This is a genomic window from Carboxydocella sp. ULO1, assembly GCF_002049255.1.
Classification (GTDB): Bacteria; Bacillota.
Map to the genome: position 1 here is coordinate 1 of NZ_BDLQ01000034.1, position 57,044 is coordinate 57,044.

64 protein-coding genes and 2 riboswitches (1 of these 66 running past the window's edge) are annotated in these 57,044 nt (G+C 53.6%); of the genes, 1 reads left to right on the top strand and 63 read right to left on the bottom strand.

What is annotated here, in order from left to right:
• The 5 genes from ULO1_RS07015 to ULO1_RS07030 all read right to left on the bottom strand — a co-directional run.
• A partial coding sequence (locus tag ULO1_RS07015) for a DMT family transporter (protein WP_079933256.1) occupies positions 1-742 on the bottom strand: 742 nt, incomplete at its 3' end.
• A 45-nt stretch (positions 743-787) separates the two neighbouring features.
• Positions 788-985, bottom strand: coding sequence for a hypothetical protein (locus ULO1_RS14925; protein WP_200803456.1), 198 nt, complete (start codon positions 983-985; stop codon positions 788-790).
• Between the two features lie 295 nt (positions 986-1,280).
• A complete protein-coding gene (locus tag ULO1_RS14930; protein WP_200805663.1) occupies positions 1,281-1,469 on the bottom strand; it encodes a hypothetical protein in 189 nt (62 codons plus the stop codon).
• A gap of 103 nt (positions 1,470-1,572) precedes the next feature.
• Positions 1,573-2,226 (bottom strand): EamA family transporter, encoded by a 654-nt coding sequence (locus ULO1_RS07025; protein ID WP_143325425.1) that lies wholly within the window; start codon positions 2,224-2,226, stop codon positions 1,573-1,575.
• Positions 2,187-2,387, bottom strand: a complete 201-nt coding sequence (locus ULO1_RS07030; protein WP_079933258.1) for a hypothetical protein — start codon at positions 2,385-2,387, stop codon at positions 2,187-2,189. Before ULO1_RS07030 ends, ULO1_RS07025 begins: the two co-directional genes overlap by 40 nt.
• 237 nt (positions 2,388-2,624) lie before the next feature.
• A riboswitch (cobalamin riboswitch) is annotated at positions 2,625-2,807 on the bottom strand.
• 144 nt (positions 2,808-2,951) lie between these two features.
• On the opposite strand from ULO1_RS07030, the gene ULO1_RS07035 reads away from it, so the two are divergent.
• Positions 2,952-3,317 (top strand): DUF5362 family protein, encoded by a 366-nt coding sequence (locus tag ULO1_RS07035; protein WP_079907294.1) that lies wholly within the window; start codon positions 2,952-2,954, stop codon positions 3,315-3,317.
• Between the two features lie 87 nt (positions 3,318-3,404).
• On the opposite strand, the gene ULO1_RS15300 is transcribed toward ULO1_RS07035, so the two are convergent.
• The 58 genes from ULO1_RS15300 to ULO1_RS07315 form a co-directional block, all read right to left on the bottom strand.
• Positions 3,405-3,536, bottom strand: coding sequence for a hypothetical protein (locus tag ULO1_RS15300; protein ID WP_278308214.1), 132 nt, complete (start codon positions 3,534-3,536; stop codon positions 3,405-3,407).
• Positions 3,537-3,771: 235 nt separating this feature from the next.
• Positions 3,772-4,323, bottom strand: a complete 552-nt coding sequence (locus tag ULO1_RS07040; RefSeq protein ID WP_079907289.1) for an FmdE family protein — start codon at positions 4,321-4,323, stop codon at positions 3,772-3,774.
• A gap of 227 nt (positions 4,324-4,550) precedes the next feature.
• Entirely contained in the window at positions 4,551-7,235 is a 2,685-nt protein-coding gene (gene fdhF, locus ULO1_RS07045) for a formate dehydrogenase subunit alpha (RefSeq protein ID WP_079933259.1), read from the bottom strand.
• 12 nt (positions 7,236-7,247) lie between these two features.
• Complete coding sequence (gene nuoF, locus ULO1_RS07050; RefSeq protein WP_079933260.1) at positions 7,248-8,894, bottom strand: NADH-quinone oxidoreductase subunit NuoF; 1,647 nt, start codon at positions 8,892-8,894, stop codon at positions 7,248-7,250.
• On the bottom strand, positions 8,891-9,376 hold the full coding sequence (gene nuoE, locus ULO1_RS07055) for an NADH-quinone oxidoreductase subunit NuoE (protein WP_242946641.1): 486 nt from the start codon (positions 9,374-9,376) through the stop codon (positions 8,891-8,893). The genes nuoF and nuoE overlap by 4 nt, the downstream gene beginning before the upstream one ends.
• 17 nt (positions 9,377-9,393) lie before the next feature.
• On the bottom strand, positions 9,394-10,248 hold the full coding sequence (locus tag ULO1_RS07060) for a formate/nitrite transporter family protein (protein ID WP_079907281.1): 855 nt from the start codon (positions 10,246-10,248) through the stop codon (positions 9,394-9,396).
• A 146-nt stretch (positions 10,249-10,394) separates the two neighbouring features.
• A complete protein-coding gene (gene sigE, locus ULO1_RS07065) occupies positions 10,395-11,120 on the bottom strand; it encodes an RNA polymerase sporulation sigma factor SigE (protein ID WP_078664593.1) in 726 nt (241 codons plus the stop codon).
• A 1-nt stretch (position 11,121) separates the two neighbouring features.
• On the bottom strand, positions 11,122-11,967 hold the full coding sequence (locus ULO1_RS07070) for a sigma-E processing peptidase SpoIIGA (RefSeq protein WP_159071906.1): 846 nt from the start codon (positions 11,965-11,967) through the stop codon (positions 11,122-11,124).
• 126 nt (positions 11,968-12,093) lie between these two features.
• Positions 12,094-13,176, bottom strand: coding sequence for a cell division protein FtsZ (gene ftsZ / locus ULO1_RS07075; protein WP_078664591.1), 1,083 nt, complete (start codon positions 13,174-13,176; stop codon positions 12,094-12,096).
• A gap of 81 nt (positions 13,177-13,257) precedes the next feature.
• Positions 13,258-13,587, bottom strand: a complete 330-nt coding sequence (locus ULO1_RS07080; protein ID WP_078664590.1) for a small basic family protein — start codon at positions 13,585-13,587, stop codon at positions 13,258-13,260.
• A 14-nt stretch (positions 13,588-13,601) separates the two neighbouring features.
• Positions 13,602-14,342 carry a cell division protein FtsQ/DivIB gene (locus ULO1_RS07085; RefSeq protein ID WP_159071907.1) on the bottom strand — a complete coding sequence of 247 codons (741 nt, stop codon included), beginning with the start codon at positions 14,340-14,342 and terminating at the stop codon, positions 13,602-13,604.
• 91 nt (positions 14,343-14,433) lie between these two features.
• Positions 14,434-15,714 (bottom strand): UDP-N-acetylglucosamine 1-carboxyvinyltransferase, encoded by a 1,281-nt coding sequence (murA, locus tag ULO1_RS07090; protein ID WP_079933262.1) that lies wholly within the window; start codon positions 15,712-15,714, stop codon positions 14,434-14,436.
• A 4-nt stretch (positions 15,715-15,718) separates the two neighbouring features.
• Positions 15,719-16,615 (bottom strand): UDP-N-acetylmuramate dehydrogenase, encoded by an 897-nt coding sequence (gene murB / locus ULO1_RS07095; RefSeq protein ID WP_079933263.1) that lies wholly within the window; start codon positions 16,613-16,615, stop codon positions 15,719-15,721.
• Positions 16,591-18,006: a UDP-N-acetylmuramate--L-alanine ligase gene (gene murC / locus ULO1_RS07100; protein WP_278308215.1), complete on the bottom strand. Its 1,416-nt coding sequence runs from the start codon at positions 18,004-18,006 to the stop codon at positions 16,591-16,593. Before murC ends, murB begins: the two co-directional genes overlap by 25 nt.
• Before the next feature lie 90 nt (positions 18,007-18,096).
• On the bottom strand, positions 18,097-19,206 hold the full coding sequence (gene murG / locus ULO1_RS07105) for an undecaprenyldiphospho-muramoylpentapeptide beta-N-acetylglucosaminyltransferase (RefSeq protein ID WP_079933264.1): 1,110 nt from the start codon (positions 19,204-19,206) through the stop codon (positions 18,097-18,099).
• Between the two features lie 18 nt (positions 19,207-19,224).
• A complete protein-coding gene (gene ftsW, locus ULO1_RS07110) occupies positions 19,225-20,331 on the bottom strand; it encodes a putative lipid II flippase FtsW (RefSeq protein ID WP_143312005.1) in 1,107 nt (368 codons plus the stop codon).
• Positions 20,332-20,337: 6 nt separating this feature from the next.
• The gene (murD, locus tag ULO1_RS07115; RefSeq protein ID WP_079933265.1) at positions 20,338-21,690 is read right to left on the bottom strand and encodes a UDP-N-acetylmuramoyl-L-alanine--D-glutamate ligase; all 1,353 of its coding nucleotides are present in this window, start codon (positions 21,688-21,690) and stop codon (positions 20,338-20,340) included.
• Between the two features lie 12 nt (positions 21,691-21,702).
• Entirely contained in the window at positions 21,703-22,674 is a 972-nt protein-coding gene (mraY, locus tag ULO1_RS07120; protein WP_078664584.1) for a phospho-N-acetylmuramoyl-pentapeptide-transferase, read from the bottom strand.
• Positions 22,667-24,052, bottom strand: coding sequence for a UDP-N-acetylmuramoyl-tripeptide--D-alanyl-D-alanine ligase (gene murF, locus ULO1_RS07125; RefSeq protein WP_159446845.1), 1,386 nt, complete (start codon positions 24,050-24,052; stop codon positions 22,667-22,669). The genes mraY and murF overlap by 8 nt, the downstream gene beginning before the upstream one ends.
• 5 nt (positions 24,053-24,057) lie before the next feature.
• Positions 24,058-25,539: a UDP-N-acetylmuramoyl-L-alanyl-D-glutamate--2,6-diaminopimelate ligase gene (locus tag ULO1_RS07130; protein WP_079907872.1), complete on the bottom strand. Its 1,482-nt coding sequence runs from the start codon at positions 25,537-25,539 to the stop codon at positions 24,058-24,060.
• A 122-nt stretch (positions 25,540-25,661) separates the two neighbouring features.
• The gene (locus ULO1_RS07135) at positions 25,662-27,881 is read right to left on the bottom strand and encodes a stage V sporulation protein D (RefSeq protein ID WP_143325426.1); all 2,220 of its coding nucleotides are present in this window, start codon (positions 27,879-27,881) and stop codon (positions 25,662-25,664) included.
• 21 nt (positions 27,882-27,902) lie between these two features.
• Positions 27,903-28,403: a cell division protein FtsL gene (locus ULO1_RS07140; protein WP_078664581.1), complete on the bottom strand. Its 501-nt coding sequence runs from the start codon at positions 28,401-28,403 to the stop codon at positions 27,903-27,905.
• A gap of 28 nt (positions 28,404-28,431) precedes the next feature.
• Entirely contained in the window at positions 28,432-29,364 is a 933-nt protein-coding gene (gene rsmH / locus ULO1_RS07145; protein ID WP_079907870.1) for a 16S rRNA (cytosine(1402)-N(4))-methyltransferase RsmH, read from the bottom strand.
• A gap of 20 nt (positions 29,365-29,384) precedes the next feature.
• Positions 29,385-29,822 (bottom strand): division/cell wall cluster transcriptional repressor MraZ, encoded by a 438-nt coding sequence (gene mraZ, locus ULO1_RS07150; RefSeq protein WP_079907869.1) that lies wholly within the window; start codon positions 29,820-29,822, stop codon positions 29,385-29,387.
• A gap of 197 nt (positions 29,823-30,019) precedes the next feature.
• Positions 30,020-30,424 carry a bacteriohemerythrin gene (locus ULO1_RS07155; RefSeq protein ID WP_078664578.1) on the bottom strand — a complete coding sequence of 135 codons (405 nt, stop codon included), beginning with the start codon at positions 30,422-30,424 and terminating at the stop codon, positions 30,020-30,022.
• Between the two features lie 69 nt (positions 30,425-30,493).
• Complete coding sequence (locus ULO1_RS07160; protein WP_079933267.1) at positions 30,494-31,297, bottom strand: histidinol-phosphatase HisJ family protein; 804 nt, start codon at positions 31,295-31,297, stop codon at positions 30,494-30,496.
• The gene (locus ULO1_RS07165) at positions 31,287-32,165 is read right to left on the bottom strand and encodes a methylenetetrahydrofolate reductase (protein ID WP_078664576.1); all 879 of its coding nucleotides are present in this window, start codon (positions 32,163-32,165) and stop codon (positions 31,287-31,289) included. Before ULO1_RS07165 ends, ULO1_RS07160 begins: the two co-directional genes overlap by 11 nt.
• Before the next feature lie 12 nt (positions 32,166-32,177).
• A complete protein-coding gene (locus ULO1_RS07170) occupies positions 32,178-32,423 on the bottom strand; it encodes a methylenetetrahydrofolate reductase C-terminal domain-containing protein (RefSeq protein ID WP_078664575.1) in 246 nt (81 codons plus the stop codon).
• Entirely contained in the window at positions 32,407-33,330 is a 924-nt protein-coding gene (locus ULO1_RS07175) for a hypothetical protein (protein ID WP_078664574.1), read from the bottom strand. The genes ULO1_RS07170 and ULO1_RS07175 overlap by 17 nt, the downstream gene beginning before the upstream one ends.
• Before the next feature lie 75 nt (positions 33,331-33,405).
• Positions 33,406-33,522: riboswitch (SAM riboswitch) on the bottom strand.
• Positions 33,523-33,587: 65 nt separating this feature from the next.
• Positions 33,588-34,637: a hypothetical protein gene (locus ULO1_RS07180; RefSeq protein ID WP_078664573.1), complete on the bottom strand. Its 1,050-nt coding sequence runs from the start codon at positions 34,635-34,637 to the stop codon at positions 33,588-33,590.
• 2 nt (positions 34,638-34,639) lie between these two features.
• Complete coding sequence (locus ULO1_RS07185) at positions 34,640-35,185, bottom strand: chromate transporter (protein ID WP_078664572.1); 546 nt, start codon at positions 35,183-35,185, stop codon at positions 34,640-34,642.
• Positions 35,179-36,042, bottom strand: a complete 864-nt coding sequence (locus ULO1_RS07190) for a hypothetical protein (RefSeq protein ID WP_078664571.1) — start codon at positions 36,040-36,042, stop codon at positions 35,179-35,181. The genes ULO1_RS07185 and ULO1_RS07190 overlap by 7 nt, the downstream gene beginning before the upstream one ends.
• Positions 36,039-36,749 carry a DNA/RNA nuclease SfsA gene (gene sfsA / locus ULO1_RS07195; protein ID WP_078664570.1) on the bottom strand — a complete coding sequence of 237 codons (711 nt, stop codon included), beginning with the start codon at positions 36,747-36,749 and terminating at the stop codon, positions 36,039-36,041. Before sfsA ends, ULO1_RS07190 begins: the two co-directional genes overlap by 4 nt.
• A 67-nt stretch (positions 36,750-36,816) precedes the next feature.
• Complete coding sequence (locus ULO1_RS07200; protein ID WP_078664569.1) at positions 36,817-37,017, bottom strand: DUF1858 domain-containing protein; 201 nt, start codon at positions 37,015-37,017, stop codon at positions 36,817-36,819.
• Positions 37,018-37,061: 44 nt separating this feature from the next.
• Entirely contained in the window at positions 37,062-37,760 is a 699-nt protein-coding gene (locus ULO1_RS07205; RefSeq protein ID WP_079907579.1) for a DUF881 domain-containing protein, read from the bottom strand.
• A gap of 2 nt (positions 37,761-37,762) precedes the next feature.
• Positions 37,763-38,488 (bottom strand): DUF881 domain-containing protein, encoded by a 726-nt coding sequence (locus tag ULO1_RS07210; protein WP_159073853.1) that lies wholly within the window; start codon positions 38,486-38,488, stop codon positions 37,763-37,765.
• Positions 38,489-38,555: 67 nt separating this feature from the next.
• Positions 38,556-39,170: a response regulator transcription factor gene (locus ULO1_RS07215; RefSeq protein ID WP_078664566.1), complete on the bottom strand. Its 615-nt coding sequence runs from the start codon at positions 39,168-39,170 to the stop codon at positions 38,556-38,558.
• Between the two features lie 38 nt (positions 39,171-39,208).
• Complete coding sequence (gene bshA / locus ULO1_RS07220) at positions 39,209-40,354, bottom strand: N-acetyl-alpha-D-glucosaminyl L-malate synthase BshA (protein WP_078664565.1); 1,146 nt, start codon at positions 40,352-40,354, stop codon at positions 39,209-39,211.
• 3 nt (positions 40,355-40,357) lie between these two features.
• Complete coding sequence (gene bshB1 / locus ULO1_RS07225) at positions 40,358-41,095, bottom strand: bacillithiol biosynthesis deacetylase BshB1 (protein WP_078664564.1); 738 nt, start codon at positions 41,093-41,095, stop codon at positions 40,358-40,360.
• A complete protein-coding gene (bshC, locus tag ULO1_RS07230) occupies positions 41,070-42,647 on the bottom strand; it encodes a bacillithiol biosynthesis cysteine-adding enzyme BshC (RefSeq protein ID WP_079933268.1) in 1,578 nt (525 codons plus the stop codon). Before bshC ends, bshB1 begins: the two co-directional genes overlap by 26 nt.
• A 74-nt stretch (positions 42,648-42,721) precedes the next feature.
• A complete protein-coding gene (locus ULO1_RS07235; RefSeq protein ID WP_159071910.1) occupies positions 42,722-43,084 on the bottom strand; it encodes a YlbF family regulator in 363 nt (120 codons plus the stop codon).
• Positions 43,085-43,121: 37 nt separating this feature from the next.
• Complete coding sequence (locus ULO1_RS07240; protein WP_078664561.1) at positions 43,122-44,285, bottom strand: ABC transporter permease; 1,164 nt, start codon at positions 44,283-44,285, stop codon at positions 43,122-43,124.
• Entirely contained in the window at positions 44,257-44,961 is a 705-nt protein-coding gene (locus tag ULO1_RS07245; protein WP_078664560.1) for an ABC transporter ATP-binding protein, read from the bottom strand. Before ULO1_RS07245 ends, ULO1_RS07240 begins: the two co-directional genes overlap by 29 nt.
• A gap of 12 nt (positions 44,962-44,973) precedes the next feature.
• Positions 44,974-46,173, bottom strand: coding sequence for an ABC transporter permease (locus tag ULO1_RS07250; RefSeq protein ID WP_079907573.1), 1,200 nt, complete (start codon positions 46,171-46,173; stop codon positions 44,974-44,976).
• Positions 46,174-46,193: 20 nt separating this feature from the next.
• Positions 46,194-46,691: a hypothetical protein gene (locus ULO1_RS07255; protein ID WP_079933269.1), complete on the bottom strand. Its 498-nt coding sequence runs from the start codon at positions 46,689-46,691 to the stop codon at positions 46,194-46,196.
• A 15-nt stretch (positions 46,692-46,706) separates the two neighbouring features.
• Positions 46,707-47,318, bottom strand: coding sequence for a Fe-S-containing protein (locus ULO1_RS07260; protein ID WP_078664557.1), 612 nt, complete (start codon positions 47,316-47,318; stop codon positions 46,707-46,709).
• A 56-nt stretch (positions 47,319-47,374) separates the two neighbouring features.
• Complete coding sequence (locus ULO1_RS07265) at positions 47,375-48,358, bottom strand: M56 family metallopeptidase (RefSeq protein ID WP_079933270.1); 984 nt, start codon at positions 48,356-48,358, stop codon at positions 47,375-47,377.
• A gap of 1 nt (position 48,359) precedes the next feature.
• Complete coding sequence (locus ULO1_RS07270; RefSeq protein ID WP_079933271.1) at positions 48,360-48,794, bottom strand: BlaI/MecI/CopY family transcriptional regulator; 435 nt, start codon at positions 48,792-48,794, stop codon at positions 48,360-48,362.
• A 114-nt stretch (positions 48,795-48,908) separates the two neighbouring features.
• Positions 48,909-50,612 carry a methyl-accepting chemotaxis protein gene (locus ULO1_RS07275; RefSeq protein ID WP_078664554.1) on the bottom strand — a complete coding sequence of 568 codons (1,704 nt, stop codon included), beginning with the start codon at positions 50,610-50,612 and terminating at the stop codon, positions 48,909-48,911.
• Between the two features lie 132 nt (positions 50,613-50,744).
• The gene (locus ULO1_RS07280; protein WP_078664553.1) at positions 50,745-51,947 is read right to left on the bottom strand and encodes an ABC transporter substrate-binding protein; all 1,203 of its coding nucleotides are present in this window, start codon (positions 51,945-51,947) and stop codon (positions 50,745-50,747) included.
• 166 nt (positions 51,948-52,113) lie between these two features.
• Positions 52,114-52,290, bottom strand: coding sequence for an aspartyl-phosphate phosphatase Spo0E family protein (locus ULO1_RS07285; RefSeq protein ID WP_078664552.1), 177 nt, complete (start codon positions 52,288-52,290; stop codon positions 52,114-52,116).
• A gap of 78 nt (positions 52,291-52,368) precedes the next feature.
• Complete coding sequence (locus ULO1_RS07290; protein ID WP_079933272.1) at positions 52,369-53,631, bottom strand: D-alanyl-D-alanine carboxypeptidase family protein; 1,263 nt, start codon at positions 53,629-53,631, stop codon at positions 52,369-52,371.
• 166 nt (positions 53,632-53,797) lie between these two features.
• Positions 53,798-54,238 (bottom strand): pilus assembly protein TadG-related protein, encoded by a 441-nt coding sequence (locus ULO1_RS07295; RefSeq protein WP_078664550.1) that lies wholly within the window; start codon positions 54,236-54,238, stop codon positions 53,798-53,800.
• Entirely contained in the window at positions 54,225-54,593 is a 369-nt protein-coding gene (locus tag ULO1_RS07300; protein ID WP_159071911.1) for a DUF4320 family protein, read from the bottom strand. Before ULO1_RS07300 ends, ULO1_RS07295 begins: the two co-directional genes overlap by 14 nt.
• Before the next feature lie 20 nt (positions 54,594-54,613).
• Positions 54,614-54,787: a hypothetical protein gene (locus ULO1_RS14715; protein WP_159071912.1), complete on the bottom strand. Its 174-nt coding sequence runs from the start codon at positions 54,785-54,787 to the stop codon at positions 54,614-54,616.
• Positions 54,788-54,806: 19 nt separating this feature from the next.
• Positions 54,807-55,664, bottom strand: coding sequence for a hypothetical protein (locus ULO1_RS07305; protein WP_078664548.1), 858 nt, complete (start codon positions 55,662-55,664; stop codon positions 54,807-54,809).
• Entirely contained in the window at positions 55,661-56,476 is an 816-nt protein-coding gene (locus ULO1_RS07310; protein ID WP_159446643.1) for a type II secretion system F family protein, read from the bottom strand. Before ULO1_RS07310 ends, ULO1_RS07305 begins: the two co-directional genes overlap by 4 nt.
• Positions 56,460-57,044: the end of a CpaF family protein gene (locus ULO1_RS07315; RefSeq protein WP_078664546.1), read on the bottom strand. The gene runs 642 nt beyond the window's last position; 585 of the gene's 1,227 nt are visible here — the last part of the coding sequence; its start codon lies beyond the right edge, outside the window — the gene reads right to left on this strand; the stop codon is at positions 56,460-56,462. Before ULO1_RS07315 ends, ULO1_RS07310 begins: the two co-directional genes overlap by 17 nt.

The window sequence follows — 57,044 nt, forward strand, 5'->3', positions numbered from 1 at the left end:
GTATTCCCGCCAGTCCCCCGCCAATCACCGGCACTCCATAGGCAAAGCAAACAGTAGGCAGCAAAGCCCCAAACAGGCCCATTAACCCGCCATACAACAACAGGTCCCCCACTTTTCCCCCTCCATCCCCTGTCAGAAACAAACTAAAAAAAATCGATGTAGTTATGGTTGCACCTGTAATAATCCAGGCGCTGCGGGCCCAGGGGGAAACCGAGGTTGCTACCCGTCCGGCGGCAGACAGATAACCAGTATAAGTTAGAGCTGATAAAAAACCCAGCATTACTCCCAGCCAGTGGAATTGCGGGCTGCTCCCGCCCTCAAGCCCGGCCGCCAGCACAGTACCAGGTACTAATAAAAACAGGGCCAACCAGCGACTGGGGCCCGGTTTTTCTCGAGTTAACAACCACTCCAATCCAACCCCTATCCAGGTAAACTGAAAAAGCAGAATGATACCCAGCGAGGCTGGCAACATAGCCAGGGCCCAGTAATAAAAAGCACCGGTTAGACCCGGCAGGGCCCCGGTTAGCAACAATTGTAGGATTTGCCTGCGGTCAGGTTTGCTTTGCCCTCTAGCTGCAATCAAAGCGATCAACCAGAGCAGGATCGCTCCAATCAAATTCTGGGTCATAGTCAGGGGGCCAGTGCCAACACCGCTGGCATAGGCCTGCTTGGCAAAACCGGGCAAGAGGCCATAGCTGGCTCCGCCTAAAAGTGCCAGCAAACTGGCTTGCAATTTAGTCATGTCCGAGCCTCCATTTTTAGTACGGTTTGGAAGTATTAAGAAGCATTATCGGGTAGATTTAATTTTCGTCAAGACACTCATAATTTTCTTAGCGCTCTGTAAAGCTTTTTCTTCCGTTTCACATTCGCTAGCTTTTAACCTCTCAAAGTAAACACCCTCGTGCAATAACATTGTTGTCCTTGCATGTGCCTCAGCTGGTGTTTCTTGATGAACTGTATCTCCATCTATTTCAACAACTAACATTATGCCATCCTTTATTATAACAAAATAAAGTTAATTTCTGGCTGAGATCTAAATAATAAACCATCACAGTTTCTCGATGCGATATTATCTGATCTTACTCTGCCTTGGTTTGTAATATTTTTTCCTGACAGCCAAGCTTTTGCTTTATCACGCCAATTTGAATCATTGGATGCCTGAGGGTATATCAAAACTTTTTCAAAACAATGATTATTATATGGAACTCCAACTGAAAATAACTTTTCATATATTCTTTCCTGGATTTTTTCTTTTTCTTCTACTATTTGAACGTATAAGTTTAACGGTAAATACAGATAGAGAGTATAAAAATAAGTTCCGCCATTCCAATTGTCAAAAAATTTGTCTGTACAACTTCTAAAACCGCATGTGCAAGTATGGCTACTTCTTTAGCTGACCCTTCTAATGCAAATAATTTTGCAACAGTTGCTACCATTGACTCGGAATATTCAATAAAAGGATCACTCAAAATAATCACCTCAACAAAATGAAATAGTCTCCATAACTTTACATTATTATAACACAAAAAAGGGGGGCAGAACCATGTCCTCCCCCTAAATTAATTACACAAATTACACACTTTTTACAGTCTTCTTTCGGTTCCCCTCAATGCTGATTAGCACAACCGCTGCCAGTACCAATACGGCCCCAGTCAGCTTGCTGCTATTCAGCTCCTCACCGGCCCAGAACCAGCCCAGCAATACTGCTACCACCGGATTGACATAGGCATAGGTTGACACCCAGAGGGGATCTGCATTTTTTAACAACCAGATGTAGGCGCTATAACCCACTAGCGAACCAAACAGCACCAGATAACCAAAAGCCAGCCAGGACTGCATCGTAACCTCATTCAGGTCCAACCGGCCCGCCTCTCCCAGCAAAATACTTGCCCCCAGACAGGCCAGCCCTCCGGCCAGCATTTGCATGCCAATGGCAAGCCAGGCCGAATCAGGCCAGTTAGCCTTGCGGGAGTAAATAGAGCCCCAGGCCCAGGAGATCGCCGCCAGCACCACAATTAAGTAATAGCTGTTAATCGCCCCCGAAACACTGGCCAGTGAAGGCGAAATCAGCCAGAGGATCCCAGTGAAACCGAGGATCAAGCCCAGCCATTCCAGGGGCTGCGGCCGTGGCCGTGCCCCCGTGGCCCAGGCTATTAAGGCCATCCAGAGGGGTACAGTAGCGATAATCAAGGCAGCATACCGGAAGGCACCTGCTGTTCCCCCCACACCACGCCGCCATTACCGCCCAGAAGCAAAAGCGAGCCGGCAATCACCGCATATTTCCATTGTTCTACTGTGGGTCTCGGCGCTCCACCTAACCTCGTCCAGCCGTAGAGCATGCTCTTGACACAGGCTTGCCACATCTGAGCGGGCGTGAGCTTATCCATTTTATCACCTCCAGATCGCTTGAGTTAATTATAAACTATAAAATAATGTCGCGCTTCTAATTTTTTGCTGTCTAATTAGCAAAAAAAGAAAAAGGCGGATCAACTCCGCCCTCTATAATAACATCGCCTGGGTAGACGATAATGGGATAGCAAAAATAAAATCCTCTGCCTTTACAAGCAGAGGACTATTGGCCCACAGAAATAAGCCTTTACTCCCCCTGCCTGTCCGCGCAGGCTCAGGTCACCAACGGAATGAGCAGGTCTCCTGGCTTAAGATCATCGCTCCCTCAGCCTTCCCGGATTAACCCAGTGGCTAAATTGAGGTCGCTCCCTTTCACAGTGGCGGGACCGCGTCAGATTCGCACTGACTTCCCTTTTCAGTTCCGTTTATACGGAACCACTCATTCCTGCTATGTTTTTGTTTATCATAACACAGTTTCAGTGGAAATGCAAGTACTACCAGTCCTGGCCTATATTTTTCTTCCATTTTTGGCGAACTTAAGAGGAATTTGTCAACAAAGGGAGAATATATCTGATTATAAAAAATGTAAATGGGGTGATATTTTGGTTGACAGGGAAATTTTATCTCAACACAGCAGGTGGGTAGGTTTTGTAGGTATAATGACTGTTATTTTCGGCGTTATTTCAGCTATTGCTGGTCTCTTTGCTTTTATCGTAGGTGCAATTCCTGGAATTATTACGATAATACTGGGACTGAAACTGCGCGGTGCAAAAAAATATGCCGACCAGATCATCGCTTCCGGTGGCGATTCCACTCAGTTGAACATGTTGTTTATGAACCTTAATACTTACTTTAAAATTCAAGGAGTATTAATCATTATCAATTTGATTATGATAGCCCTGGCGATTTTCTTCGGAATATTTGCCGGTGTTGCCTCAATGAACATGATGAGCCCCAATTCATTCTAGCAGTAATATAAAAATCAATCGAGTAGAAAGGGGTGATTAACCCCCGTCCTCTCACACCACCGTATGTACCGTTCGGTATACGGCGGTTCACCAAGCTTGACGAATGCGATGATAACGTTCAGTTAAACTCTTCAAGCCCTGACTATGCCAGTAGGCATTGTTCAGGGCGTTATTTAATTGTCGAGACATACGCCAGTAGCCTTTACGGGCATTAGCCATTATACATTATATGGACTACTCGCTCCGGTAGGCCCAGGGTTCGTGTTCGGCCCTTCACCAGTTTGACGTCAATACTGCTTCAGATTCCAACTCACGGAGGACACCCTGTCTTAAGCTACGGCTACTGCTACCTTCGCCGTTCGGGATTTTCACCCTATAGACAACGTCCATGCCGGGCGCACAAAAATTAGGGAGGGCAAATTTTTGCCTTCTCCCTGTCATGTACTATACAAATTTACCAGCCACGATTATACTCCCCGGCACAGGGAATGCAGACAAACTGACCATCTTTTACCCTGAGTCGGGCTTCCATCACTGATTCCCCGCACTCCGCACAGGTCCAGGACTTATAGATTCGGGCCCGCTCCGGAAATTCCAGTGGAATTTTTTGCACAGTACAAAAATCATCTTCCTGTAGCTCCAGTATAAACCGGATTCTTCCCTCCCGGTCAAGCCCCAGCTTTTCCAGTTCCTGTCGCCAGCCGACGCTCTTTACCACTATTCTGATTGCTTCCCTGTTTTTCCTATTCCCTATAGTATAAACCTGTTTGCCATAATCCCGGTAAAGCAAATTTCCTTTACCTAGCGTACAGCCCGTTAATACCTGAATAGCATCCACCCCACAGGCATCATTTTCCACAATCGCTACCAGCTCCTCATCCTGAGCTCGCTCTACCCCCAGCTCTTTAAGGGCGATTTGCGCTACCCGGTAGCCCACTGCCAGACCAGGACATTCATGGCCGTGAAACTCTACACATCTTTCCCAGGGCGTTCTCGTTCTTTCCATAACAGCTTCCCTCCATTCTGTAGAAAAATTATATACCTGTAGCTAAAATTTAGCAATAAGATGGATAGGTGGGCAGGTTTTGTCGGCATTATGTCCATTATTTTCGGCACCATTTCGGCCAGCGGCGGTCTCTTTGCCTTTGCTGTGAGTGCGATTAAAAAAATACGCCGACCAGATTATAGCTTCCGGTGGCGATCAGACTCAGATGAACCTGTTGTTTATGAGCCTTACAATTTCCTTATCTTCACCGCACTGATTTTCAACTCCGGAATCTTGCAGACCGGATCAAAAGCTGCATTGGTCAGGACATTGGTTGGCGTCTCCTGATAGTGGAAAGTGAGAAATACCATGCCCGGTGGCACCAGATCGGTTACCTGCACCCGGGTTTCCACCCTACCGCGCCGGGAAGTCACTTCCACCCGGTCTCCATCCTTGATGCCAAAACGGTCTGCATCCTGTGGATGAATCTGCATCAGCTCCTCAGGCCGGATCAGATCCAGCCGGGTACGCCGGGTCATGGAACCGGTATGGAACTGGTAGAGATTGCGGCCGGTATTGAGCAGAAGCGGATACTCAGCATCGGGTTCCTCTGCGGCCGGAATATGCTCAACGGCATGGAAGCGGCCTTTGCCGCGGGCGAATTTTTCCGCATGCAAGTAAGGAGTGCCGGGATGGCCGGGAGTAGGACAGGGCCACTGGATGCCGCCTTCCTCCAGGCGGGCATAGGTGATACCGCCATAGAGGGGATTGACCAGGGCGATTTCCTCCATAATCTGCTCCGGGCCCCTGGGATAATGCCAGTCATGGCCCAGCCGCCGGGCCAGCTCCAGGATAATCTGCCAGTCCGGCCGGGCTTCCCCGGGAGGATTAATGGCCTGGTGCACCCGCTGGATGCGCCGTTCGGTATTGGTAAAGGTCCCTTCTTTTTCGGCGAAGGTGACGGCAGGCAAAACCACATGAGCCAGCCGGGCCGTTTCCGTCAGGAAAATATCCTGCACCAGCAAAAACTCCAGGTTTTCCATGGCCTTGCGTACATGGTTGACATCAGGGTCAGCCAGCATGGGGTTCTCACCCATGATATACATGGCTGCAATCTCGCCCCTTGCAGCGGCATTCATCATCTCTGTCAGGGTCAGGCCCGGAGTAGACGGCAGCTCAGTGCGCCAGATGGTTTCAAACTTCTGCCGGTTTTCCTCCGCTTCCACCAGCTGGTAACCGGGATAGTAGTTGGGCAGGGCTCCCATGTCGCAGGCACCCTGAACATTGTTTTGCCCCCGCAAGGGATAAACCCCGGTGCCGGGCCGGCCCACATTGCCGGTGAGGATGGCCAGGTTGGCGACAGCCAGTACATTCTGGGTACCGGAAGTATGCTGGGTGATGCCCATGGCATAGATGATGCAGGCCCGTTCCGCCTGGCCATAAAGGCGGGCAGCAGCCCTGATTTGTTCCGCCGGCACGCCGGTGATTTTCTCTACCCGTTCCAGCGGATATTCCTCCACTTTGCGCCGGAATTCCTCAAAGCCTTCACTGCGCTCAGCTACAAAGGCCTGATCCCAGAGGTTTTCCTGCAATATTACATGCGCCAGGCCGTTAAGCAGGGCGATATCCGTACCGGGCCGGTGTCTGAGCCAGAGGTCAGCATAGCGGACCAGCTCGATGCGCCGCGGGTCGGCCACAATCAATTTGGCCCCCCGCTTCACTGCCTGCTTGATGCGGTAACCGGTAACGGGATGGGCCTCAGTGGTGTTGGCCCCGATCAAAAGCATAACCTGGGTTTCCAGTAAGTCATGTATGGAGTTGGTCATAGCGCCACTGCCAAATGCTGTTGCCAGACCGGCAACGGTAGAGCTGTGTCAAAGGCGGGCGCAATGATCAATATGGTTGGTTTTTAGCACTGCCCGCATCAGTTTCTGGAAAAGGTAATTTTCCTCATTGGTACATTTAGCTGAAGCCAGCCCGGCGATGGCCTGGCCGCCCCGCCGCTGCAAAATGTCCCGCAATCGGCTGGCAGCATAGTCCAGGGCTTCCTCCCAGCTTACCGGTACCAGTTCCCCGTTTTTGCGCAGCAAAGGCCGCGTCAGGCGGTCTGGTGAGTGGACATAATCCCAGCCAAACTGGCCTTTAGCGCAGAGATGGCCCTGGTTGGGCCCGGCTTTGTCCCCTGTTACTCCCACAATCCGGTTATCCCTGACTTTCAAAAATAACTGGCAACCGACTCCACAATAGGAACAGGTAGTCTTAACTTTGCGGATTTCCCAGTGCCGACCCTGCCAGAGGGAGGATTTTTCCACCAGAGCCGCTACCGGACAGACATTGACACACATGCCACAGGCAGTGCAGGTGGTTTCCTGTAATGGGTCATCATAGGCAGATGTAACCTTGGTCTGAATGCCCCGGCCCATGAAATCATAGACATGGGCACCATTGACCTCAGCGCAGATGGCAACGCATTTGCCGCATTTAATACAGCGACCATAATCGCGGATGAAAAAGGGATTGGTGTCATCAATAGGAAAGACCTGTTTTTCCCCGTCCTTATAGGGAGTATCCTCCACCTGATAGCGATAACAGTAATCCTGCAATCGGCAGTCACCATTGCGGGGACAGGTCAGACAGCGCAAATCATGGTTGGCAATGAGCAGACGCAGAATTTCCCGGCGCGCCTCTACTACCCGCTCCGATTCGGTTTGAATTTCCATCCCTTCTTCTACCGGAGTGGCGCAGGCGGCCAGCAGTTTGCGGGCCCCTTTTACTTCCACCACACAAAGGCGGCAACCGCCGAAAATAGGCAACCCCTCTTCATAGCAGAGAGTGGGGATAAAAATGCCATTGTTCTGGGCTGCCTTGAGTATGGTCCATTCTTTCGGTACCGTATATTCCTGGCCATTGATTTTCAGACGTATCTGATTCATGGCTTCACCTCCTTAAGCCTGGGCCTGTAATTTGGCGGCCCGTTGCCGCATGCGCACCAGGGGCTTACAGACTCCGGCCGGACAATCCTGCCGGCGCACATGCAGTTCATATTCCTCCCGGAAATAGCGGAGAGTGCTGAGGACGGGATTGGGTGCCGATTGTCCTAGCCCGCAGAGGGAGGAATCGATAATGTTGCGGCTTAAGCTTTCGATCCGCTCCAGATCCCCTTCCTGTCCTTTGCCTTCCACCAGTCGCTGCAGGATTTCCAGCAAACGGGTGGTCCCTTCCCGGCAGGGTGTGCATTTGCCACAGGACTCCATTCTGGTAAAGGAAAGGAAGAAACGGGCCAGTTCCACCATGCAGGTGGTTTCATCCATCACTACCAGACCGCCGGAGCCCATCATCGCCCCGGCCGCCAGTAAAGAATCATAATCAATAGGCAGGTCCAGATGTTCTTCGGTCAGACATCCGCCGGAAGGCCCTCCGATTTGTACGGCTTTGAATTTCTTGCCACCGCGGATGCCACCACCAATATCGAAGATGATTTCCCGCAGGGTAATGCCCATGGGCACCTCCACCAGACCAGTATTGTTAACCTTGCCGGTGAGGGCAAAAACTTTGGTGCCCTTGCTTTTTTCTGTGCCAATGGCAGCATAGCGGGCCGCTCCCTGGTTGATAATCAAGGGGACATTGGCAAATGTCTCCACATTATTGACATTGGTGGGTTTGCCCCAGAGACCGCTCACGGCGGGAAAGGGCGGACGGGGCCGGGGCATACCCCGATTGCCCTGGATGGATTCAATCAGGGCTGTTTCTTCCCCACAAACAAAGGCACCGGCACCCTGTTTGATTTTAATGCGGAAATTGAAACCTTTGCCCAGGATATTTTCCCCCAGATAACCTTTAGCTTCAGCCTGTTGCAGGGCAATCCCCAGACGTTTGACAGCCAGGGGATATTCGGCCCGGATATATATGTACCCCTCGTCAGCCCCAATGGCATAACCGGCAATCAACATGCCTTCAATAACAGCATGAGGGTCCCCTTCACAGATGCTGCGGTCCATAAAGGCCCCTGGGTCTCCTTCATCAGCATTGCAAACCACATATTTTTTGGTGCCAGGAGCATTCCGGGTAATCTCCCACTTGGTTCCGGTAGGAAAACCGCCCCCACCCCGGCCTCTGAGGCCAGAAGCTTTGATTTCGGCAATTACCTCTTCGGGGGCCATAGTAAGAGCTTTAGCCAGAGCCTGGTAACCCCCACTGGCCAGATAATCTTCGATATTTTCCGGATCGATCAGCCCACAGCGGGCCAGCACCCTCCGTTGCTGCTTCTGGTAAAAAGGTACCTCATGGCGGGTTTTTACCTTCTGCCCCGTTTCCGGTACGGTATAAAGTAACTCTTCAGCCACCCGCCCTGCCTGCAGGGCAGCTGCTAAGTCTGGCGCCTGCTGGGGCTTGACCTGGCAATAGAAAATATCATCGGGTTCGATTAAAACCAGGGGGCCCTGTTCGCAAAAGCCGTGACAGCCCGTGAATTTCAACTGAAACTTATCCGCCAGCCCCCGGGTGCTGAGTTCCCGTTCCAGAGCCGCAAACAGCGGCCGGGAACGGGAGGAAACGCATCCCGTTCCGCCACAGATCAAAATGGTTTTCTTCACTGCTCCATTCCCTCCTGTTGCCGGTATTGGGCCAGCACTTCCGTTACTTTTTCCGGAGTCATCTTACCGTGGGTATCATCATTGACAGTGATAACCGGGGCCAGGCCACAGGCCCCAATACAGGCCACTGACTCCAGGGTGAATTGCAAATCCGGCGTGGTTTCTCCCGGTTTAATGCCCAGCTCCTTTTCCAGGGCCGCCAGCACCGCCGGTGCCCCCCGCACATGGCAGGCCGTGCCCATACAAATGCGAATGATATTTTTGCCCCGGGGTTCCAGATGAAACTGAGAGTAAAAGGTCGCTACCCCCAGCACCTTGGCCAGGGACAGGCCCAGCCCTGCCGCTATTTGTTCCAGCACCTCCCGGGGCAAATACCCCACCTGATCCTGAGCTTCCTGCAAAAGGGGGATTAGCCCCCCATCACTGCCCCGGTATTTTTCGATCAGCCTGGAGATGTCTTCCTGTGGGATCGGTATTGCCAAACTCGCTCCCTCCTCGACTATACTCGCTTGTACAGATAAACAAACCAGTAGGCCAGTCCGACAAAAACGGCTCCGCCAATAATATTCCCAATGGTGACCGGAAAAATGTTTTTCCAGAACATCGTTGCCCAGGTCAAGCTGGCCAGGTCCCCCGGGGCCCCGGCCGCCTGCCAGGCAGATTGTACCGCCGGTACATGTTTGACCAGCCAGGCAAAAGGCAGGAAATACATATTGGCGATACTGTGTTCAAAGCCGGAGGCGACAAAGGCGGTAATGGGAAAGATGATGGCCAGCAGTTTGTCGGACAGGGTGCGGCCCGCATAGGTCAACCAGACGGCCAGAACCACCAGCATATTGGCCAGGGTACCCCGGATCACCTGGGTGAGAAAATCATATTTCAGCTTGCCAAAGGCGATTTTCAGGGACTCCACCGCAAAGAAATGGTCCTTCACCGCATATTGCTGGGAATAATATACCAGCAGAGCTACCCCAAAGGCACCGATGAAATTGCCGATATAGACCAGCACCCAGTTGCGCAACAGGTCCCTGAGGGTGATTTTGCGGGTCATATAGGCGATGACCAGGAGGGTATTACCGGTGAACAGCTCCGCTCCCGTGATCACCACCAGAATCAGGCCCAGGGAAAAGGCCAGACCGCCCAGTAACCGGGAAATACTATATCCTGTTTCTGCCTGAAACACCGCCATGGTATAAAATTCCCCGGCCAGAGCGATAAAGGCTCCGGCCAGAATCCCCAGCATCACCGTACTGCGCAGGCTGTTTTTGGCTTTTTTCACCCCGATACTCTCCGCCTTCTCGGTAACCGCATCAGGGGTGAGGATATCCACACTCAATTTGGGATGGTCAGCCATGAACTCCCTCCTCTCATTCTTTGTTCTCGCTTAGTTTGTCTGATTTTGGTCTGTTGTATTAGTGAAGTAAAGTGTCAGAATATCTGGCAATAAAAAAAACCTCCCGCCTGAGCAGGAAGGTCATGTCTCATAGATAAATTTCTCTGTCACTCCATCCGGCAAATTTCCCGTTTCATCTTCTTGATAATCTTCTTTTCCAGCCGGGAAATGTAGGACTGGGATATCCCCAGCAGATCAGCCACTTCCTTCTGGGTCATTTCCCGCCCGTTTTCCAGACCAAAACGCAGTTCCATGATTTTGCGCTCCCGTCCGCTGAGCTTCTCCAGAGCCAGCTGCAAGAGGCGGCGGTCCACCTCATCTTCCAGCTGCTTATAAATACTGTCATTTTCCGTACCCAGTACATCGGAAAGCAATAATTCATTGCCATCCCAGTCCACATTCAGGGGTTCATCAAAGGAAACCTCAATCCGGGTTTTATTGTTGCGGCGCAGATACATCAGGATTTCGTTTTCAATGCAGCGGGAAGCATAGGTAGCCAGCTTGATTTTCTTTTCCGGCACAAAGGTATTGACCGCCTTGATCAAGCCGATATTGCCAATGGAAACCAGGTCCTCAATACCAATTCCGGTATTTTCAAACTTGCGGGCAATATAGACTACCAGGCGCAAATTGCGTTCAATCAAAATCTCCTTGACGGATTGGTCTCCTGCCTCCAGGCGTTCAATCAAATAGGCTTCTTCTTCAGGGGCTAAAGGCGGCGGTAGAGTTTCACTGCTGCCGATATAATGGACGGGCCGCAACAAGCCCAGGCGTTTTAACCAGGGTAAAATCCATAAATACAATCTCCATTTCAGTTTGCGCCACCAGCTCACGCTAAATCCCCTCCTCTATTCTCTCTGGTAATAAAGCTTGATAGTGCTCGCCCAGACTCCCTTCATAAATCGCTACCAGCAAACGCTGACTGCGCACCGTCCTGTCTGCGCTTTCTATTTCCACCCAGTCGGGTTTAAAAGCCGGCAAAAGGCCCTGCTGGTGCCCCAGGCCCTGAAAAGGCACCCAGCGCCAGCGGGTTTCCCAGCCGGGCTGGTCCAGGCGCTCAGGCAAAAGCTGCTTGACTGCCTCTTTTTCCACCACCAGCACCGGCCAGCCGCTTAATGGCTCCACCAGGTGATTGCCGCTGTCCAGCCAGCCCTGACAGGCCACCACCTGCTCTCCCACCGCCACCCGCACCAGCCGCTGATAGGCCCGCCGGGCAGCCTGACGCAAAGTGAGCAAAGGCTGGCAAAGGCCCCAGAGCCAGCCCAGCACCGCCATCAGGGGTAAGGCCCAGGCCAGGGCGCTGAATATCGGCCACAAACGGTCTGTAAAGGCCGTCCCCTGCCTTTCTGCCCAGAAAAGCAGGCCCAGTACCCCGCCCCCCAGGGCAAAGGAGACCAGATAAAAATGGATCAACTGTCCCAGCAACTGCCGCCAGGAAGACCAGGGATACCAGACCACCGTTACCATGAGCAGGGAGAGCCCAAACTTCTCCAGGACTACCAGCCAGGGTGACTGACTGAAGAAGGCATAAGCTAAACTGGCCAGGGCCCCCAGCCCCGCCCCCAGCCAGGCCCGCCAGCGAGCCGGATAGGGGCGGTAAAGCCGTCCACACAGCCAGATAATCAGCCAGTTAAGACTGAGGTTAAGCAGGAAAATATCCTCAGCGTAGAGGGTGCCCATCGGCTGCACCTCCCGTTCCATCCTGATTATACAACAGAAGCAGGTCAGAAATTTGTCTAAATCGGGCAGGCAAAAAAGAAAACTCCTGTCTAATCCAGACAGGAGTTTGTCGAAATCCTGGTAAGTTTAGCGGCGGTTGCGCAGGAAAGGCGGGATGACAATATTGTCATCACTGGGTGCCACGGTACGGCCATAAAGCTTGTCCTGCTGACCAGGCCGCTGGAAGGGATTGCTGCCCTGGCTGACCCGCTCTGTAACCTGATCAAAGCCAGTGGCGATCACGGTTACCCGTACTTCATCCTTGAGGTTATCATCGATAACGGCACCGAAGATGATATTGGCATCAGGATCAGCGGCATTGGTGATGGTTTCTGCCGCTTCATAGACTTCCAGAATGCCCAGCTTGCTGTCCCCGGTGATATTGATCAGCACCCCTTTAGCGCCATCAATGGAGGTTTCCAGCAAGGGGCTGGAAATAGCCATCCGGGCCGCTTCCGCTGCCCGCTTTTCCCCGGTAGCGGTGCCGATCCCCATCAGGGCTGAACCGGTTTCGAACATGATGGTTTTCACATCCGCAAAATCCAGGTTGATTAAGCCGGGCACAGCAATCACGTCGGTGATGCCCTGGACCCCTTGCCGCAACACATCATCGGCCAGGCGGAAGGCATCAATGAAGGAAGTGTTCTTGTCAGCGATTTGCAGCAAACGGTCATTGGGGATGGTGATCAGAGTATCCACCCGGGCCTTGAGGTTGGCCACCCCCCGTTCTGCCTGGGTCATGCGCTTGCGGCCCTCAAAGCTGAAGGGCTTGGTCACTACCCCCACAGTCAGAGCGCCCAGCTCCTTGGCCACCTCAGCCACTACCGGCGCAGCTCCGGTACCGGTGCCACCGCCCATGCCGGCAGTAACAAAGACCATATCTGCCCCCTTGAGGGCTTCCACCAGGGCATCCCGGCTTTCTTCTGCCGCTCTCTCCCCGATATCGGGATTGGCCCCGGCACCCAGACCCTTGGTCAGCTTGGCGCCAATCTGGATTTTGTGACTGGCCTGGGAAAGATACAAGGCCTGTGCATCCGTATTCACAGCTATAAACTCCACACCTTTGAGGCCGGAGGCTATCATGCGGTTAACAGCGTTATTTCCACCGCCACCCACGCCGATTACTTTTATGTTGCAGAACTGATTCAAGTCCAGATCGAATTCCAGCATTTACCTAACCTCCCTTAAAAAGTCCCTGTAATAAGATTCAACGCGGAAGGCGGTTTTCCTTTTTTTTAATAGGGTTTTTTTCTAATTTTTTATGAGATAACGGCGGATTATGGCCAGGTTCTGGAACAGGCGTACCCCGAAGGCAAAAATTGCCGCCATGTAGAGGTCAACCCCCAGCCTTTCCCCCAGGTAGGCCAGCAAACCGGCCATCAGGGTATTGGTAAAAAAGCCACTGATAAAGATTTTAGTATCAAATTTCCCTTCCATGCCTGCGCGGATACCGCCAAAAACGGAATCAAGGGCAGCCAGCACTGCCACTGACAGATAACGGGCATAGGTTACCGGCAAAGCCAGGGGAGAACTTAAACCGATCACTAATCCTATAATCAGACCCAGGATGGGCAACCACATTTTCCTGTCCTCCTTTATTCCACCGTCTTATAGGTGGGATAGCCCTGATGGCTAACATCCACATACAATAGTTTTTTATCTTTTACCTCTTTCCATACCTGCAAAAAGAGATTTATCTTCTGTTGCCCTCTCTCTCCGTCGCCCAGCCGTACTTCAATGCCATCCACCGTATACAGTTTCAGATTGTTTTCATCCCGCACATCGATTTCCGATGTTGAGAGGTACAATTCCCGGGGCAAAATCTTGAGCAGCGCCAGGCCACTGCTGATTCCCGGCTGGTTTAGCTTCAGTCCCGGGTGAGGCTGTTTTAGCTGGATACCGGTCAAAAGAGGCAAATTTTTTTCCTGGAGGGAATCCACTGCCTGCAGTAATACCCCCTCTTCATCGATCAGCCAGAAGCGCCCCTGGTAAGGCACCAGCCCCAGACCCTGGCGTTCCTGGACGGCAATGATAATCCGGGAGGGTAAGTCCCGTTTTACCTCCACTCCCTTTAACAGGGGGTGCATGGCCAGTTTACGCGCCGCTTCCCCGGTATTGACCTTGAAGATATTTTCGCCGGGGTTGATCCCACTCATCTTGCGCAGGGAATCCTGCTCCAGGACATTATTCCCCTGCACAACAATACTGTTAATATTAAACAAAGATGATTGCAAAAAAACATAAAAAGCTGTCACCAGCAAAGCCAGAAAAAACAAACTCTGCCACAGGCGCCAGCGCCGCCTGGGCCGACCATAACGAGCCACCTTCCGCTGCAAGCCTCTCACCTCCCCGGTTCTTTTTTATTATACTGCATTTTAATGTCTGCGGCGAGAGGGCCTGTCCAGGAAAAAACCAAAAAAAGCAGCCTTAGCTGCCTGTAATCCGGCGCATCTGCGCCCCTACCTGACAATACTTCTCTACGAAGGCCTCATAACCCCGCTCCAGGTGCTGAATATTTTCCACAATGGTCTTTCCTTCTGCTGCCAGCCCGGCCAGAGCCAGGGCGGCAGCTGCTCTCAGGTCGGTAGCACTCACTTCTGCCCCGGTCAGCTTGGCTACTCCTTTAATAAAGGCCGTGCCATTTTCCGTTTTGATACTGGCGCCCAGCCGGTTGAGCTCCGGTACTTGATTAAAGCGGGCTTCAAAAATATTTTCTGTAATCAAACTGATGCCAGGGACCAGGGTCAAGAGAGCCATAAACTGGGCCTGCATATCAGTGGGAAAGCCGGGATAGGGCTGGGTGCGAATATCCACCGCCTTCAACTGCCAGTCGTGCGGGAAAACGGTAATATAATCATCCCCGATTTCCAGCTTAACCCCCATTTCCATCAGTTTGGCGGTCACCGCTTCCACGTGCTCGGGTATAATGTTTTTCACCGTTAACTGGCCGTTGGTAATCACTCCCGCCACCAGATGGGTTCCCGCTTCAATGCGATCAGGAATAATACTGTGACTGGTTCCCTTCAGTTTTTTTACTCCCTCAATCTTGATTACATCTGTCCCGGCACCGCGGATGTGAGCTCCCATTTTGTTGAGCAAATTCTGCAAATCCACGATTTCCGGTTCCTTGGCAGCATTGCGGATTACCGTGGTACCGGCCGCCAGGGTAGCCGCCATCATAATGTTTTCCGTCGCACCCACACTGGCCACATCCAGGTGAATAACCGTTCCCTGCAAGGGCAGCGGGCCATGGGCTTTGATATATCCTCCCGAAATAGCTATATCCTGGCAGCCCAGGGCCCGAAATCCCTTGATATGCTGATCCATCTGCCGTGACCCGATACTGCAACCGCCGGGCATGGATAGATGAGCCATGCCGCAACGCGCTAGCAATGGACCCAGTAGAAGGTTGGAGGCCCGGATTTTGCGCACCAGTTCATTGGGCACTTCCCGGCTGGCATCCAGATTCCGGCCACTGATTGCCCACCGTCCGTCCTCCAGCTCCCTGATCGTCCCTCCCACCTGCTGGATTACTTCCAGCATTGCCTCCACATCTTTGATGCGGGGCAGATTGTCAAACACCACTTCTTCTTCGGTAAGCAATGCTGCTGCTAGCAGCGGCAAAGCCGCATTCTTGGCAGCACTGACAGTGATGGTACCTTGCAATGGGCGCCCACCCACAATTTCCAGTTTAGCCTGATTAGCCATGCTGTCACCCCACAATCTGCACTTCCGGTTCCAGCTTGATGCCGTGGACCTGGGCCACCCTCGCCTGAACCCGCTCCATCAGGCGCAAGGCCTCGCTTGCCGTACCTCCTCCTAAATTGACAAAAAAATTGGCATGCACCGGGGAGACCTGGATTTGGCCTTCCTGCCAGCCTTTGCAACCGGCGCTTTCAATCAGCCGACCGGCACTCCCCCCGGGGGGATTTTTGAACACACTGCCACAGCTGGGTAAGTTCAGGGGCTGATGCTGTTGCCGCCAGGCCAGCAGTTCCTGGGCCCGCTGCTGTAACTGAACCGGGTCAGCAGGTGTCAAACGGAAACTGGCTTCGATTACCACTCCTGGCCGCGCTGCCTTGAGCCGGGAGCTGCGGTAGCCATAATCCAGTTCCTGGCTGGACCAGACTTCCTTTTCTCCCTGCCAGTTCAGGATGGTGACCTTCTCCACCACCTCGGCCATCTGGCCGCCATGGGCGCCGGCATTCATCAGTACAGCCCCGCCCACAGTGGCCGGTATGCCCCCGGCCCATTCCAGTCCGGCCAGACCGGCCGCCATGGTTTTCCGGGCCAGTACCGGCAACAATACCCCTGCCTGGGCCCTGATTTTTTCCCCGCTCAGTTCCAGCTGCTGCAGTTTGCTCAGTTTGAGGGCAACTCCCGGCCAGCCGCTATCCCTGACCAGCAGATTGGAGCCATTGCCCAGCACCAGCAGCGGAATTTGCTTCTCCTGGCAATAACGAAGCAAAGCCGCCACCTGATCCGGCCTTTCCGGCAGGACCAGGGCCCGGGCTGGTCCTCCCAGCTTCCAGGTGGTATGGCGGCTGAGCGGCTCCTGCCAGCGGATTTCCCCGAAATCTCCTTCTAGCCGGAAGCTACTTCTGTCCACAGCTGCCGCCCCTCTTTCTCTGCTTCCAGTAAAATTTGTGCCAGCTCTTCTCCCACCTGCCGGATATTACCCGCTCCCATGGTCAAGACCAGATCACCGGGCTGAAGAATTTGCAACAGCTTCTCCTTTAATTGAGGCAAAGTGGGACAATACAGGGTCCGGGCCCGCACCTCGGCAGGCATAGCGGCAATTATCACTTCTGTGCTTACCCCCGGGATGGGGTCTTCCCCCGCACTATAAATGTCTGTCAGTAACACCAGGTCAGCCTCAGCGAAAGATTGGGCGAATTCCTCCCCCAAAAATTTGGTCCGGGTGTAGCGGTGGGGCTGGAAACAGGCCACCAGCCGCCGGGGTCCAGCCTGACGTGCCGCTTTCAGGGTAGCCTGCACTTCGGTGGGATGATGGGCATAATCATCCACCACCCAGATACCCAGATGCCGGCCCAGGGTTTCAAACCGACGCATTACACCCTGGAACTGAGCCAACCCATCAGCGATCGCCGGAAAAGCCAGGCCAAAATGCCGGCCCAGGGCTACTGCCGCCAGGGCATTGACTGCATTATGGCGCCCGGGAACAGCCAGGCGCAACTGCCCCAGTTTTTGCCCACCCTCGTAGACGGTCGCCACCTGCCAGGCTCCTTCCCGCACCGGCTCCTCTACCCGGTAATCAGCAGTAGCAGCAAAACCGTAAGTCAGTTTAGGCCCCTTATGTTCAGCCGCCAGGCTGGCGGTGAGGGGATTGTCGATGCCCAGGACTGCCAGGCCATCGCCAGGCAAACGGTTCAGATAGGTGCGAAAAGCGGTGATGATTTTGCTCAAATCCCCGTAATAGTCCAGGTGGTCTGCCTCGATATTGGTTACCACGCCGTACTTGATGGGCAGTTTGAGGAAGGAACCATCGCTTTCATCCGCCTCGGCTACCAGATAACGGCCCTGACCCAGACGGGCATTGCCGCCGATGGTGCGGAAGGTCCCACCTACCACCACCGTGGGATCCAGCCCGGCCTGTAACAACATGGTGGCTACCATGCCGGTGGTAGTGGTCTTGCCATGAGCCCCGGCAATGCCAATTCCTTCCTGTTGCTGCATAAACCAGGCCAGCAAATCGGAGCGATGCCAGATAGGCAGACCTAATAGCTGAGCCCGCACCAGCTCGGGGTTTTCCGGCCTGATAGCGGTAGAAACCACCACCAGTTCTGCCCCCTCCACCAGTTCCGCCCGATGACCGATACTGACCCGGGCACCCATTCGCTCCAATTTGGCTGTTACCTGGCTGGCCTTCACATCCGAACCGCTCACCTGATGGCCACGGCCCAGCAGCAGTTCCGCCAGGCCGCTCATCCCTGAACCACCGATACCGATAAAATGGACCCGGCCCTTGATTTCTTTCACTGTGCTTCAACCCCTTTCCGGAAGCGCATAGCATTCTATGAATTTTGCCTATAATGTGTGACCGGGCTTGTCCGGTCCACTGCCAGAAAATTAACGGGCTTTTTCCAGTAAAAACTCCATCAGATCCGCTAAAGCCTGCGGTCTCCCCAGCTGGCGAGCAGCTGCCGCCATTTCCTGCAAACGCCGGGGCTGTTGCAATAATTCCGTCAGCAAACTTACCAGCCGCTGGCCATTCAGCTCCCGATCCAGCAGCATGTGGGCCGCTCCCGCCTGGACCAGGGCCCTTGCGTTATATTCCTGATGGTTTTCCGCTGCATAGGGATAGGGCACCAGAATAGCAGGCAGGCCCCGCACCGTAATTTCCGCCAGGGTAGTAGCCCCGGCCCGGCAGAGAATCAGGTCAGCAGCCGCCAGGGCATGGGCCATCTGGTGTTCGTAGGGTTTAATGTAAATATTGCCCTTTTTATAGTTTTCTATACCTAAAACGGAAATTGAATCCATGGTTTCAGCAAAAGTAAGCTCACCGGTTATATGGACTATATCCAGAGGAGGCAAGTGGTTGAGCGCGCGGTAGACCCCCAGCATGGCCCGGTTGATACTGCGCGCTCCCCGGCTACCCCCGGTAACCAGCAGGACCGGGCGTTTGCCCTCCAGCCCCAGATAGGCCAGCCCTTCCTCCCGGCTTACCCGGCTGATCTCCGGCCGCACCGGCAAACCGGTTACCCGGTACTCCACCCCGGCCGGAAGACGGACAGCTGCCTCCGGGAAAGTCAGGGCTACGCCCGCCACCCGCCGGGCCAGCAAACGATTGGCCAGACCGGGAAAGGCATTTTGTTCATGTAAAAGAGCAGGAATTCCGGCCAGGGTAGCCAGGGCCACCACAGGAAAGGAGACATAACCCCCGGTGCCGAGCACCACCTGGGGCCGAAATTCCCTCAGAATTCGCCGCCCCTGTTTTAATCCCCGCAGCAGGCGGGGAGTAAAAGTCAGCAATTCCCGGTTGATAGTGCGCGGCAGTCCCTGTACCTCCACCGTCAGGAATGGAATACCCGTGGGCGGCACCAGTCGGGCTTCCAGGCCCCTGCTGGTGCCCACATAAAGCACCGAGCCGCTGCCAAACCGCTCCTGCCAGGCCCGGGCCACCGCCAGGGCTGGATATATGTGCCCCCCGGTTCCACCACCGGTCACCAGTAGACGCATAGTTTCACCTTCTTTATGTCAATGGTCAAGGGTATAGCGGGAAATATTGAGCAAAAGTCCAATCCCGGCCATTGAAAACACCAGGGAGGTGCCACCAAAACTGATAAACGGCAAAGTAATACCCGTTACCGGCAGAGAACCGGTTACCACCCCGATATTGACCACTGCCTGCAAGCCTACCATTGAAGTCAGACCGGCAGCCAGCAAACTGGCATAGGCATCCGGGGCGGTAATAGCCACCCTTAGCCCTCGCCAGACCAGGATCATAAACAGAAAGATGACCAGGGCCCCGCCCAGAAAACCCAGCTCTTCCCCGATAATAGCAAAAATGAAGTCAGTATGCTGTTCCGGCAAATAGAAATATTTTTGCAAACTCTGCCCCAGCCCCTTGCCAAAAAAGCCACCGGAACCAATGGCATAAAGGGACTGGATAATATGATAACCACTGCCCATGGGATCAGCTTCCGGATCCAGAAAGGCCAGAAAACGCCGCATGCGGTAGGGCTCCAGGACAATGGCCAGCGCCACCGCCGCCAGCCCGCTTAACGCCAGCCCGACCAGCTGTTTATAGGGCACTCCGGCCGCATACAGCATAATATAGACTGTACCCGCCAGCGCCACAGCTGTCCCCAGGTCAGGCTGCAGCAAAATCAGGCCACAGACCAGCCCCAGTACCCCCAGCAAAGGCAATGTGCCCCTGGTAAAGGAATGAAGCTGTTGCCGGGCTGCAGCCAGATAATGGGCGGAAAACAGCACCATACATAACTTGATGGTTTCCGAAGGCTGGAAACTCATAAACCCCAGATTGATCCAGCGCTGTGCCCCATTGACCGTCTTACCCACTCCCGGCAAGAGGACCAGAAGCAGCAGGGCAATGGCCAGAAACAGGGCCGGCATAGTAAAGCGTCGCCAGCGCCAGTAATCCACATTTTGCATGACCAGGAGGGTAATGGTGCCCAGACAGGCCCAGAGGAGCTGTTTTTTAAAGAAGAAAAAGACATCCCCTTCATAACGGTAATAACTGGTTACGGAGCTGGAACTGAAAACCATAACCAGACCAAACACCAGCAGGGACATTACGGCCAGAAAAAGCAGAAAATCGGGCGCCCTTCTCCTGGTATACACGGGTCATTACCTCCTTAAACTGTGAACCAGCTGTTTAAAGAGTTCCCCCCGTTCTTCATAATTGTTGAACATATCCCAACTAGCACAAGCCGGGGATAAAAGGACTACATCGCCAGGCCGGGCGGCGGCGGCAGCCAGATGCACCGCTTCAGCAAAGGTGCTGGCCCGGTAAATGGGACTGACCCCTGCCTCAATGGCTGCTGCTTCAATGGCAGGAGCAGCCTGCCCTACCAGCACCAGCGCCCGGCATTTTTCCTTGATTTTGCGGGCAAACAGACCGAAGTCACTGCCCTTGTTTTTGCCACCAGCAATGAGGACAATCGGCTGCTCATAAGCCTCCAGGGCCTTAATGGCCGCATCAGGATTGGTGCCTTTGGAATCATTAATATACCTTACTCCCTGGATTTCCGCCACAAATTCCAGGCGATGAGGAACTCCGGGGAAAGTTTTCAGGGTCCGGGCCAGATCCGCAGCCTCTATTCCCAGGGCCCAGCCTGCACCCACAGCTGCCAGGGCGTTTTCCAGGTTATGGGCTCCCGGAATGGCAATTTCACTGGCCGGACAGATCACAGTAGTCTGTCCGCCGCTTTTCACCACTACCTGCCCCTCCTCACAGCAGACCCCTTCTTCCAGTCTATGCGTGCGGCTGAAAAATATAACCCGGGCCCGGGTTTGAGCCGCCATTGCCCGCACCCATTCATCATCATAATTGAGGACTGCGAAATCTTCCGGCTGCTGATTGGCCAGGATTTTGGCCTTGGCAGCCGCATAATTTTCCATCGTCCCATGGCGGTCCAGATGGTCAGGGGTGACATTGAGGAGCACCGCTACTCTGGGCCGGAATTCCACTGTAGTTTCAGCCTGAAAACTGCTGACTTCCACTACATAGACCCCATAGTCGCCTCTGGTTTCCGCAATCAGGGGCTGCCCGATATTCCCCGCCACACAGGGCTTTAACCCGGCCTGGCGGGTCATGGCACCAATCAGGGATGTGGTGGTGGTTTTGCCATTGGTGCCGGTAATAGCTACCAGCGGCTGGTTAATGTAGCGGGAAGCCAGCTCAATCTCACTGAAAACCGGTATGCCTTCTGCCATCGCCTCTGCCACAGGTGGAACGGTCAGGGGCACTCCCGGGCTGGGTACCACCAGGTCATACTCCTGTCGGCTTACCCGGGGATAGCTACCAGCCACTACCCTGACGCCTGCCTGTTCCAGTTCAGCAGCCTTCTCCCCCAGTTCCTCCCGGCTCTTGGCATCACAGACGGTCACTCGCGCCCCTGCTTCCCGGGCAAAGCGGGCAACTGCTACCCCACTTTTGGCCATCCCTACTACCAGTATATTTTTATCCAGTAAATCCATGTCTAATCCTCCTTATCCTACCATGCCGGCCAGCCAGAGCAACAGGCCAATAGCACAGGCAATGGCGGCAGCGCTCCAGAAGGTCCGTACTACCCGGCTTTCCGGCCAGCCTCCCAGCTCAAAGTGATGGTGCAAAGGACTCATACGGAAAACCCGTTTACCCGTAGTTTTAAAAGATATTACCTGGATGATGACGGACAGGGTTTCAGCAGCATAAACCGCTCCCAGTACCGGTAACAATAGTTCCGTCCTGGTCACCACTGCCAGTGCGGTTAGCGCTCCCCCCAGAGCCAGGGAACCAGTATCCCCCATAAACACCTGTGCTGGATGCCGGTTATAGCGTAAAAAGCCCAAACAGGCTCCCGCCAGGGCTGCCGCAAACAGGGCTGCCGCTGGCTGGCCCTGACCCGCTCCAATTACCGCATAGGTAAGGGCAACGATAGTAGTAACCCCGGCTGCCAGTCCATCCAGTCCGTCAGTCAGGTTGACAGCATTGGTGGTGCCCACCGCCACCAGCCAGATAAAAAGGGCAAAGAGAGGAAAGGATAGGTCCAGCGGTTGGCCCAGCACCGGCAGCATGATGCGGGGTCCGTGGTCAAGACCATAAGCTGCCATCCAGGCCAGAGCCAGGGCCAGCAGAGTCTGCGCCAGCATCTTCTGTTTGGCCTTGAGGCCCAGGTTGCGTTTCATCACAACTTTTATGTAATCATCAACAAAACCGATCAAGCCATAGCCGATAGTAAACAAGAGCAACACCAGCGTCTCCAGCTGCCAGGGCAAGAGCAAGGGGGTTACCACCAGCAGGCTGACCAGCATCATCAACCCACCCATGGTGGGAGTGCCAGCCTTGGCCTGGTGGGCTTTGGGCCCATCCTCCCGGATATACTGACCGAATTTGAGCCGGCGCAACCAGGGCAAAAAAACAGGCCCCAGAACCAGGGTAAAAAGTGCCGACAAAGCAAAAACCAGTGCAATTTTAACCATTGGCCATAGTCTCCTCCTGCTCCAGTTCTCCGATAATCTTCTCCAATCCCATGCCACGGGAGGCTTTAAACAATATAGTCACTCCCGGCCGGAGCCAGGGCTTTAACAGCCCGGCTGCTCCTTCCCGTCCCGGCAAGGCCCTGATTCGGTCTGCGGCCAGCCCTGCCCTGGCCGCTTCCTCGGCAATCCAGCGGGCCCGGGGGCCAATGGTGAGGAGAAAAGCCAGTCCCATCCTGCCGGCTTCCCGCCCCAGCTGGCGATGAGCCTCTTCCTCGATCGGCCCCAGTTCCAGCATGTCTCCCAGGACAGCCACCTTTTCCCCCGGCTGCCGGGCCAGGATGGCCAGCGCCACCGCCATGGACTGGGGATTGGCATTATAAGCATCATTTCTTATCACCGCACCCTTGATTTCTTTCTTTTCCAGGCGCATACCGGAGAGACGAGCCTGAGCCAGAGCTGCCCCGCTGCGGGTCACATCGCCCCCCAGAGCCCAGACTGCGGCCAGGGCGGCCAGGGCGTTATTGACCATGGCCTCCCCGGGCAGGGGCAAAGTCAGGTCCAGCGGCCCCACTGGTGTTAACACCTGAAAGCGGCTGCTTTCCGCCTCCAGCTGCAGGGAGGTCAACCGAAAATGACAATCTTCCCCCCGTCCATACCAGATCACGTCCCCCTGCCATTCCTGGCCCAGCCGGCGCAAGTAAGGGTCATCCCCCCAGAGAATGGCCCGACCGCCGGCCTTGAGCCCGTAGAGCAATTCCCCTTTGGCCCGGGCGATAGCCTCCCGGCTGCCCAGCAGTTCGATATGGGCATCCCCGATATTGGTGATTATGCCCAGATCGGGCCGGGCGATGTCAGCCAGGGTTGCGATCTGACCCGGCCCCCGCATGCCCATTTCTGTAACCAGAATCTCTTCCTGGCCAGTAAGGCTCAAGATGGTCAGGGGCAGTCCGATTTCGTTATTGAGATTGCCCTGAGTCCCCCGAACCGACCAGCTGGATCCCAGAGCCTGTACCAGCAGATCTTTGGTAGAAGTTTTGCCCACACTGCCGGTGACAGCCACCACTTTCCCGCCCCAGCGCTGGCGAACATAAGCTGCCAGCTGCTGCAGTGCCACCAGGGTATCCTTCACCAGAATCAAGGGCAAGTCCAGGGCCTCTGCCGGCAGGCGGCTGACAATAGCCGCCTCCGCTCCTGCTGACGCTACCTGGGGTAAAAAGCTATGGGCATCATGCTTTTCCCCTACCAGAGCGATGAAGAGCTGTCCCGGCTGGACCCGCCGGCTGTCAGTAACCACCTCGCTGATGACCGTTTCCGGCTGACCGCCCTTTAGTTCTCCCTGGACAGCACTGGCGATTTCCGCCAGAGTCAATGGCAACATGCTCCTCACCCTTTCCGCTGCCATTCTTCCCGCACAACCTGGCGGTCATCAAAAGGCAGCACCTGCTGACCGATAATCTGGTAAGTCTCATGGCCTTTACCGGCTATCAGCACCAGATCGCCAGGCTGGGCCAGTTCCAGGGCCCGGCGAATTCCTGCCCGCCGATCCACAATCTTTTCATAAGGCACATTCCCTCCGGCTTCCCGCACTCCCGGCTCAATCTCATCCAGAATGGCCGCCGCATCCTCGGTGCGGGGGTTATCTGAGGTTATGATCACATAATCACTGTAACGGGCGGCAATGGCACCCATTTTCGGCCGCTTGCCCCGGTCGCGGTCCCCGCCACAGCCAAACACGGTAATCAGCCTCCCCTGTCCGGCCGGTACCAGCTGGCGGGCAGTCCGGCAAACATTATCCAGTCCATCAGGCGTATGGGCATAATCCACGATCACGGTAAAGGGCTGACCGGCCTCCACCTTTTCAAAACGACCGGCCACCCCGGGGACAGCGGCCAGAGCCTGCTTGATTAAGTCCAGTTCATAACCCAGAGCCAGTCCAGCACCAAGGGCAGCCAGGGCATTATAAACATTGAAATCCCCTGTCAGCTGCAACTGGATTTCCGCCTCCCCTCTGGGGGTAACAACCTGGAAACTGACGCCACTGGCAGTAATGCGAGGATGCAGGGCCCTGACCATAGCCCCTTTCTGTCGGCCATAGGTCCAGACCTCCAGACCCTCCCTTTCCGCCAGCTGGCGGAAATAGTCCCCCTGGGCATCATCCAGGTTAATGACCGCAATGCGGCAACGCTCCTTTTTAAACAATAACGCCTTGGCCGCCCGGTAATTTTCCAGAGTGCCGTGGTAATCCAGATGGTCCTGGGTTAGGTTGGTAAAAATCCCCACAGCAAAGTAACATTCATCCACCCGGCCCAGGTCCAGACCATGGGAGGATACTTCCATCACCACATGGCTGGCCCCCCGCTCCACCATGTGTTTCAGGTTCGCCTGCAATTCCAGGGGCAGGGGAGTGGTATTTTCAGCAGGCAAAATCTCCTCCCCCAGACGGTTGTAAATGGTACCCATCAGGCCCACTTTGTGCCCGGCCTGGCGCAGAATTGCTTCCACCAGATGGGTAGTGGTAGTCTTGCCATTGGTACCGGTTACCCCGATCAAGGTCAGCTTGCTGGCTGGATAGCCGTAAAAGCGGGCAGCCAGCGGAGCCAGGGCCCGACGGCTGTCTGGCACTTCAATCCAGGTAACATTTTCCGGCCAGTCTGCCGGTTTCTTCTCCCCCACCACTGCCACCGCTCCGGCAGCCAGAGCCTGAGGAATAAAAGCATGGCCATCCACCCGAAAACCCGGGATTGCCACAAAGAGAAAGCCCGGTTCCACCCGGCGGGAGTCGTGGGCAATCCCCTTTATTTCTACTGCCAGCGATCCTATCACCTGGCTGGTCTTCAGTCCTTGAAGCAGTTCACTTAGAATCACGCTGAATGCCTCCTTATCCGGTCTTGGCAAAGCTTTCCTTAATCTATTATGTATTATTCACTATAAAATAAAATTATAAACTAAAGAGCCGGCGGCAGCAACTCTGTCCACCGGCTCGCTTTTTAATCCTTGAGTTCAGAATCAGGCAAGGTTCCGGCCGTTGGCTGGGTCGGATTGTTCCCTCCACTTCCTCCTTCTGCCGGAGGGCGGAATTTCACCCTGACCACCGTTCCAGCCACCACCTTTTCCCCGGGAGCTATGCTTTGCTCATAGGCCACCCCGCTGCCTTCCGCCTCCAGCCTCAATCCGGTCAAAGCCAGCAAAGTAGCGGCATCCCGCAGGGTTTTGCCACTAACATCCGGTACTGTCACCCTGGTACCCGCAGGCACTTCACCCCGCCGGGTGGAGAGAAGGATTTCCGTGCCCTGGGTGACCACAGCTCCTGCCAGAGGGAACTGGCGCTGGACCACGCCCTGTTCCCCTTCCACCAGCACCTTGAGTCCGGCCTTTTCCGCCAGCTGCCTGGCCTCCGCTACCGGCAGGTTGACCAGGGAAGGCACTTCCACTGCCTTGAGCTTTTCGCCCGTCTGTTTCGGCCGGGATTGCCGGGGTATCAGTTTGGGATCAGGTTTAACCCCGGCATCCAGCTGGGGCATTACCCCCAGATACTTCAGAGTGTCACCCATCACCGCCCCGAATACAGGAGCAGCGATGACCCCACCATAATATTCTCCGCCCTGGGGTTCATCGATCACCACCAGAGCTGCTACCCGGGGGTTATCCGCCGGGGCAAAACCGACAAAGGAAGCCACATACTTGCCAGCCACATATCCCCCTCCAGGCCCGGCTTTCTGGGCTGTACCCGTTTTTCCGGCCGCCCGGTAGCCTTCCAGATAGGCTTTTTGCCCGGTACCACGGGCCACCACGTGTTCCAGGATCCCTCGCAGTTCCCGGGCCGTAGTGGTGGAAATCACCTGCCGCACCGGCTGGGGTGCAAAGGTCCTGACCACATTGCCTTTTATATCCCGGATTTCCTTAACAACCTGGGGTTTCATCAGCATCCCATCATTGGCCACCGCAGCCACTGCGGTAATCAGCTGAATGGGTGTAACAGCATTGGACTGGCCGATGGCCATGGTAGCCAGATCAAGCTGGGTCGCTTTTTTCGGATTGACCAGAATCCCTTCCCCTTCCCCCGGCAGGGAAATGCCGGTGGGCATGCCAAAACCGAAAGCCCGCACGTAGCGACTGAATTTTTCCACTCCCAGCCGCAAAGCCACCTCAATAAAACCCGGGTTACAGGAATTCTGGGCCACTTCCACAAAGCTCTGGCTGCCGTGGCCTCCGGCTTTCCAGCATTTAATCTTTTTTCCCAGCACTTCTTTAAAACCGGGATCATAAAAACGGTCCTGGGGCCGCACTACCCCTTCCTCCAGAGCAGCTGCGGCAGTGATGACCTTGAAAGTAGAACCAGGCTCGTAGGCATCTGCTACGGCAAAATTCTTGGACCACAGTTCATGGGGGAACTTGAAATACTGGTTAGGGTCATAGGTTGGCCGCACCCCCATGGCCAGGATTTCCCCGGTTTTGACATCCATTACTATTATGGCAGCATGAGCGGGTTTGTGCTTTTCCATCACCTTATCCAGTTCCCGTTCCACGAAATGCTGGATAGTCTCATCAATGGTCAGCACCACACTGTTGCCTTCTACCGAGGGATAATAACGGTGGGTAGCCTGGGGAATGGGCCGACCTGCTGCATCATATTCCACCACAATTTTTCCCGGTATTCCCCGTAACTCTTTCTCCAGGGCCGCCTCTATCCCGCCACCGCCGATATTGCCGCGAAACTGAACAAACCCCAGCAAATGAGCAGCAAAACTGCCATTGGGGTAATAACGCAACGGTTCCTCATACAGGGAAATCCCGGGCAGGTTTTTTTCCCGGATTTTCCTGGCTTTCTGGCTGTCGATCTTGTTGGCTATCCAGACAAAACTGGCCTTCTTGCTTAATAGTTTAATCAGTTTTTCTTTGTCCATTTCCAGAATGGGAGCTAGTTCCTCTGCCACCGCCACCGGATCTTTAATCTGGCTTGGAGTCGCTCCAACCGAATCGGCACTGACACTGATGGCCAGCTCTTTACCATTACGGTCATAGATTACACCGCGCTTGGGTTCCAGCTGCACTTCCCGCAACCTGTTTTCCAGCGCCTTATTAGTCAGTTCATCGCCGCGGATGAACTGCAACCAGGCCAGCCGCAACAGCAGCAAAATCAAAATAAGGCCGATACCGGCCATTAAGATGGAAATCCGCCTCCGCATGATAATACCGGTGGCATACACCACGCCCCACTCCTTCGCCGATTAATTGATTCTGGCTTCAGCGGTTCCTTTCTTGATCTGGGCAAAAAATTCCGTTAAAGACTGCTGAATGGTCTGGGCAGCAGAAACCACCGGGGACTTTTTCTCTTTTACAGGTGCGGTATGTACCGATTCCGCCTGGACTGGTGCTGTTACCGCTACCATCTGCGTCCCATCAGGTCTGACCATCCCCAGTTTGGTGGTAGCAATTGCCTCAATCCGCTGCAAAGACTTGAGCTGATCTACCTGCATCTGCAGTTGCTGATTTTCCGCTTCTGCCAGCGCCAGCTGTTTCTGCAACTGGTCCAGCCGGTAGCCGGCCTGAGCCAGCATGGCATAACGATAAGCGGCCACTAATCCTAAAATAAACCCCACCATGACCACCGTCAAGAGCAAAGCGACATTTTCTTTCTTTCTTTTTCTGGCAACCGGTCTTTTTGCGGGCCGTTGTCTGGTCGCCTGCTCGGCATAATGGAAATCCACCCTCTCCTTCGCTACCAACAATTTATTCAACCTCCTGTCCCTCTATGACTTAAATTTTTTCCGCCACCCTTAATCTGGCACTGCGGGCCCGCGGGTTCTCTGCCACTTCCTCCGCCGAAGGCTCAATTGCTTTTCCGATCAGCTTGACTTCCGGCTGTTTTCCACAAACACATACCGGCAACTCCGGCGGACAAACACAGGTCCGGGCCAATTCGGCCAGGGTTTGTTTGGCTATTCTATCCTCCAGGGAGTGAAAGGTGATCACCGCCACCCTGCCCCCGGATTTCAACATCCGCACCGCCTGCAACAGGGCAGAGCGGAAATTTTCCAGTTCATTATTGACAGCTATCCGCAAAGCCTGAAAAGTCCGTTTGGCGGGATGGGGCCCCCCGGTCCTGGCTTTGACCGGAATGGCTCTTTTGATCAGTTCCACTAGCTGTCCGGTAGTTTCTAACGGCCGGTTTGTGCGTTCCCGCACAATCAGGGCGGCAATTTTATTGGCCCAGCGTTCCTCTCCATATTCTCTGATGATCCGGGCGATTTCCGCCTCCGGCCATTCGTTCAGTAAATCACGAGCGCTGATTGGCTGAGTCGGGTCCATGCGCATATCCAGCACGGCATCATGCTGGTAGGAAAACCCTCTTTCCGGCGTATCCAGCTGATAGGATGACACTCCCAGGTCAAAGAGGATGCCATCCACACCTGTATAGCCCAGCTCCTGCAGTTTCTCCTCCAATTTCACGAAATTGGACTGAACCAGGGTTACCCGTTCACCGAATTCTTTCAGCCTTTCCCCTGCTGCCCGGATGGCCGCCGGATCCTGGTCAAAGGCCACCAGTTTGCCAGCGGGCCCGGTTCTGAGCAGTATCTCCTGGCTGTGGCCGCCTCCTCCCAGGGTACAGTCCACATAGACACCCCCTGGTCGCAGGTTCAGGGCCGCCATGCATTCTTCCAGTAACACTGACTTGTGTCGAAACTCCACTGCTGTCAGCTCCTTTGTCCCTAAATTCCCAAATCCAGGTCTACGATTTTTTCAGCAATTTCACTGTAGGAAGCTTCGGCTTCCTGACTGTATTTTTCCCACAGTTCCTTGCTCCATATCTCCACCCGGCTGGAAACCCCCAGGAATACCACATCCTTATCCAGTTTGGCATATTCCCTCAGGTTAGCCGGCAACAGGATCCTCCCCTGCCTGTCCACTTCACATTCAGTAGCCCCGGAAAAGAAAAAACGGACAAAGGCCCTGGCATCAGCCCGGGTGAAAGGTAAGGCTTTCAGCTTTTGTTCTAAGATCTGCCATTCGTTCATGGGGTAAAGAAAAAGGCAATTGTCCATGCCTTTGGTGGCGACAAAGCGATCTCCCAGGCCAGTCCTGAGTTTGGCGGGAATAATCAGCCGGCCTTTGGGATCGATGGTATGATGATATTCCCCCATGAACATCCATTTTCACCCCACTTCGCCACCACAACTAACCACTTCTCACCACTTTACTCCACTATATTCTCTATTCATTGCTTTTTTCCTGCTGCTGGCTGAAAAAAAGTCCCAAAAACTTTTAATCACTGCTACATAAAACAGCGGGTTCCATGCTTTTAGACCGCACAGAACCCGCTGTCCTCAATTAATGTTTTTCTTCTTTACTTCCCTTTTTGCAAAAATTCGCCGATGGCTTTATCCCGTTGACTGATGTGTTCCCGCAACCAGTCCACCACCCGGCGCTGTACCGCAAGAACCACCATGGTAGAAGGACCTTCCCGGTTAAACTGCTCTTTCAGTTTGGCAAAATCCTGAATAAAGGCCTGATGCTGGGCCAGGTGTTCATTAAAAGCGGGATAGTTGTGGCTCTGCATCAGTTTTTCTTCAGCGGTAAAGTGCACCACCACATAGTCTTCGAGAAACTTCAGGATATTGCCCACTTCTTCCTTACCCTTCCCCTGGGACATGGCGGTTAACAGGTTATCAATGCGGCGAAACAGTTCCTGATGTTGCCGGTCAATTTCCGCTACTCCTACCGCCAGGGCTGGCGTCCAGTTTACTGCCATTGTCTTCACTCCCCCCGGTTTTATTAATAATGATTACCATTCGACAGAATTCGTGAATTTCCTCTTTATCTATAGAGGCTGCAAAAAAATTTTTCTTGACTTGAAGAAGGCGATTTCCCGATATCCTACCGCTTTCAACAGGTCTATCGCCTTATCCCAGTTATATCCTACCTGCTCCGGCTTGTGGGCATCGGAACCAAAGGTGACCGGCACGCCAGCCCGGGCGCAGCGGGCCAGAAAATCGGCATCCGGAAACTGTTCCCTGGCCGGTACCCGCCAGCCGGCTGTATTGATTTCCACTGCCACCTGGCATTGGGCCAGGATTGCCACAGTCTCATCATAGAGGCGATACAACTGGCTGGGCCGGGGTGGATCAAACTTCTTAATCAAATCAGCATGGCCGATGATATCGAAAACCCCGGCCAGGGCCGATTCCTGGATCAGGCGATAATATTCTTCCCAGTATTGTTCCGGATCCCGCCGGTTATATTCCTCCAGTTGCCGGGGATCATCAAAGCCCCAGTCATCCAGGAAGTGTACCGAGCCGATGATATAGTCCCAGTCATAACCAGCCAGGGCTTGCAGGAGCCGGGGTTTACAGCCCGGCAGGTAGTCAGCTTCTATGCCAAGGCGGATGGAGATACCTGAATATCTTTGTTGCAATTGCTTAACCTCTGCCACATAGCCGGGTAACTGGGCAAAGGTCATGGCGATTTCCGGATCCCGTTTGGCTTCCGGCAACCAGTACATGGGCAGATGATCAGCAAAGCCTATTTCCGCAAAACCACGGGCCAGGGCTGCCTCTACATATTCTTCCATCCTGCCGCTGGCATGGCCGCAGCGGGCGGTGTGAATGTGATAATCAACCTTCATGTTCTTCTCCCTCCAGACGGGCCAGCAAAGTGGGCAAAGCCCGCAAGGTATTGACCGGCATGATGTGGATACCCGGCACCAGGGTTCTGAGCTCGCGGATGAGCTCAACAGTTATGGCCAGCCCCTCCGCCAGAGGGTCTGTTGCTTTTTCCAGGGCGCGAATCATAGCCGGGGGCACCTGAATGCCGGGAATGTTGGCATTCATAAAATGCGCCATCCGGGCGGAACGCAGTGGTATCACCCCGGCCAGGATGGGGACGCCCAATTCCCCCGCCTCTTGCAGGAAATCCGCCAGGATGCCGGGGTCATAGATGGCCTGGGTCTGGACAAAGGCTGCCCCGGCCCGGATTTTTTTCTGCAGTTTCCAGATCTGCATTTCCCTGAGTTCCGGGGCCGGGTTGACCACCGCCCCCAGAAACAAATCCGGTACTCCCTGCAAGGGTTCACCGTTTAAGGCAAAACCCCGGCGCAAATTGTCAGCAGCAGCCAGCAATTGGACCGAATCCAGGTCAAAAACCGGTTTGGCGCCAGGACAGTCCCCCACCAGCGTATGGTCCCCGGTTAGCAGCAAAAAATTGCGCACTCCCAGAGCTGCTGCCCCCAGGATTTCCGACTGCAGAGCCAAACGGTTGCGATCCCGGCAGGTAAACTGGCAAATAGGTTCCAGGCCAGCCTGAAGCAAAAGAGCGGCCATTGCTACCGGGCTCATGCGCATGACCGCTCGCTGGTTATCGGTGATATTATAAGCTGTAACTTTCTCTTTGATAGCAAGGGCCAGCTCCAGCACTTCCTGAAAAGCAATCCCCCGGGGCGGGGGCAACTCAACCGTTAATACCTGACGCCCCTGAGCCAGTTTTTGCTGCAACAAGGCTACCTCTCCTTATCCGTAGAATTTCAAATTGATGCCCGCATTCGCTGGCAGAGCAACTGCAGCGGTTTTGGCTTTTTGAAAGATCAGGGCCCAGCCGCAGCGGCGGCTGCCCACCTCGCACTGGCCGCCCGGCCTGGTGCCCCCACAGGGCCCGCTGTTCAAGCCTTTGGCACAGGCTCGCACCGGACAAATGTCAAAGGTCTGCTGCTTGAGACAGGTCTGGCAAAGCTGACAGGATTTAGCGGGCTGCGGCATTGCTCTGGCCCCCCCTTTTCTTTTCCTTGCCCCAGGTAGCCAGGCTGATCAACACCGGAGTATCATCCCGACCACAGGCACAGGGGGAAGTGGACCAGATACCTTTGAGCTGGCTGACATATCGGACCAGGGGCCAGGCCTGCAGGCGCAGGCTGGTCAGCAGCAGTCGGTTGCCAGGAGACTGCTGGGCCAGAACATGTTCATGCAACCAGTGGATACTGCCCTTTTCACAGGTAATGGCTGCCGGGAAGGGCAACCAGGCTGGCTGCACCAGAGCCGTTACCTCCCCGTTGCTGATTTGCCGCGCCTCCTGGATGGCCTCCGCCAGGCCCCCTTCTTCCCCTTCCAGCCAGACCAGCAACAGCCGTTTCAGGGGCAGCCCATAGAGGTAAGGCAGTTGCTCCTTTCCCATGATCAGCACGGTGGGTTCCTTGCCCACCAGGGTGGAGGCCAGAGCCCGGGCTTCAATCAACACCGGTAAGGCTCCCAGCCGTTCCAGGGCCGGAACGGCCCAGTCCAGCAGGCCCGGCAGGGGCGGGCAGATTACCACCTTATCCCCTTTGCCGATACCGGCAAATTGAAAGAGAGTCTGGTAGGCCTCAATCCCCTGTTCCTTGTCCTTGCTGGTATAGGGCACCAGCCGGCGGCCACCCCGGCCATCGGTAACGGTGATCAACCCATTCCAGTATTCTTCTTCAGTCAGCTGAATTCCTTCCGGCCAATCATCTATTTCCACCTGGGGCCAGCGGCCAAATACCTGCCAGTCGGTCAGGTCCTTGGGATGGAGTTGCCAGCGATCCCAGAGCTGCCGGTACCAGGCACTGCGGCTGTAAGCATACCAGCAGGTTTCTCTGGCCAGCAACTGTTGCAGCCCCTGAATTTTTTGCCATTGGTTCTGTTTTCTCATCGTCTGCACCCCTTTCCCGAAAACAAAAAATCCTCTCCTGCAGATAAGCAGAAGAGGACATAAATAGCCTTCTTCCTCTTATCTGTCAGGTAAACACCTGCAGGAATTGGCACATTTCCCATCCGTCGTCCCCAACGCATGGGCTGTTGCCGGGTTTCATCGGGCCAGTCCCTCCACCTCTCTGGATAAGAGTACGAATTCCTATGAAATTGTTTACAAAGCTATTTTATGCAGATCAGGGGAAAATGTCAACTGTTTTAGAAAATTTTTTCCGCCAGCTCAGCTGTTATATGGTAAACCTTTTCCGCTGCTGCCACAGACAGGGTTCCTGTGCCACAGCTGGGAGTCAGCCAGCTCCGGGGCAGCACCAGTTCCCGGTCCAGTCCTCGCTGTTCCAGGGCTGCCAGCACTTCCTGCCAGCGGGCCAGCAGGGACTCTGCGGTCTCAGTCTCAATCCGGGGAGAAGTGGGTACCAGTCCCCAGGCCACTTCCCCACCTCGCTGGAAATAGGCCTGCAAAGCCGGTATATGTACCAGCAAGGAGGTAAGATATTCATAGGCATCAAAGAAGAGAATATCCAGCGGGCATTCCATCACCATGGACCAGTCCGTACCGGCACAGCAATGCAGACCGGTTCTTCCGCCCTCGGCCTTGATGGCAGTCATAACCGTGGTCAAATCCTCCTTGATGCCTTCCCGGGTCAGGGTAATGTGGGTGGATAGCCCTAGAGCATAGATACCTGGATCATCCACCGAGACTATTACCGGCAACCCCGTTTCTTCCCGCAAAAAACGGGTCTGCCAGCGGGCTCCCATTTCACAGGCCTTCAGGATCACGTCCCTCAACTGCTCATCATAGTAAGCCGCCCGGCCATCGGGTTGCAAGAGCTGAAAGCCGATGGTAATGGGGCCACTCAGCTGGCCTTTTACTCCCTGGGCCTGCCAGTTGCCAGCCTGAATGGAACGGACCAGGGCGTAAAGGCCGCTGGCACTTGCTTCCGGCAGGGCAAAAGCGGCCAGAGCCCTGCTCTCCCCCTCCTGAGCTGCCAGGTAAAGTTCGTAGAAATCCGCCAGACGCAGGGCAAAATCTTCCCCGTCGGTAGCAAAAACCAGTTTTGTACCTCTTTTTTCTACCAGACCCAGTTGGATGAGCGGGGAAACATACTGGGGTACAAACTCCTCCTGCCAGCCCCGGGCGGGAAATTGCGGCCAGTGCGGCCAGTCTCCCATATATTTTTGGATTAATGCCAGTCCTGCTTCAATCTCCTGATGGGGCAAACTGCCGATTCCTGTTACTTTTACTGCCATAACTACCGTCCCTCCTTAAAAAGTCCCACTTGCAGAAAAAAACCCAGGGCCATACTAACTGAAATCACCCAGGCCGGGTGGATTTTAAGCCAGAGCAGGGCCAGCAGGGAAGCAGCCGCAATTATCCAGGTGAACTGGTCGGGAAAGGCATTTGCTCCCATTTCCCAGGCTGTCTGAATCAGCAGCACAACCACCACGGGCCGTACCGCCTTCAACATCCCTGCAATCCCCGGGTGATGGCGATAACGCCAGAAAAAAGCCCCCAGGGCCACCACCGCTACGGCAGTGGGCACCACTACGCCAGCCAGAGCAACAACCGCCCCCCACCAGCCGGCCATTTTATAACCTACATAAGCTGCCATCTTGGTGGCAATAGGTCCGGGCAGGGCATTGGCCATGGCCAGCATATCAGTGAATTCCTCTTTACTCATCCAGTGGTAATTTTCCACCACTTCCTGCTGGGCCAGCGGAATGGCTGCCGGGCCGCCACCATAGCCGAAAATGCCTACTTTAAAAAAAGCCAGAAACAATTGCCAGATTGTCAGCATAATTTGCCCTCCCCCAGGCACTTGCCTGCAAAGCTGTGATATTTTTGCCAGAATCCGATGCCATCCATGCTCAGTGCAGAAGCGATGGCTTCCCAGAGATTGGCCCCCGGACTGAGGCCAGGTGCCAGACAGGGGTAAAGATAGTATAAACGCCCGGCAAAAGGCGTTAAATCCCGGGGCCTGACAGTGCTGGCCAGGATCCGGGCCTGCGGCCAGTGTCCGGCTCCCTTTTGCAGCAAATGGCTATCCCCGGCCAGCCAGTCAAAAGTCCGCGGGCCCAGGGGCCGCCAGCGTCGCTGCCCTTCCTGCTGTTGCCGCTGGGGATAGAGATAACGCAAGGGCAGCCGCCTTAAACCAGGCATGGTCAGCCGGGCCAGCACCTGAAAACCCTTGAGACCGGGAAAAAGCAGAGGCAAACCCAGGGCCAGCCAGGCATCCCCCAGCCAGAGGTCTGCCCCGCTGGTCAGCAGAGCCTGAGCCAGCCAGGGGCGGTCCAGGGCAGAAGCCAGCAGCACTCTGCTCCCCCGCCATTTTTCAGCCTGGCTCAGAATCAACTGCTGGTCCCAGCTCGCTTTAAAATCACTGCCATCATAAAGCGGCGTCTGTCTGACCTGACGGGCCAGAAATTGTCCTTCCGGCAGGGGCCAGCTCCGGCCTGGCAACTGGTAGGCCAGGTTCACTCCCCCCAGGGCCAGGGCAGTTACCTGTCCATCCAGCTCCCTGAGCCAGGCAGCGGCCCGCTGAATATCTCCCCCTGCTCCCCGGCGTTCCACCTGTAAGAACTCATCACCAATCCGGCCCTGCCAGCAAAAATCCCCGGCAGGACTACCCAGACTGATGCTGACCACTTTTTTCATGCTAATCTCACCGGCAGCCATTGCCGAAAAGCGATCCCGTCTTCGTCCACCGGGCAGAGAGCAGCTGCGATATGCACACCAGCTCCAGCCGCGCTACTTAATGCTGCGGCAAAAGCCGGGTCGGTGGCGTGATTGGGGACAAAAGTGAGAGCATCATCCCTCTGGATGATAAACAGCACCCCGGTCCAGTACCCCTGTCGACTCAGTTCAGCCAGATGCTGGAGATGCCGGGTTCCCCGGGTCGTCGGAGCATCGGGAAAGCGTCCCTCTCCCTCTACTACCAGAGTAACTGACTTGACCTCCAGAAACCCCTGCCCCTCTTTTCCCTGCCAGCCCAGGTCAAAACGGCTTTCACCAGCCGTTACCTCCCGGCGCAGTTTCTGGATGGAGGGCAAGGGGCCTGGCCAGAGTCCCTGCCCCAGGAGTGCTTCTGCCAGCTGATTGGGTACCCTGGCATCCACGCAGACCCAGCGCCCCTGGTACGCCACCAGCAGCAGGTCTCCGACGGTTACTCCCTGCCGCTCAGGCCGGGGTAGCCAGCGCACCTCCGCACCTGGTACCAGCAGTTCCCGCAACCGGCCGGAATTGGGCAAATGCAGTCGCAAACTGGCTGCTGTTGCAGTAGCTATTTCCACAGCAAAACGGTTTAAGCGGCGGATAAACCGGCCTGTAGCCAGTTTTTCCGACCAGAATACAGTTACAGCCATTTTTTCCACTCCGTTTTGTTATAAAAGAAAAGAGGCCTTTCGCCTCTTTCCCGCCGCTTGCTTTTAATTAAGCCTTTTCAACGGCTTCATTGAGATCCCGCATCAGTTTTTCCACGTCTATGCCATGAGCAAGAGCACCCTGTTCGATATTTTCGAAACGCGCCGCAGCGCAGCCAAAACAACCCATGCCATGAGCTTGAAATACGGGGATAGTTTGCGGATATTTGGCAACTACTTCACCAATGCCCATTTCTTTAGTGATTTTCATTTGAACCATGCCTCCTTTCAAGAAAAATTCTACCATAGGCAGACTCAGAATGCAATGCCATAACGGAAGAGATAGCCACCTTTATAGGCAGGGAGCAACAATCTTTCCTGGCGGGTCAGAGTCAGACGCACTCCCGCTGCCTCCAGGTCTTTCCACAGCCCGTAGGTAGTTTTAATATAGCTTTCCAGCCGGTCAGGGGGACCAATAGCCATAATCTCATAGGGCACCCCCTCCCGCCGGTTCACCGGTACCTTGTTAATCAGCAGGTTTTGTCCGGCCTCATGAACAGCGGTAGTGCCCACAATTCGCTGGCCATTGACGGCAATAGCCTCTGCTCCGGCAAAACGGAGTATATTGATAAAATCCTGCAAATCCCCGGAATAGATAATGGTAGTTGCCCCCTGCCGATCATCAATCTGAATCACTATCCCCGGGCCTTCCACTGCCTTTTCCCCTGCCAGCATCCGCGCTTTTTCGGTTGCATCCATCATTTCCCGGGTCCGGGCACTCACCACCGCTCCCCGTTCAAAATCGCTGATGCGTTTTTTCAGTTTCTTTACTTCCTTAACCAATTCCCGGTGTCTGGTCTGAGCTTTTTCCAGCAGCTGCAGCATCGAACGATAGCGCACCTGGGATTTGGCCTCCATTTCCCTCACTTCCCGGGCGGTGCGGATTTCCACTCCCAGCAAAATCCCCAGACAGAGGGCCACCAGTGCCACCCGGGCCCAGATTTCCGTTCTCATCCTTATTCCCCCTCTCTCACCGGCCGGGCGTACTTGAAATCCACCTTCTTCTGATAGGGCGGCAGCCGGATTTCCTTTTCCTCCCGCACATCCAGGCCGATGCCATAATCCCGCTGCAAGTTGGTCAGCAATGGCAGGGCATCAATATCCAGGGAAGTGCGCAAGGCCCGGGGATCACCGATAGCCTGAATCACATAGGGCGGAGCAACATTTTCACCATTGATAAAAATAGTGGTACCACCGCAGAAGATTTCACTGGTGCTGATCAGTCTCTGGCCATTAATGGCCACCCCCTCTGCCCCGCCTGTCCAGAAGGCATTGACCACTGAACGCAAAAAGGATTCATGGATATAATAATTATTGGGATCAATCCCCGCTTCCCTGGGCAGCTGGCTGTCTGACAGCACCACCGTCATACCGGGCCCCTTCAGTCCGGTCAGGCCAGCTCGTAGCTCCGCTTCCTGTTTTTCCCGCATCAGGGCTTCATTGATGTTTTTCGCTTGCTCAAATTGTCGAATCCGTTGCTGTAAATCAGCACTCTCCCTCTGCAGGGCATAGTTGTCCTGTTCCACCTGAACCAGGGTTGTTAGAATGGATTCACTGCGCAGTTTGGAGGGTTCTACCCCTGTGGCTTTTTGTACAGTGCGAAACTGGGTCATAGCCAGATAACCGACAATCACCAGGGCCACAGTAATCCAGCGCTGATAATCCGTTACTTGTTTGCGCATGTTTCCAACCACCTCAGCTGTTATTATGACCGGGAAGGGCAAGAAAAAAACAGGCCTGCGCCTGTTTTTAACTGGATAATCCATTTTGCAGGGCCAGCAAAACCAGCTGGGTCCGGTTTTTGGCCCGTAATTTTTGTTTGATATTGCGGATATGATTGCGCACTGTTTTTTCGGAAATGATGAGAAAACCAGCGATTTCCTTATCGGTATAGCCTTTAGCCAGCAGGGACAGGACTTCAATCTCGCGGCGACTGAGACTGCTCAGGCCAGTGCCCAGCAGGGTAGTTGGCAATAACAGGGAAAGCTGTTCAAATTCCTGCAATAGCTTGCAGGTGAATTCGGGATAACGGACCCCCTCTCCTGCCAGCGCTTTCTGCAAAGCCTTTTCGCCCAGGTTCTCGCCTTCAATATAGATAACCTGCTGCTCTCCCCCAAAAAAGATGACAATATAGGTAATCTGTGGTTGCATTTCCCGCAGTAACCTTACTGATTTGAGCATATTTAAACCAGGCAAATCCACATTGAGCAAGAGCAGGTCGGGCTTTTTCTCGCGGATAACCACAGCCAGTTGAGGCAAGTCCCGCACCACCGCCAGCAAGGTCCAGCCGGTCTCTGGATGCCGCTGTTTTCCATCCCAGTGGCTGCTCAAGGGTTCAGCACAGATCAGGGTGCGTACAGCCAATTTTTTCTCCCTCCTCCCGGGGGTGGGTCTAACTCATTTTATGACTGTCCCCGGGAAAGGGTGTTGCGCAAAATGCCCAGATAGTAGTTTTCATAACAAGTTACAATCTCTTTTTCCCTGAAACGGTTCAGAGCCTGCTGGCGGGCTGCTTCAGCCATCCGACGATGTTCTTCCTCATTCTGCAGGAGGGCTATGGCCCGCCGGGCCATGGCTTCCACCGCCCCCACCGGTTCGATGATGCCAGTCACTCCATCTGTAACCACTTCCGGCAGCCCACCGGTGTTTGTGGTCACCACCGGCACTTCACAGGCCATGGCCTCCAGCGCCGCCAGGCCAAAACTCTCCTTGGCAGAAGGCAGTAAAAAGAGGTCACTGATGGATAATAGCGGTACAACAAATTCCTGCTTGCCCAGAAAATGCACCCGCTCCAGAACGCCCAGCTCCTGGGCCAGGTACTGGGCGGCACTGCGTTCCGGCCCATCCCCGATCAGCAACAACCGGGAGGGTACCTGCCGGTTGACCAGGGCAAAAATCCGCAGCACATCAGGAATGCGCTTGACTTCACGGAAATTGGAGATATGGCATAGGATCTTCTCGTCAGGCCGGGCATAAAAAGCCCGCCGGGCCGGACAGAACTGACGCCGGTAGATTTCCGGGTCAACGAAGTTGTATATCACCTCAATGGGCTGCTGATAGCCAAAAACTCCCGCAGCCTCCTCGGCCAGGGCCCTGGATACAGCGGTTACCCCATCACTGGCCTGCAGGGAAAAGCGCACCACTTCATAAAGCTGCGGTTCCTGTCCCACCACTGTAATATCTGTCCCATGCAAGGTAGTGACCAAAGGCAAATTCCGCTCCTGAGCCAGCATGGCTTTGGCCAAATAGGCACTAACAGCATGAGGAATGGCATAATGGGCATGTACCAGGTCCAGACCCTTCGTTCTGGCCACTTCATAAATGGTGCCGGCCAGGGCCAGATCATACGGGGGGAATTTGAACACCGGATAATCTACCGCTGTAACTTCATGCAAGAAAAGATTTTGATGAAAACTGCGCAAACGAAAGGGTCGCTCATAACTGATGATATGCACCTCATGCCCCCGTTCAGCCAGGGCTTCTGCCAGTTCGGTAGCTACTACACCACTTCCACCATATGACGGATAACAAACAATGCCAATCTTCATTCCTTACCTCCATATTTCCAGCGGATCTGTCAGGACCAGGGGATTTTTAACCAGAAATCCTTCCCCGAATTCAGCACCAATTTTTGCCCCCCAGAAGCGACAGCGGGTCTCGATCAAATAGGGAAAATGTCCATTTAATCTGGTCGGCAGCCAGCGATTTTCCCGAAAAAACTGGGAACGATGAGCCAGTACCGCTTCCCGTTTGGTTTCATACTCCTCACTGATATCTATGATAAATGATGGATCCGTTTCCCGGTTGATGAAATAGTAAACTATTTCCCGGGGCCGGTAAGGCTCCAGTTCCGGCAGCACCTTGCGCAATCCAGCCTCGAAATGGGCCCGTTCGGCCAGCTGGCTGGCTGCCCGGTGATCAGGATGGCGATCTTCCCAGTAAGGCACCAGCAACAGGCGGGGCCTGACTTGCCGTATGAGGCGCACCAGGGCCGCTACCTGTTCCGGGTCCAGCGCCAGCCCCCCGTCCGGTAACTGCAAATTGATCCGCCAGGTGGCTCCCAGGATTTCTGCTGCCCTCCGGCTTTCTTCCCGTCTTTCCTCCACTGTTCCATTAGTTCCCTGCTCCCCACGGGTCAAATCGGCAATGCCGAATTTTATCCCTTCTTTGCCCCAGCGGGCCATTAGCCCACCAGAGCCGATTTCCGCATCATCCGGATGAGGTCCTACTACCAGAGCCTCTACCTCTACTAAAGCTGCTTCCCTATCCCTGGTATAGATGATATCCATCTTCACTGCCTCCCAGTTCCAGATAGTAGTGTTGCCCCCAATCAAGAGGTGCATGCAGTAAATAATGCAGCCAGCCTTTACCCCAGCGGCTCAAAAACCAGGTCAGATTCAACACCCGTTCCTGCCTTTTTCCTCCCGGCCAGAGGGTCTGGCGGGCCGCTAGCAAAGCATCTATCTGCTGACGGTATTGCCGCCGCAACTTCTGCTCCACTTTGCCTTTTAAATAATCCAGCTGATAAGAAATATAATTCCAGTTCCTGGCCTGCAGTAGTTCCAGTTCTGGCTCCAATTGAGCCAGATGGGTGAAAAGCTCAGCATGTTCTTTCTGCCAGCGCTCCCGCAAATCTGCCAGTAACTGTTCATGATTCCACCCTGCCCGACTGGCCAGGCGAAGGTCAATTTCCTGCTGCTCCAGTTCAGCCAGCTCTGGCAGGGACAGCTGCCACTGGTTCAGTACCTTCTTCTGCTCGGGTTCCACCAGTGTCACACTCCAGCGGGGCAATAAAATGGGCATGGTCTGGCCAAACAGGTGATAGACCTCCCGCAACTGAGCGTAGTAGGCCAGCTCTCCCGGTCCTGCTACATAGGCTACTGTTGGCAGCAGCCGGTCCTGGGCCAGCGGTCGGGTAGCCACACTGCAGCTGAGGCGCACCGGTTCCTGGACAGCCAGCTCCACGCCCAAGGTCAATTCCTGTAGCGTCAGGGCAATCCTCTCGTCATTCTGCAGATAGAACAAGCCGGTCCGGTCTGAAGCCATTGCTAGAGCCGGTTGCCAGCCGGCAGCAGCCAGCTGCTCTCCCGCCTGACAGATTAAGGCGGGAATCTCTGCCCCTTTGGCCAGGGTCTCCTGCCAGAAGGGTTGTAAAGCCTGGCGCAGTTCCGGCAACATGGGGTCTACGATCACCAGACCCTGCTCTCCCAGCAAGCGAGCCAGCAGGCGCGCAACCCAGCCAGCAGGTGACCCCGCCCCCTTGAGAGCCGCTGCCAGCCATTCCCCCGTTTCCGTCCGTCCTGTTCCTTCCGGCAAACAGCGAATCATCTCCCAGATGGTCTGTTCCATCGCCATCGTCATAGCCAGCAGCCCCGCCGGCTTGCGTCCAGCTCCGGGCGGATCGGGCCAGCGCCACTGCCGCCCGGGCCAGTAACAGTGACTGATTTCCAGCCAGTCATGGTCCTCACTGGCCAGCCAGAAAACAGGGATTACCTTACTCTGTTCCCGCTCAGCCAGCTCCCGGGCTGCTTTGAGTACAGCCAGTGCCTTGTAAATGGTATAAAGGGGACCAGTAGCCAGTCCAGCCTGCTGGCCGGTAACTATGGCCACCGTACCCCGTTCCGCCAGGGAGCGAGCATTTTCTACCGCTTTTTCTCCGGCTCCCAGTTCCCGTTGAAAGCGGGCCAGAGGCTCACTAACCACCGTCCCCAGCCGATAACTGTCAATCACCCGTTTCAACTGCTGCCGCCAGTGCTGGGGCTGGCGCCAGTCCAGGTCAAACCTCCAGGCCAGGCTAGCAAAATCATGTATGTAATGCTCAGCAATGGTTCTTTTCTTCATCCAAAGCCCTCTTTTCCAACTGATGTTATAATCAAATTTTAGCACCGGGGCCAGAAAAAAACAAACCGAAAGCTTTAGCTTCCGGTTTTCATCTGTTTTTCCCAGTCCATATCCAGGCCCACTGCTTCTCCAATGATCTTCTGAATATCAAACATCAGCCGGCTAAAAGCATATTCTGCCTGAAAAAATTCCGCAATATCCCGGTTAGCCGCCAGCAGGTTAAAGAGATTCTGGAGCTGGCTCAATTCCTCCTCAATTTTTTGCCCCTGTAACTGCCTGGCCTGGATTTCCAGCTGTTTCTGGCGAAAATCTACAATCCGCTGCCAGGTTTCCTTATCTTTTTCCAGTTTTTCTTTAATTTTAGTATAGCTCAAAAATTCAGGAGATGCTTTTAATGCCCGGGCCAGCTCATAGGCCTTGTCATAGACATTGACCATGGCAATAACCTCCTTCCGCATATATCTTAGCATATGCTCAGAGGTAGCGTAAAGCCTCTGCCGGGTCCAATTTTGCCCCTTGCCGGGCTGGCCAGTAACCAGCCGCCAGGCCCAGGAAGATAGCACCTGCCAGCATCATTAAAGCTAGCTGTGGGTACCAGGCAGTAAGTTCCAGTCCTGCCACCAACCTGGGCAAGACCAGTCTGGCTGCCAGGATGCCCAGCCAGTAGCCTGCCACAGCGCCCAGGGAACACAAAAGCGCCGCTTCCAGCAAGAAGATGCGGATAATATGCTGTTGACGGTACCCGATGGCCCGCAATATACCGATTTCCCTGGTCCGCTCTTTAACTGAGGCTAACTGGTTGGCTATTACCATCATTCCAGCCACCAATACTACCAGCAGGGTTATCAGCAGGCCAAATTTTTTCACCCGCTCCAGCAGTTCCAGCCGGGCTGTCTCCACCTGCCGCAGCAAGCGCACTTCTGTATCCGGCAATAGGGACGCCAGCCTCGAACGCAGCTCCTCCTGTTCTGCCATACTGGTCTCTTGATTGCGAAAAGCCAGTACCTCTACAAAACTCAAGGCTCCAGTCTGTCCGGCGACTGCCTGCAGGTCAGAAATGTTCATGAAGAGCAGCCCGTCCTCCTCCTGACCAGTGGCAGCCAGAATCCCGGTAAGTGTCACCCACCGGTCTTTCACCTTAAGGCGCTGACCTATTTGCCAGTTTCTGGCCCTGGCCAATTCTGCACCGGCTGCAGCTTCACCGGCAGCCCGGGGCCACTGACCCTGGATCTGCCAGTAATTGCGGATCTGGCGTTCTTCCTGCCATTTTAACCCTACTACCAGATTGTTCTCTCCCTCCACCGGCAATGAGGCTAAGAACTTGGGAGCAATAACTTCCAGCTCTTTTTGTTTACCTAAAACCGACAACAACGAGAGGGGTAAGTGCTTTACCTCATAGGTTACTTCTGCCCCCACCGGCATCCCGCCATAGGTATAGTTCCACTCCTCCTGTCTGGGAACAATCACCAGCCGGGTCCCATTGCCCCGCAGCTGGCGGCTGAGGTCCGTTTCCATCATCCAGGTTATGGCCAGCAGGGCTACAACTGTAGCTACTCCAAGAGCCAGCCCCAGCAGGATGAGCAGGGTTTTACGAAATCGGCGGCGCAAATTATTGAGCGCAATATCCCAGAGATTCATGCTTTATCACCTTTTCCACCAGGCCATCACGGATCAGCAGCGCCCGGTGCATATATTTCAATGTCTCTAAGTTGTGGGTGACCATAATAATGGTCTGCCCTTCCCGATTCAATGCCTGAAACAGTTCCATTATTTCCTGTCCGGTTTTGCTATCCAGGGCCCCGGTAGGTTCATCAGCAAAAATAATCGGCGGCTGGTTGACTATAGCCCTGGCGATGGCCACCCGTTCCTGTTCACCACCGGACAGCTGATTGGGCAAACGATTCAGTTTATTTCCCAGTCCTACTTTTTCCAGCACCAGGGCGGCCATATCCCGTTGCTCCCCTTTGGGCCGGCCGCTGATGGCCAGCGGCAACATAACATTTTCCAGGGCGGTCAGATAAGGCAACAGCTGAAACTGCTGGAACACAAAACCCACATATTCGCTGCGAAAATCGGCCAGCTGTTCCTGGTCCAGGCTGTAGACATCGATACCATCTATTTCCAGTTTCCCCGATGTAGGTGGGTTCAATCCCCCTAAAATGCTGAGCAAAGTACTTTTCCCTGAACCGGAAGGCCCAATGATCCCAAGGAATTCTCCGGCTTCCACATTGAAACTGGCCTCCGCCAGGGCTATAACCTTATCCTCACCACTACTATACTCTTTCCGCAATTTTTCCGCCTTGATTAAAGCCATCTCTTTCACCCCTTATAAATACCGCAAAGCTGTGACCGGATCCAGTCGAGAACCCTGCCAGGCCGGCCACAAAGCTGCTAGCAGCCCTAACAGCAGGGCACCGCCCATGCTGATTACAGCCACCAGCGGGTCCCAGGGAACCGGAACTTCCATCCCGGCCACCAGAGGGGCACCCAGGCTAGCCAGCAAAGTGCCACTGCCAAAGCCAGCCACACCAGCCGCCAGACCCAGTACCGCTGCTTCGGTGCAAATAATTGTTATGATATGGCTGCGCCGGTACCCGATGGCCCGTAAAATCCCGATTTCTCTGGTTCTCTCCTTCACTGCTCCAGACATAGTCAACAAGACCATAACTGCTCCCAGGAACAGAATCAACCCGGCCAGAGCCAACGCAAACAGGGCAAACCGTTCCACAATGGCCTTGCGAGCCTCCACCGCGGCTTTTACCGCCATTACTCTAGTGCCTGGCAATTTTTCCGTCAATTGTCGTACGATATCGTCAATGGGACAGGTATTACAAAGGGCTGCCAGTTCCAGGAAAGTAACTTTTTTCCCTTTGCCGGTCAGCTTCTGCATGGTAGTCAGATCCAGCCAGAGAGCCCGGTCTTCTTCCCCACCAGTAGGCTCAATTACCCCTTTGATGCGGAGAGTCTGTCCTTTTACCTGCAGGGTTTGTCCCACATCCAGTTGCCAGCGTTCAGCGACCGCTGCTCCCAGCAAAACCTCATCAGCTTGCAGCTCAATCACCGGAAATTTAGGGGCATATTGTACGGGCTGACCTGCAGGGCTAATTCGGATTTGCCACCATTTCTTTAGCCGCAGCTCCGCCGGAAAGCGCACTCCTATGCCCAGCACCCGTCCCCGTTCACTGTTCAACACGCCCAGCAGCTTGGGGGCCACCACAGCAATGCTTTCCCGGTTTTTAATAGTACGCACCTGTTCAGCCATCGTTTCCGGCACTAAATTTTCCTTCACTACCGCCCCCGGCAAGCTCACCCCACCATAGCTGAAACTTTGCCTGTTTTCTGCTGGCAATATCAGGATATTGGCCCCAATCTGGTCAAATTTATCCCCGATCTCTGTCCGCATGGAAGTAGTAAGCAAATATAGCCCTACAACTGTGCTTACACTGAGGACCAGGCTTAAAAGCAAAAAGAAAGTGCGCCCCTTCTGGCGACGCAGATTATTGAGCGCAATGGTTAACAGTCCCATAAGCTGAGCCTCCTGTAGCTCTACTGAATTTCACTGACCTGTCCGCCACGCCAGGCATAACTCTTTATTTTAGCCCCGTTCTTGAAAATATCCACCTGAATATGACAGCCAAAATCCTGCACCCGGGCATCTACCTGGCTGTTATCCCCGGTCTGCTGGCGATAAAAACTTAAAGCCTGCTGCTTGATCTTCTCCAGGTCCGCAGCGCCCAGCTGGGCTCCGCCACCACCGCAGCCCCCACTGCCACAGCCACCACCGCTAACAACAGCACTGCCGCTGCCACCACAACAGCCGCCGCCTCCCGCCGCAGGATAGGCCAGTTGCTGGTAACCATAGTTGTAAGATTGGAATTGGGCAGGGTACAAGTTGTTAATTGCATTATCTTTCAGATTATACCAGATTTTGACCCCTAACAAAATCGCTCCTGTACTGACCAGAAAGATGATCCAGTAAAAAATCCGCCAGCGTTTTTCGGCATCCTGGTCTACATCTTCCACCAAAATGACCCTGTCTTCCATGAACAAACCCCTCCTTTATACCCGCGGTTGCCAGGCCCGCAGTTCTTTTTCATCAAAGACCATCTTGCCATCCTTAACTTCATACTTTACCTCATCGGGAGGATAGGTCAGGCAGCCACCACTAACCCCTTTCAGATCTTCCAGGGTCCAGCGGGTACCACAGACATTGCAGACCAATTCATTTCCTTCAATATGGAAGCTGGTTCCAGAACAGGGTTCGCAAAAAGATACTGCTCCTACAACCCGGCCAGACGGAGCCACATAGGCAGTAATAGGCAAGGAATTGAAAGTGGTGCCATTGGGCAAAGTCACTTTCTGGTTAGGGATTTCAAACTTTACGATCTTGTTGTTTTTTACCAGCTCCAGATCAAGATAGATTTTCCCGTCCTTGAATTCCGGTTGAACCACAGTTTGTTCTATTTTCTGCGCAGCGTCATAAGTCACCTGGGTACCAACATTATAGGTTCCCACATTAGCCTTATCTGTAGCTGCCGTCTGACTGGACGTCTTTAGCGCCACCGCTCCCCCTACAATAGCCAGGGACAGAACAACCGCTGCCGGCAGCAGCCAGCTATTCTTTTTCTTACCCTGTAATACCATGGACTTTTTGTCTACTCTTTTTGCCATTTTGGTCTCCTCCTTTTACATCGCGTAGTATATTGTCTTGTTAAAAAGGTGGCCTCTTAGCAAAAAAAGATCAGAAGGCCACCTGCCATCATCCAGATAGTGCCAAGGGCCAGTAACCCCCAGCCCGCATGTCCAGGTAGTTGTTCCTCTTCCAGCAAAGCCTCTATTCTTTGCTGCAGTTTGCCTTTGCCTCCCAAACGCGCAAGGGGCAAAAAGTTATCCAGGGCGAGACGCCAGCCACTTAAAGGCGTGTTCAATCTTCTGGTTTTTAACAGGGCCTGGGCCAGGGCCAGGGGATTAGCCCCCAGGTTGCCCGCTTTCCCATCAGCAAGTTGCTCTTTAAGCTGTTCCCAGTGACGAAAAACCAGGGGGGATAGGCCGGTAAACAACAACAAATCCCGCAATAACACCAGCAGCCAGGTACGGCGGTTATCACCCCTCTGACAGTGGGCGATTTCATGGGCCAGCACCGCTGTCAGCTCTTCCTCATCCAGTTCGACCACTAGCGGGCGGGAGAGGATAAGCACCGGCTGCCAGAATCCGCTGATAAACGCCTGTCCCAGGGGCAAATCGGTCAGTATCACAGCTGGAGGTTTAATGCCAGCTGTGTTTGCCAGATAATTGACTTTACTGAGAATCCCCCGGTAGTCTTCCTGCAAATAACCATAGCGGTTAATCAGGCGACGGGTTAGGATCAAAGCAGCTCCTGCTTTTACAACCCCGACCACCAGCGCTATCAGAAATAGCGGCGTCAATATCACCGCCAGGGCCGTCCCGGCCTGACAAAGCCAGCTCTGTAGCCGCCCAGGCCAACCAGCTATTCCCTCCGGGCCCGCTACCAGGACACAGCTGCGATTGAGCTGAAAAAACATGCTGATGCCGTAAATCACAAACGGTAGCAAGAGAGGGGTTAACCACAGCCTTTCCAGCCAGACTCTGCCCAGTTTTTTATCACTAAGCCGGTGCCAGAAAAGCACCACCGGCACTGTGATCGGCAAGCCAAAGGCAGCATAGATGAGCAAAGGATGCAGCTTAGACAAACTATTTGCCTCCTTTAGCTCGTCGCTCCCGAATCAGCTGTTCCAGCTGGGCCAGCTTTTCTTCATCCTCGTCCTGGATTTTCTCCACCAGGTGGGAGAGAACGGGCTGGGCAAAATCGGCCAGCAAACCATCTAGCACCAGGGAAACTACTTTTGTTGTAAATTCCTCGCGGGAATATACGGGAGAGTAGAGATAATAATTGGACTCCTGGGTCTTTTGCAGCAGTTCCTTTTCAGCCAGCCGACTCATAATGGTCATGACGGTGGTGTAGGCGATAGAACGGCGCTCCCGCAGTTCTTCATATACTTCCCGTACTGAAACCGGACGGTCATGCTGCCAGACAATCTCCATGATTTCTGCTTCTAATTCCCCCAGTACTTTGCTCAAGCCAGTTTTATGAGGTTTGAACTCTATTCCCAGTTTGCGCCAGAACATTTTCTCACCTACCTCCTTGGCTTTCTATAGAAATTATACTTCCTCGCATTACTACAAGCAATAGTATAAATGTGAACATTTTGTGGCGGTTTTCACCGCCACATATCGCAGGGTCTATTTGACTTGAAAGCGACTGGTAATGCTTTGCAAGCGATCAGCCAGTGATGACAGCATACCTGCTGAGGCAGCCACTTCCTGGGAAGAGGCGGTCTGTTCCTCGGCAGCAACCGCCACCTGCTGGGCACTGGCCGCTGTCTGTTCGGATATGCTGGCAATGTTTTCGATAGCCTGCACAGCCACATCGCCGCCTTCCGCCATCTGGTCAGTAGCCTGAGTCACAGAGGCAATCTGGTTATTGACCTTATTGATAGCCTCGATAATATTTCGGAAAGCCAGGACTGCGTTCTGGGCGATGGCCGTGCCCTGCTCTACTTCCTGCCGGCGCTCTTCCATGCCCTGCACAGCCTTTACCGTTTCACCCTGAATTTCTTTAATCAGGCCCGAAATCTGGGTGGTGGCTTCAGCGGATTGTTCTGCCAGCTTGCGCACCTCATCTGCCACTACGGCAAAACCGCGGCCATGTTCACCGGCCCGGGCTGCCTCAATGGCAGCATTTAAAGCCAGTAAATTGGTCTGCTTGGCAATACCGGTAATCACATCTACGATCTTGCCGATCTCCTGACTTCTGTTGCCCAGAGAGCTAATCTGGTTAGCAAATTCAGCAACTGACTGATTGATATGGGCCATTTTTTCCATTACCTGCTCAATGGCTTTTTCCCCGGCCTGGGCACTTTCATCCATCTCCCGGGCCGCAGACAAAACGCCATGGGCATTGGCCGCAATTTGCTGGGCCAGTTTGGACATTTCACTGATAATATTGGCTGTATCCTCCACGCTCTTGGCCTGACTTTCTGTCCCCTGGGCCACCTGATTGATGGTAGAGGCAATCTGCTCGGTAGTACGACTGGATTCTTCCGCCGCTGAAGATAATTGCTGGGCTGAGCCCGCCAGCTGGTGGGCAGTTTCATTCACTTCCTGGAAGGCCTGGCTCAGGCGCAACAGCATGCTGTTGAAATTATCCGCCAGATCCCCCAGTTCATCCTTGGTGGTAACAGGGACCCGCACTGTCAAATCCCCCTGCTCCGCCCGGGACATAGCCTGCTGTATGGCCTGCACCGGTCGGCTGAAATGACGGGCGACATACCAGGCCAGGACATTGGCCATCAGCTGGCCAAACAGGAGGGCCCAAATGAAATTCCAGATTAAACCATTCAATTTGGCATCATAGTCCCGGTGGTCACTGCCGATAAAAAACATACCGATAGTGCGACCATTTTCATCTTGCAAAGGAAAGTAGGCTGTCTGCAGTTTTTTGCCCAGTACGTCAGCTTCCCCTTGAAATTCCTTGCCAGCCAGCACCTGTCGGGCTATCTCCGGTGCGGCCTGGGTGGAAATTATGCGCCGACCGAACTCATCCCGGATTGTAGTGGCAACTCTGGTATCCCCCAGGAAGAAGGTAACCAGGCACTCGGTTTTATCCCGCAAATCATCAACTAGCCGGTCATTGTAGGAGATCTGAATATTCCCCTTGTACAGGAGGCCATTTTCCACCCGCCAGGGCCCTGGATATAACACATCCAGGTAAGCCAGTGCCATCCTGCCATTATGTCGCAATCGCTCCTGAACAACAGCTGCCAGCTCCTGTTTTTCCTGATAAACCGCATAGATACCCATGGAAACCGCTGTGATGAAAACGGCAAACATCAAGACAACAGCCAGTTTCCAGCGAAAATTCAAGCGCAAACGCCAGAGCTTCATCTCCCACACTTCCCTTCGCTTGTTCAGGTTTTAACAGTTGACACATTCGACATTTATCCCTGAAATCCTGCTTTTTGTTGACAGAAAAAAACAACAGCCCACTACCTCTCACTGTAGTGGGCTGCCTTTCTCTTAGGGCTCTACGATGGTCTTCAGTTTCTGCTTGCCATCCACAAACTCGATGATAAAGGCACTCTTGATGGGATTGTGCTTATCATCAAAGGTGATAGTACCGGAAATGCCCTTGAAATCCTTGGTGGCTTCCAGAGCATCGCGAATAGCTTTGGGATCAGCGCTGCCAGCCCGCTTGATAGCATCTGCTACCAGGTAAGCGGCGTCATAGGCCATCGCACCGATGGCATCAGGCAACTCGCCATACTTCTTCTGATAGGCTTCTACATACTTTTTAGACAATTCGTTCTGGCTTTCGATAGAATAGTGGTTAGTGAAGAAAGTATTGTTCAGCGCCTTGGCCCCAGCTACTTCAACCAGAGTCGGGGAATCCCAGGCATCCCCACCGACGATGGGCAGGTTCAGGCCCAGTTCCCGGGCTTGTTTGATGAAGAGAGCGGATTCGTTATAGTAACCAGGGAGATAGATAATATCAGGATTCATTTGCTTGATTTTGGTCAGGATAGCCCGGAAGTCAGTATCCTTGGCCAGATAGGCTTCTTTGCCCAGAATCTTACCGCCTTTTTCGATAAAGTTCTTCTCAAATTCAGCAGCCAGATCCTTACTGTAGTCGGTACTGTTATCCACCACAATTACCGCAGTCTTGGCCTTCAGAGTGTCAATGGCAAAAGCAGCACCAACTTTACCCTGGAAGGGGTTAATCATACAGGTCCGGAAAACATAGGGATGGGTCTTGCCATCTTTGTCCACTGTTACGCCAGAAGCGGTAGCACTGGAAGGTACCAGGGGAATGCCAAACTGATCACAGATCGGCGCAGCAGCAATCGCATTGGAGCTGGCTGCCGGCCCGATAATGGCCACCACTTTGTCCTGAGTGATAAGCTTGGTGGTAACATTGGCGGATTCGGAAGGTTCACTCTTGTTATCCCCTTCCACCAGGCGAATCTTTTTGCCCAGTACGCCGCCGGCAGCATTGATTTCTTCAATAGCCAGCCGGATGTTTTTAACTGAACCCTGACCGTAGGAGGCAGCATTACCGGTCATCTCAAAGTTGGTACCGATTAAAATCTCGCCGCCACCGGCCTGGTTATCTCCACTCTGCTTTTGCTCCCCTTCCTTGCCAGCCTGGGTGCCGCAACCGGACAGCCCGCTAGCCAGCAAAGCTCCCGCTAACACCAGACTCCACAACTTTTTTCCCTTCATACCCTGAAAATACCTCCTTTGTCTTGTAACAATTGTTTTGTTAGAGCATCTTTTATACAACACTATATTCTACATGTCTTCTAATTTCCCTGCTAAATAGACAGAAAAAACAAAAAAATTCTGAAGGCCGATTCATTTGCCTTCAGAATTATCAGCAGGCTTCTTTTCAACAACTACAAAAAAACTTCTGACGCTGGTAAAGGTTGATCAATTTGTCCAGCTTACAGCTCTGGTGGTAAACCAGGGGGTGCTGGGTGCTACCCCATTCCAGCCAGAGCTCCTCCAGTTTACTTCGCTCCCGATCAATCATTTCCAGCAACAGCTCTAAGAATTGTTTTCTCATACCGCTCGCCTCCTTCTAATTCAATTATAGCAGGAAGGCACAACAACAACTGTCGATTTGTGTCAGCAATGGAAAGTTCTAATATTCCGAATCATCGTAATAATAGCGGGAAAATCTGCGTTGCTGACGTCTCTTTTTTCTGGCCAGGGCCAGCAAATAACCTCCGACCAGCACCATCCCTCCTGAACCAAAAAACCACCACTTATATTCACTCCAGACCTGGCCCGTGCTGGTAACAAAACTGGCCCATTTCTTTTTGGCTACTCCTGATTCCGCCACCACTTCCGCCCTGGCCTGCGGTTTATCCCCCAGGAGCAGCACCATTTCCCCCAGCTTCTGGCCTTTTTCTACCGGTGCCTGCACATTATCCAGCAGGTGGGCTGCTCGGCTCCAGCTGGGTAAAGGCTGGTCTTTGGGAACCGTCACATAAAGGTCCTCTTTCAGTACGGCAACCGCTTTCTTCGCTCCTTCACTAACTGGCACTTCTCCCACTTTTTCACCGGCTTTAGCTGCCAGTACAGTTTTGAAATTGTTAAAACCATAATCCAGAAGTGTGGTACAATCGGTCCAGATATTTCTGCCTTCACTGCCCAGGACAACTGCGATAAATTCCTCCCCATCCCTTTGGGCAGAGGCGACCAGGCACTGACGAGCGGCTACAGTATATCCGGTTTTAATGCCATTAGCTCCTGGATAGCGCCAGAGCAGTTTATTGTGATTAATTAACTGCGTCAAAGCCGCCGGATCCTGTCTTTTAATATTAAAAGTCTTGCTGGCCACAATTTCTCGAAAATGGGGATTCTGCATGGCAGCATAGGCGATTAATGCCAGGTCCTTAGGGGTAGTATAATGATCCGGATTGGGCAAACCATTGGGATTGGCAAAATGGGAATTGACAGCCCCTGCCTGACGGGCCCGTTCATTCATCATTTGGGCAAAATTCTCTATCGAGCCACCAATATGTTCAGCCACCGCCGCTGCAGCATCATTGGCGGAATTCAGCATTACAGCATAGAGCAGATCCCGTAAACTAATCTGCTCTCCTTCCTGCAGCCAGATGGCACTGCCTTCCTGTTGCATCGCCCTGCGGCTGACTGTAACAATATCATCTAGATTGCCCTTTTCCAGGGCCAACAGAGTAGTCAGGATTTTGGTGGTACTGGCTGGATAGAGCTTCTGATCCGGGTTTTTACTCCAGATTATTTCTCCCGTTCTGCCATTAATCAGCACCGCGCCTTTACCGACAATCAAAGGTTCCCTGGCAGCCCAGGCTTTGGCGGGCAAAACTGCCTGTCCCACCAGTACAGTTAGAATAAGCCAGACAAACCATTTTCTCAGCAATGATTTCACTCCCCTGCACTCACATCATCCCCTGTAAGTATACCAAAAAAAATAGCCCTTGTTAACCAAGGGCCAGGAGAAAAGTTAGAGGTTGTGTTGGGAGGTTGTGAAGTTGTTCGTATATATTATACCACTTTTTCAGAGCCTGTCTGTCAAATTGTTTACATCAAGGTATATCCTCCAGTACAACCTCGCTCTCTACCCCCAGCGTTACTTTTTCTCGCCAGAAACCCATAAAAACTGGCCTGTATTCCCCTTCCAGGCGACAGCTCAGCCGGGGCGGGCCTTCCGGTTCTATTTCCAACCTGGTCAGCTTAACATCAGTAAAAACCCAGCCCTCGCGCTCGGCATTGGCAGTCAAAAGCCGCTGAAAATTTTCTTCTGCCTGAACAGGGTCTACCTTTATGGTTCCTTCTTCCTGGATTACATTCATTATTATGGAAGTGGTCAATGCTCCTTCACCTGCTTTATCAGCGATATGCTGGAGCTGGTTACTGGCAATATATAACATAGAAATATCCGTAACCCAGCCCAGTAACAGCAGTAAAACTGGCAGCAACAGCACCAGCCAGCCTGTATTGGTCCCTTTTTCCTCAACGAAAAACATGTTCACTGATTCCCACCGTTTCCGCCTTGAGCGGGATAGTTATTTCCAGTACATCCTCGATAGCAAACAAGCGCAAGGGATAATCATAGTGCAGGCGCAGAAAAATCTCCTCCTGAAACTGAACCGGCTGCCAGCTGGCTTCTATTCTCACCTGGTCGGGATCGATCCCTCTCAAGTTGAGCTGTTGTCTGACCTTTTCCTCAATCTCCTCTGTCATTCCCCCTTCTACCGCCATTGCTCTGATGCCATAATCCACAACCGAAACCAGGGAATTGTCCACCCCCATGAGGATTCCGCCTTCAAGGATGGCAAACAATAAAAACAGCAGTACTGGCAAGACCAGGACTAGCTCCACATAAGCACTACCCCTCTGCCCTAACGGGGACGGGTGGCGGCAAATTTGTCGATGATGGCCTGAAATTGCTGCACAATTTCCTGGCCAAAAGCGGATAGCACTCCTATCCCAAAAATCACCACCAGGGCCAGATATAAAGCATTTTGCACGAAATCCCCGCGTTCGCAAAGCAGTTTTTGCCACTTCCTGTTCACTCCCTACGCCTCCTTTATCTCAGTTAAGCTGTCGTATTCGTAAAATCAGTTGTACTGTCGGCACTCCAATTAAGATAAACAAATTAGCAAAGAGGATAGCTCCCAGCAAGGCCAGGTACACCGGTTTTTTCTTCAGCTCTCCCCGCAGTTGTTGCCAGCGTATTTTGCGCTGATAACCGGATAACTGGCCAACAGCTGCCCTTATATCTATTCCTCCGCGCATTTCCTGCAGCAACAGGGAAACCAGTACCTGTGCCGGGGCGGTATTTACCCTGGTACCAAATCTGGTTAAGGCCGTTTCCAGCCCTTCCAAATCAGCCTCCTGTTCCAGCTGTTGCAGGTAAGGTAAGAGGGCAGGGCCAGCAAAGCGCTTCCAGTAGGATAAAGTCTGGGCACAGCTAAACCCCGCTCCCAGCAAAACCCTGACCCCATCAATTAAATTGGGCATTTCCCGTTGTAGTTGTTGCCGCTGGCGCAAATAAACACGGCGCTTTTTTATAAGAGGCCAGTGAATGAGCAATATCCCCATCCCCGTCCAGTAAATCAGTATGGAAACTTTATGTTTAAATATGGCCAGTAAGATACCGGTAAAAACCACTAACAACCCCAGTCCGGCAGTTCTTTTTATTTCCCGCAGCAAGGCAGGTTGCAGTTCTCCGCCCAGCCAGTTTAATCTCTGCTTATACCAGTACAGCAAATATTTTTCCATCAATCTGGTAGTCAAATCCTTTTCCTCTGAGGGCAGAAACCCTATGCGCTGGATCAACTCCAGGCGTTTTTGCTCCCTGGAGTTATAGCTTGTCAGGATTTTTTTTAATATGGTTTTAACCAGCCAGCCGCTGGCCAAAGCCAGCAAAGCAATTAGCAGCTTTATCACCGTGCCATATCCTCCCATTCCTGCGGGGAAACCACCCTGTCTACCAGATAAGCCGCCAGCGCAGTTATAAAAAGCACCAGGGAAAGAGCTCCCTTACCCAGGGCAGTATCCATTAATAAATAGATGAATTCAGGCTGCAATAGATAAAAGGTCAACAAAAAGCCAGGTACCAGTAAGATTAAAAGCCAGGCCTGGGCGATATAACCTTTTAGTTCCGCCATACCCTCTTCCCTTAAAAGCTGTCGTTCCTGTAAGGACTCTGGCACCTGTAACATGATGTCTTTGATGTTTCCCCCTGTCTGTTCTGCCAGGCTAATAATGCGGCAGAAGAAACGAACATCATCATGGGGAATGCGTTCCTCCAATCGGGCCATAGCTTCATTTGTGGACAAGCCGGCCAGTTCCCAGTCAGCCAGCAATTCCTGCAAGACTGACTTCAGCGGTTCAGGAGCTGTTTGGGCAGTCTGCACAAAAGCATGATAGACATTATTACAGACCCCATATAAAGAAGCCAGCTGGTAAAGGCAAGCTACCATCTGTTCTACCAGCCGTTGTTGCTGGCGAATCAACTGTTTACGATAAAAGAAATAGGGCAATGCTCCACCACAAAAAATCAGAAGAATAATAATGAAATTGCTTCCACTCAAAAAACCAACGCCAGCTCCCAGCAGTACCCCACCCAGCACCAGAACTACCTGTTTGGGAAGCTTCCTGTAAAGGGTGGCAATTAACTCAAGTTCATTTTCACGAAAAGCCCACCAGACCAGCAAACAAGCCGAAACGGCCAAAAACAGCTCAGCTGCTAGCAGCATAAAATCTGTCCTCCTCGAAGTAAAAGACATCCTCCAGCCAGGGTTCCCCCTGCTGGTAGCCCCTGACAGCAGTTATTGCCAGCATCACCCTTTTACCATTACTCAATCTCTTCATGGTAACGATATAATCAAGGGTTTGACAGACCAAACGCATCACCAGTTCTGGATTCAAATCCATACTGTTACGCAATATCATCAATACCAGCCGCTGAATTGCCTGCAAGGCATTATTGGCATGCAAAGTGCCCATACTGCCTTCATGGCCGGTATTCATCGCTTCCAGCAGTTCCAGGGCCTCTTTGCCTCGCACTTCCCCGACAATCAAGCGGTCAGGCCGCATGCGCAATGCATTGAGTAAGAGATCATAAAGAGTAATCGGGAACTCCTTGCTTTTTCTGGCTTCCAGGCTGACTACATGGGGATGAAGCTGCTTCAGCTTCAGCTCATCCACGTCTTCAATGGTAACCAGCCGTTCATGGGATGGAATATAGGCACAGATGGAACGCAGAGTGCTGGTCTTGCCCGAGCTGGTACCGCCGACCAACAGGATATTGGCCCGGTTATTCAC

Excerpts from the sequence above, each read along its gene's own strand:
- ULO1_RS14925 (WP_200803456.1), bottom strand. The coding sequence starts at position 985 with ATGTTAGTTGTTGAAATAGATGGAGATACAGTTCATCAAGAAACACCA.
- ULO1_RS07030 (WP_079933258.1), bottom strand. The coding sequence starts at position 2,387 with ATGGATAAGCTCACGCCCGCTCAGATGTGGCAAGCCTGTGTCAAGAGC.
- ULO1_RS15300 (WP_278308214.1), bottom strand. The coding sequence starts at position 3,536 with ATGGCTAATGCCCGTAAAGGCTACTGGCGTATGTCTCGACAATTAAAT.
- ULO1_RS07040 (WP_079907289.1), bottom strand. The coding sequence starts at position 4,323 with ATGGAAAGAACGAGAACGCCCTGGGAAAGATGTGTAGAGTTTCACGGC.
- ULO1_RS07060 (WP_079907281.1), bottom strand. The coding sequence starts at position 10,248 with ATGGCTGACCATCCCAAATTGAGTGTGGATATCCTCACCCCTGATGCG.
- ULO1_RS07070 (WP_159071906.1), bottom strand. The coding sequence starts at position 11,967 with ATGGGCACCCTCTACGCTGAGGATATTTTCCTGCTTAACCTCAGTCTT.
- ftsZ (WP_078664591.1), bottom strand. The coding sequence starts at position 13,176 with ATGCTGGAATTCGATCTGGACTTGAATCAGTTCTGCAACATAAAAGTA.
- ULO1_RS07080 (WP_078664590.1), bottom strand. The coding sequence starts at position 13,587 with ATGTGGTTGCCCATCCTGGGTCTGATTATAGGATTAGTGATCGGTTTA.
- murA (WP_079933262.1), bottom strand. The coding sequence starts at position 15,714 with ATGGCTAATCAGGCTAAACTGGAAATTGTGGGTGGGCGCCCATTGCAA.
- murG (WP_079933264.1), bottom strand. The coding sequence starts at position 19,206 with ATGCGTCTACTGGTGACCGGTGGTGGAACCGGGGGGCACATATATCCA.
- murD (WP_079933265.1), bottom strand. The coding sequence starts at position 21,690 with ATGGATTTACTGGATAAAAATATACTGGTAGTAGGGATGGCCAAAAGT.
- mraY (WP_078664584.1), bottom strand. The coding sequence starts at position 22,674 with ATGGTTAAAATTGCACTGGTTTTTGCTTTGTCGGCACTTTTTACCCTG.
- murF (WP_159446845.1), bottom strand. The coding sequence starts at position 24,052 with ATGTTGCCATTGACTCTGGCGGAAATCGCCAGTGCTGTCCAGGGAGAA.
- mraZ (WP_079907869.1), bottom strand. The coding sequence starts at position 29,822 with ATGTTCATGGGGGAATATCATCATACCATCGATCCCAAAGGCCGGCTG.
- ULO1_RS07155 (WP_078664578.1), bottom strand. The coding sequence starts at position 30,424 with ATGGCAGTAAACTGGACGCCAGCCCTGGCGGTAGGAGTAGCGGAAATT.
- ULO1_RS07160 (WP_079933267.1), bottom strand. The coding sequence starts at position 31,297 with ATGAAGGTTGATTATCACATTCACACCGCCCGCTGCGGCCATGCCAGC.
- ULO1_RS07170 (WP_078664575.1), bottom strand. The coding sequence starts at position 32,423 with ATGCCGCAGCCCGCTAAATCCTGTCAGCTTTGCCAGACCTGTCTCAAG.
- ULO1_RS07175 (WP_078664574.1), bottom strand. The coding sequence starts at position 33,330 with ATGAGAAAACAGAACCAATGGCAAAAAATTCAGGGGCTGCAACAGTTG.
- ULO1_RS07180 (WP_078664573.1), bottom strand. The coding sequence starts at position 34,637 with ATGGCAGTAAAAGTAACAGGAATCGGCAGTTTGCCCCATCAGGAGATT.
- ULO1_RS07185 (WP_078664572.1), bottom strand. The coding sequence starts at position 35,185 with ATGCTGACAATCTGGCAATTGTTTCTGGCTTTTTTTAAAGTAGGCATT.
- ULO1_RS07190 (WP_078664571.1), bottom strand. The coding sequence starts at position 36,042 with ATGAAAAAAGTGGTCAGCATCAGTCTGGGTAGTCCTGCCGGGGATTTT.
- sfsA (WP_078664570.1), bottom strand. The coding sequence starts at position 36,749 with ATGGCTGTAACTGTATTCTGGTCGGAAAAACTGGCTACAGGCCGGTTT.
- ULO1_RS07200 (WP_078664569.1), bottom strand. The coding sequence starts at position 37,017 with ATGAAAATCACTAAAGAAATGGGCATTGGTGAAGTAGTTGCCAAATAT.
- ULO1_RS07205 (WP_079907579.1), bottom strand. The coding sequence starts at position 37,760 with ATGAGAACGGAAATCTGGGCCCGGGTGGCACTGGTGGCCCTCTGTCTG.
- ULO1_RS07210 (WP_159073853.1), bottom strand. The coding sequence starts at position 38,488 with ATGCGCAAACAAGTAACGGATTATCAGCGCTGGATTACTGTGGCCCTG.
- bshA (WP_078664565.1), bottom strand. The coding sequence starts at position 40,354 with ATGAAGATTGGCATTGTTTGTTATCCGTCATATGGTGGAAGTGGTGTA.
- bshB1 (WP_078664564.1), bottom strand. The coding sequence starts at position 41,095 with ATGGATATCATCTATACCAGGGATAGGGAAGCAGCTTTAGTAGAGGTA.
- bshC (WP_079933268.1), bottom strand. The coding sequence starts at position 42,647 with ATGAAGAAAAGAACCATTGCTGAGCATTACATACATGATTTTGCTAGC.
- ULO1_RS07235 (WP_159071910.1), bottom strand. The coding sequence starts at position 43,084 with ATGGTCAATGTCTATGACAAGGCCTATGAGCTGGCCCGGGCATTAAAA.
- ULO1_RS07240 (WP_078664561.1), bottom strand. The coding sequence starts at position 44,285 with ATGAATCTCTGGGATATTGCGCTCAATAATTTGCGCCGCCGATTTCGT.
- ULO1_RS07245 (WP_078664560.1), bottom strand. The coding sequence starts at position 44,961 with ATGGCTTTAATCAAGGCGGAAAAATTGCGGAAAGAGTATAGTAGTGGT.
- ULO1_RS07250 (WP_079907573.1), bottom strand. The coding sequence starts at position 46,173 with ATGGGACTGTTAACCATTGCGCTCAATAATCTGCGTCGCCAGAAGGGG.
- ULO1_RS07255 (WP_079933269.1), bottom strand. The coding sequence starts at position 46,691 with ATGGAAGACAGGGTCATTTTGGTGGAAGATGTAGACCAGGATGCCGAA.
- ULO1_RS07260 (WP_078664557.1), bottom strand. The coding sequence starts at position 47,318 with ATGGCAAAAAGAGTAGACAAAAAGTCCATGGTATTACAGGGTAAGAAA.
- ULO1_RS07270 (WP_079933271.1), bottom strand. The coding sequence starts at position 48,794 with ATGTTCTGGCGCAAACTGGGAATAGAGTTCAAACCTCATAAAACTGGC.
- ULO1_RS07275 (WP_078664554.1), bottom strand. The coding sequence starts at position 50,612 with ATGAAGCTCTGGCGTTTGCGCTTGAATTTTCGCTGGAAACTGGCTGTT.
- ULO1_RS07280 (WP_078664553.1), bottom strand. The coding sequence starts at position 51,947 with ATGAAGGGAAAAAAGTTGTGGAGTCTGGTGTTAGCGGGAGCTTTGCTG.
- ULO1_RS07285 (WP_078664552.1), bottom strand. The coding sequence starts at position 52,290 with ATGAGAAAACAATTCTTAGAGCTGTTGCTGGAAATGATTGATCGGGAG.
- ULO1_RS07295 (WP_078664550.1), bottom strand. The coding sequence starts at position 54,238 with ATGTTTTTCGTTGAGGAAAAAGGGACCAATACAGGCTGGCTGGTGCTG.
- ULO1_RS07310 (WP_159446643.1), bottom strand. The coding sequence starts at position 56,476 with ATGCTGCTAGCAGCTGAGCTGTTTTTGGCCGTTTCGGCTTGTTTGCTG.